Source organism: Methylobacterium sp. E-065 (genome assembly GCF_022829605.1).
In the GTDB taxonomy this organism is placed as follows: domain Bacteria; phylum Pseudomonadota; class Alphaproteobacteria; order Rhizobiales; family Beijerinckiaceae; genus Methylobacterium.
Map to the genome: position 1 here is coordinate 57,672 of NZ_JAKSYD010000296.1, position 57,671 is coordinate 115,342.

At 70.2% G+C, this 57,671-nt stretch carries 49 protein-coding genes, 1 tRNA gene and 1 pseudogene (2 of these 51 cut by a window edge); 29 read left to right on the plus strand and 22 right to left on the minus strand.

The features are described 5' to 3' along the window. The 3 genes from MKK84_RS34160 to glgB all read left to right on the plus strand — a co-directional run. Positions 1–488, plus strand: partial view of a maltotransferase domain-containing protein gene (locus MKK84_RS34160; protein ID WP_243927291.1) — the 3' end only. 2,893 nt of this gene lie to the left of the window's left edge; only the last 488 of its 3,381 coding nucleotides appear in the window; its start codon lies off the left edge, out of view; it ends in the stop codon at positions 486–488. Between the two features lie 149 nt (positions 489–637). Beyond that, the gene (gene treS / locus MKK84_RS34165; protein ID WP_243927293.1) at positions 638–3,916 is read left to right on the plus strand and encodes a maltose alpha-D-glucosyltransferase; all 3,279 of its coding nucleotides are present in this window, start codon (positions 638–640) and stop codon (positions 3,914–3,916) included. Then, a complete protein-coding gene (gene glgB, locus MKK84_RS34170; protein ID WP_243927295.1) occupies positions 3,913–6,192 on the plus strand; it encodes a 1,4-alpha-glucan branching protein GlgB in 2,280 nt (759 codons plus the stop codon). The genes treS and glgB overlap by 4 nt, the downstream gene beginning before the upstream one ends. Before the next feature lie 214 nt (positions 6,193–6,406). Here glgB and glgA read toward each other — a convergent pair whose 3' ends face one another. Beyond that, positions 6,407–7,897 (minus strand): glycogen synthase GlgA, encoded by a 1,491-nt coding sequence (gene glgA, locus MKK84_RS34175; protein WP_243927451.1) that lies wholly within the window; start codon positions 7,895–7,897, stop codon positions 6,407–6,409. Between the two features lie 284 nt (positions 7,898–8,181). Continuing rightward, positions 8,182–9,765 carry an alpha-amylase family glycosyl hydrolase gene (locus MKK84_RS34180; RefSeq protein WP_243927296.1) on the minus strand — a complete coding sequence of 528 codons (1,584 nt, stop codon included), beginning with the start codon at positions 9,763–9,765 and terminating at the stop codon, positions 8,182–8,184. A 408-nt stretch (positions 9,766–10,173) separates the two neighbouring features. Between MKK84_RS34180 and MKK84_RS34185 the strand changes: the two genes are divergently transcribed. Beyond that, positions 10,174–12,711, plus strand: coding sequence for a glycogen/starch/alpha-glucan phosphorylase (locus MKK84_RS34185; RefSeq protein ID WP_243927298.1), 2,538 nt, complete (start codon positions 10,174–10,176; stop codon positions 12,709–12,711). 119 nt (positions 12,712–12,830) lie between these two features. Here MKK84_RS34185 and MKK84_RS34190 read toward each other — a convergent pair whose 3' ends face one another. Then, entirely contained in the window at positions 12,831–13,514 is a 684-nt protein-coding gene (locus MKK84_RS34190) for a Crp/Fnr family transcriptional regulator (RefSeq protein WP_243927454.1), read from the minus strand. A gap of 309 nt (positions 13,515–13,823) precedes the next feature. On the opposite strand from MKK84_RS34190, the gene urtA reads away from it, so the two are divergent. The 6 genes from urtA (at position 13,824) to MKK84_RS34220 (ending at position 20,237) form a co-directional block, all read left to right on the plus strand. Next, positions 13,824–15,119 (plus strand): urea ABC transporter substrate-binding protein, encoded by a 1,296-nt coding sequence (urtA, locus tag MKK84_RS34195; protein ID WP_243927301.1) that lies wholly within the window; start codon positions 13,824–13,826, stop codon positions 15,117–15,119. A 177-nt stretch (positions 15,120–15,296) separates the two neighbouring features. Beyond that, positions 15,297–16,871 (plus strand): urea ABC transporter permease subunit UrtB, encoded by a 1,575-nt coding sequence (gene urtB, locus MKK84_RS34200; RefSeq protein WP_243927303.1) that lies wholly within the window; start codon positions 15,297–15,299, stop codon positions 16,869–16,871. 5 nt (positions 16,872–16,876) lie between these two features. After that, on the plus strand, positions 16,877–18,031 hold the full coding sequence (gene urtC, locus MKK84_RS34205) for an urea ABC transporter permease subunit UrtC (RefSeq protein WP_243927304.1): 1,155 nt from the start codon (positions 16,877–16,879) through the stop codon (positions 18,029–18,031). Further along, positions 18,028–18,825 carry an urea ABC transporter ATP-binding protein UrtD gene (urtD, locus tag MKK84_RS34210; protein ID WP_243927307.1) on the plus strand — a complete coding sequence of 266 codons (798 nt, stop codon included), beginning with the start codon at positions 18,028–18,030 and terminating at the stop codon, positions 18,823–18,825. Before urtC ends, urtD begins: the two co-directional genes overlap by 4 nt. Positions 18,826–19,006: 181 nt before the next feature. Beyond that, on the plus strand, positions 19,007–19,702 hold the full coding sequence (gene urtE / locus MKK84_RS34215) for an urea ABC transporter ATP-binding subunit UrtE (RefSeq protein ID WP_243927309.1): 696 nt from the start codon (positions 19,007–19,009) through the stop codon (positions 19,700–19,702). A gap of 307 nt (positions 19,703–20,009) precedes the next feature. Next, positions 20,010–20,237: a hypothetical protein gene (locus tag MKK84_RS34220; protein WP_243927311.1), complete on the plus strand. Its 228-nt coding sequence runs from the start codon at positions 20,010–20,012 to the stop codon at positions 20,235–20,237. A gap of 143 nt (positions 20,238–20,380) precedes the next feature. On the opposite strand, the gene MKK84_RS34225 is transcribed toward MKK84_RS34220, so the two are convergent. Together MKK84_RS34225 and MKK84_RS34230 are read right to left on the minus strand one after the other, a co-directional pair. After that, positions 20,381–20,800 carry a hypothetical protein gene (locus tag MKK84_RS34225; RefSeq protein WP_243927313.1) on the minus strand — a complete coding sequence of 140 codons (420 nt, stop codon included), beginning with the start codon at positions 20,798–20,800 and terminating at the stop codon, positions 20,381–20,383. Positions 20,801–21,046: 246 nt separating this feature from the next. Further along, positions 21,047–21,931: a LysR substrate-binding domain-containing protein gene (locus MKK84_RS34230; protein ID WP_243927456.1), complete on the minus strand. Its 885-nt coding sequence runs from the start codon at positions 21,929–21,931 to the stop codon at positions 21,047–21,049. 556 nt (positions 21,932–22,487) lie between these two features. Between MKK84_RS34230 and MKK84_RS34235 the strand changes: the two genes are divergently transcribed. Both MKK84_RS34235 and MKK84_RS34240 read left to right on the plus strand, forming a co-directional pair. Continuing rightward, the gene (locus MKK84_RS34235; RefSeq protein WP_243927314.1) at positions 22,488–23,876 is read left to right on the plus strand and encodes an HD domain-containing phosphohydrolase; all 1,389 of its coding nucleotides are present in this window, start codon (positions 22,488–22,490) and stop codon (positions 23,874–23,876) included. A 44-nt stretch (positions 23,877–23,920) separates the two neighbouring features. Continuing rightward, positions 23,921–24,946, plus strand: coding sequence for a histone deacetylase family protein (locus MKK84_RS34240; protein ID WP_243927458.1), 1,026 nt, complete (start codon positions 23,921–23,923; stop codon positions 24,944–24,946). 17 nt (positions 24,947–24,963) lie between these two features. Here MKK84_RS34240 and MKK84_RS34245 read toward each other — a convergent pair whose 3' ends face one another. From MKK84_RS34245 to MKK84_RS34260, 4 genes are all read right to left on the minus strand, one after another. Continuing rightward, entirely contained in the window at positions 24,964–25,668 is a 705-nt protein-coding gene (locus MKK84_RS34245; protein ID WP_243927317.1) for a DUF1013 domain-containing protein, read from the minus strand. 610 nt (positions 25,669–26,278) lie between these two features. Then, a complete protein-coding gene (locus MKK84_RS34250; RefSeq protein ID WP_243927319.1) occupies positions 26,279–27,271 on the minus strand; it encodes an ABC transporter substrate-binding protein in 993 nt (330 codons plus the stop codon). Between the two features lie 174 nt (positions 27,272–27,445). Next, positions 27,446–28,489, minus strand: a complete 1,044-nt coding sequence (locus tag MKK84_RS34255; protein WP_243927321.1) for an ABC transporter substrate-binding protein — start codon at positions 28,487–28,489, stop codon at positions 27,446–27,448. A 515-nt stretch (positions 28,490–29,004) separates the two neighbouring features. Next, positions 29,005–29,631, minus strand: a complete 627-nt coding sequence (locus MKK84_RS34260; RefSeq protein ID WP_243927323.1) for a TetR/AcrR family transcriptional regulator — start codon at positions 29,629–29,631, stop codon at positions 29,005–29,007. Positions 29,632–29,734: 103 nt separating this feature from the next. On the opposite strand from MKK84_RS34260, the gene MKK84_RS34265 reads away from it, so the two are divergent. After that, entirely contained in the window at positions 29,735–30,463 is a 729-nt protein-coding gene (locus MKK84_RS34265) for a PspA/IM30 family protein (protein ID WP_243927325.1), read from the plus strand. A 62-nt stretch (positions 30,464–30,525) separates the two neighbouring features. Beyond that, a complete protein-coding gene (locus tag MKK84_RS34270) occupies positions 30,526–30,801 on the plus strand; it encodes a YiaA/YiaB family inner membrane protein (RefSeq protein WP_243927327.1) in 276 nt (91 codons plus the stop codon). 18 nt (positions 30,802–30,819) lie between these two features. Here the strand turns inward: MKK84_RS34270 and MKK84_RS34275 are convergent, their stop codons facing one another. The 3 genes from MKK84_RS34275 to MKK84_RS34285 all read right to left on the minus strand — a co-directional run bounded on the left by MKK84_RS34275 (position 30,820) and on the right by MKK84_RS34285 (position 33,214). Continuing rightward, a complete protein-coding gene (locus MKK84_RS34275; protein ID WP_243927329.1) occupies positions 30,820–31,707 on the minus strand; it encodes a hypothetical protein in 888 nt (295 codons plus the stop codon). A 163-nt stretch (positions 31,708–31,870) separates the two neighbouring features. Next, positions 31,871–32,815, minus strand: coding sequence for a ribose-phosphate pyrophosphokinase (locus MKK84_RS34280; RefSeq protein ID WP_243927331.1), 945 nt, complete (start codon positions 32,813–32,815; stop codon positions 31,871–31,873). 162 nt (positions 32,816–32,977) lie between these two features. After that, entirely contained in the window at positions 32,978–33,214 is a 237-nt protein-coding gene (locus tag MKK84_RS34285; RefSeq protein WP_243927333.1) for a DUF4170 domain-containing protein, read from the minus strand. Positions 33,215–33,398: 184 nt separating this feature from the next. On the opposite strand from MKK84_RS34285, the gene MKK84_RS34290 reads away from it, so the two are divergent. Then, positions 33,399–33,788 (plus strand): hypothetical protein, encoded by a 390-nt coding sequence (locus MKK84_RS34290; RefSeq protein ID WP_243927336.1) that lies wholly within the window; start codon positions 33,399–33,401, stop codon positions 33,786–33,788. A gap of 22 nt (positions 33,789–33,810) precedes the next feature. On the opposite strand, the gene MKK84_RS34295 is transcribed toward MKK84_RS34290, so the two are convergent. The 4 genes from MKK84_RS34295 to MKK84_RS35630 all read right to left on the minus strand — a co-directional run bounded on the left by MKK84_RS34295 (position 33,811) and on the right by MKK84_RS35630 (position 35,641). Continuing rightward, positions 33,811–34,047, minus strand: a complete 237-nt coding sequence (locus MKK84_RS34295; RefSeq protein WP_243927337.1) for a hypothetical protein — start codon at positions 34,045–34,047, stop codon at positions 33,811–33,813. A gap of 207 nt (positions 34,048–34,254) precedes the next feature. Then, a tRNA-Sec gene (locus tag MKK84_RS34300) sits at positions 34,255–34,347 on the minus strand. Positions 34,348–34,357: 10 nt separating this feature from the next. Then, positions 34,358–35,491: an oxidoreductase gene (locus MKK84_RS34305; RefSeq protein WP_243927339.1), complete on the minus strand. Its 1,134-nt coding sequence runs from the start codon at positions 35,489–35,491 to the stop codon at positions 34,358–34,360. 27 nt (positions 35,492–35,518) lie between these two features. Then, the gene (locus MKK84_RS35630; protein WP_267358711.1) at positions 35,519–35,641 is read right to left on the minus strand and encodes a hypothetical protein; all 123 of its coding nucleotides are present in this window, start codon (positions 35,639–35,641) and stop codon (positions 35,519–35,521) included. Between the two features lie 87 nt (positions 35,642–35,728). Here MKK84_RS35630 and MKK84_RS34310 point away from each other — a divergent pair, with 87 nt between their 5' ends. The 9 genes from MKK84_RS34310 to MKK84_RS34350 all read left to right on the plus strand — a co-directional run bounded on the left by MKK84_RS34310 (position 35,729) and on the right by MKK84_RS34350 (position 46,007). Then, the gene (locus MKK84_RS34310; RefSeq protein ID WP_243927341.1) at positions 35,729–35,923 is read left to right on the plus strand and encodes a hypothetical protein; all 195 of its coding nucleotides are present in this window, start codon (positions 35,729–35,731) and stop codon (positions 35,921–35,923) included. A gap of 151 nt (positions 35,924–36,074) precedes the next feature. Then, complete coding sequence (locus tag MKK84_RS34315) at positions 36,075–38,435, plus strand: sensor histidine kinase NtrY-like (protein ID WP_243927342.1); 2,361 nt, start codon at positions 36,075–36,077, stop codon at positions 38,433–38,435. Continuing rightward, positions 38,432–39,796 (plus strand): sigma-54-dependent transcriptional regulator, encoded by a 1,365-nt coding sequence (locus tag MKK84_RS34320; RefSeq protein WP_243927344.1) that lies wholly within the window; start codon positions 38,432–38,434, stop codon positions 39,794–39,796. The genes MKK84_RS34315 and MKK84_RS34320 overlap by 4 nt, the downstream gene beginning before the upstream one ends. 335 nt (positions 39,797–40,131) lie before the next feature. Continuing rightward, positions 40,132–40,383 (plus strand): RNA chaperone Hfq, encoded by a 252-nt coding sequence (hfq, locus tag MKK84_RS34325; RefSeq protein WP_007563033.1) that lies wholly within the window; start codon positions 40,132–40,134, stop codon positions 40,381–40,383. A 286-nt stretch (positions 40,384–40,669) separates the two neighbouring features. Continuing rightward, positions 40,670–42,082, plus strand: coding sequence for a GTPase HflX (hflX, locus tag MKK84_RS34330; protein WP_243927346.1), 1,413 nt, complete (start codon positions 40,670–40,672; stop codon positions 42,080–42,082). Continuing rightward, the gene (locus tag MKK84_RS34335; RefSeq protein ID WP_243927348.1) at positions 42,082–43,470 is read left to right on the plus strand and encodes an adenylate/guanylate cyclase domain-containing protein; all 1,389 of its coding nucleotides are present in this window, start codon (positions 42,082–42,084) and stop codon (positions 43,468–43,470) included. Before hflX ends, MKK84_RS34335 begins: the two co-directional genes overlap by 1 nt. Before the next feature lie 458 nt (positions 43,471–43,928). Beyond that, on the plus strand, positions 43,929–44,159 hold the full coding sequence (locus tag MKK84_RS34340; protein ID WP_243927350.1) for a hypothetical protein: 231 nt from the start codon (positions 43,929–43,931) through the stop codon (positions 44,157–44,159). A gap of 283 nt (positions 44,160–44,442) precedes the next feature. Continuing rightward, a complete protein-coding gene (locus MKK84_RS34345) occupies positions 44,443–45,333 on the plus strand; it encodes a putative selenate ABC transporter substrate-binding protein (protein ID WP_243927352.1) in 891 nt (296 codons plus the stop codon). A gap of 5 nt (positions 45,334–45,338) precedes the next feature. Further along, positions 45,339–46,007: an ATP-binding cassette domain-containing protein gene (locus MKK84_RS34350; protein WP_243927354.1), complete on the plus strand. Its 669-nt coding sequence runs from the start codon at positions 45,339–45,341 to the stop codon at positions 46,005–46,007. Positions 46,008–46,063: 56 nt separating this feature from the next. Here the strand turns inward: MKK84_RS34350 and MKK84_RS34355 are convergent, their stop codons facing one another. Then, complete coding sequence (locus MKK84_RS34355) at positions 46,064–46,297, minus strand: hypothetical protein (protein ID WP_243927356.1); 234 nt, start codon at positions 46,295–46,297, stop codon at positions 46,064–46,066. Between the two features lie 74 nt (positions 46,298–46,371). Continuing rightward, positions 46,372–48,249 (minus strand): glycosyltransferase family 2 protein, encoded by a 1,878-nt coding sequence (locus tag MKK84_RS34360; RefSeq protein ID WP_243927358.1) that lies wholly within the window; start codon positions 48,247–48,249, stop codon positions 46,372–46,374. 265 nt (positions 48,250–48,514) lie between these two features. Between MKK84_RS34360 and MKK84_RS34365 the strand changes: the two genes are divergently transcribed. The 5 genes from MKK84_RS34365 (at position 48,515) to MKK84_RS34385 (ending at position 52,368) form a co-directional block, all read left to right on the plus strand. Beyond that, entirely contained in the window at positions 48,515–49,339 is an 825-nt protein-coding gene (locus tag MKK84_RS34365; RefSeq protein WP_243927460.1) for a transporter substrate-binding domain-containing protein, read from the plus strand. Positions 49,340–49,416: 77 nt separating this feature from the next. Next, positions 49,417–49,644: a hypothetical protein gene (locus MKK84_RS34370; protein ID WP_243927360.1), complete on the plus strand. Its 228-nt coding sequence runs from the start codon at positions 49,417–49,419 to the stop codon at positions 49,642–49,644. Continuing rightward, a complete protein-coding gene (locus MKK84_RS34375) occupies positions 49,641–49,919 on the plus strand; it encodes a type II toxin-antitoxin system RelE/ParE family toxin (RefSeq protein WP_313899391.1) in 279 nt (92 codons plus the stop codon). The genes MKK84_RS34370 and MKK84_RS34375 overlap by 4 nt, the downstream gene beginning before the upstream one ends. 129 nt (positions 49,920–50,048) lie before the next feature. Continuing rightward, entirely contained in the window at positions 50,049–51,749 is a 1,701-nt protein-coding gene (locus MKK84_RS34380) for a lysine--tRNA ligase (protein WP_243927364.1), read from the plus strand. Between the two features lie 7 nt (positions 51,750–51,756). Beyond that, the gene (locus MKK84_RS34385) at positions 51,757–52,368 is read left to right on the plus strand and encodes a pyridoxamine 5'-phosphate oxidase family protein (protein ID WP_243927366.1); all 612 of its coding nucleotides are present in this window, start codon (positions 51,757–51,759) and stop codon (positions 52,366–52,368) included. A 22-nt stretch (positions 52,369–52,390) separates the two neighbouring features. Here MKK84_RS34385 and MKK84_RS34390 read toward each other — a convergent pair. The 4 genes and pseudogenes from MKK84_RS34390 to MKK84_RS34405 all read right to left on the minus strand — a co-directional run. Further along, a pseudogene (locus MKK84_RS34390) lies at positions 52,391–52,486 on the minus strand (antitoxin MazE-like protein); the annotation flags it as partial. Positions 52,487–52,627: 141 nt separating this feature from the next. Then, a complete protein-coding gene (locus MKK84_RS34395) occupies positions 52,628–53,527 on the minus strand; it encodes a transglutaminase family protein (protein WP_243927368.1) in 900 nt (299 codons plus the stop codon). Then, positions 53,524–56,061, minus strand: coding sequence for a circularly permuted type 2 ATP-grasp protein (locus tag MKK84_RS34400; protein ID WP_243927462.1), 2,538 nt, complete (start codon positions 56,059–56,061; stop codon positions 53,524–53,526). The genes MKK84_RS34395 and MKK84_RS34400 overlap by 4 nt, the downstream gene beginning before the upstream one ends. A 13-nt stretch (positions 56,062–56,074) precedes the next feature. After that, a protein-coding gene (locus MKK84_RS34405) for a DUF2126 domain-containing protein (protein WP_243927370.1) crosses the window boundary here: on the minus strand, positions 56,075–57,671 show its final stretch. Its footprint extends 1,682 nt past the window's final position; 1,597 of the gene's 3,279 nt are visible here — the last part of the coding sequence; its start codon lies off the right edge, out of view; its stop codon occupies positions 56,075–56,077.

Genomic DNA, 57,671 nt, shown 5'->3' on the forward strand with positions numbered 1-57,671 from the left:
CGGTCTACGGCATCTACAACGGCTTCGAGCTGTGCGAGGCCGCGCCGTATCCCGGCAAGGAAGAGTACCTGAACTCGGAAAAGTACGAGCTGAAAGCCTGGGACTACGACCGGCCCGGCAACATCCGCGAGCACATCATCAAGCTGAACACCATCCGCCGCGAGAACCCCGCCCTCTGGGATTTCCGCAACGTGGTCTTCACGGGCGCGTTCAACGACCAGATCGTCGCCTACGCCAAGGCGACGCCGGAGCGCGACAATTGCGTCTTCACCATGGTCAATCTCGATCCCCGGAACCGCCAGGAATGCACCTACGAGGTGCCGCTCTGGCTGTTGGGTCTGCCGGACGATGGCGCCGTGGAGGTCGAGGACCTGCTCCAGGGCTACACGTTCGAATTGCGCGGCAAGTCCCACCGCATCGCGCTGGATCCGGCCGAGCGATCCTGCGTGATCTGGCGTCTCCGGGCGCCGCGGCGGGTTGCGGGTTGAGGCTACCCGTGGCACTCGATCATGGCAGTTGATGCCGGCGGGGGGCCTCCCCGTCGCCGGCCACGATATCCGCGCGGTGAGAGACCGCCTGCGCCCCGGTTGGTTCCCCCGCCGGTCCCGTCAGATCCGACCGATGAGGCAGCGACGCGATGATCGATCGCAGCGACCCGCAATGGTACCGTGATGCCATCATCTACCAAATCCACGTCAAGTCGTTCTTCGACTCGAACAATGACGGGATCGGCGATTTCGAGGGGCTGACCCAGCGCCTCGATTACGTGCGCGATCTCGGCGTCACGGCGATCTGGCTGATGCCGTTCTATCCCTCGCCGCTGCGCGACGACGGGTACGACATCGCGGATTACGAGGGCATCAACCCGTCCTACGGGACCATGGAGGACTTCAAGGCCTTCGTGGCGGCGGCGCACGAGCGCGGCCTGCGGGTGATCACCGAGCTCGTGATCAACCACACCTCGGACCAGCACCCCTGGTTCCAGGCGGCCCGCGAGGCGCCCCCCGGCTCGCCCGAGCGCGACTTCTACGTCTGGTCGGATACCGACGAGCCGTACAAGGATACCCGGATCATCTTCCTCGACACCGAGGCGTCGAACTGGACCTGGGACCCGGTCGCCAAGCAATATTTCTGGCACCGGTTCTACAGCCACCAGCCGGACCTGAACTTCGACAACCCGAAGGTGCTGGACGCGGTCATCGCGACCATGCGCTACTGGCTCGACATGGGCGTCGACGGTCTGCGCCTCGACGCGATCCCCTACCTGATCGAGCGCGACGGCACGAATTGCGAGAACCTCGCCGAAACCCATGATGTGATCAAGAAGATCCGGGCGGCGCTGGATGTCAGCTACCCCGACCGGATGCTCCTGGCCGAGGCCAACCAGTGGCCGGAGGAGACCGCCCAGTATTTCGGCGACGGCGACGAATGCCACATGGCGTTCCACTTCCCGCTGATGCCGCGGATGTACATGGCGATCGCCCGGGAGGACCGGCACCCGATCACCGACATCATGCGCCAGACCCCGGAGATCCCCGAGGGCTGCCAATGGGCGATTTTTTTGCGGAATCACGACGAGCTGACCTTGGAAATGGTCACCGCCGAGGAGCGTGACTACCTCTGGTCGTTCTACGCCGCCGAGCGCCGGGCCCGGATCAATCTCGGCATCCGGCGCCGCCTCGCGCCGCTGCTCGAGAACGACCGGCGCAAGATCGAACTGATGAAGTCCCTCGTCCTGTCGATGCCCGGCACGCCGGTGCTGTATTACGGCGACGAGATCGGCATGGGCGACAACATCTACCTCGGCGACCGCGACGGCGTGCGCACGCCGATGCAGTGGAGCCCCGACCGCAACGGCGGCTTCTCCCGGGCGAACCCGCAGCGGCTGTTCCTGCCGGCGATCCAGGACCCGATCTACGGCTTCGACGCGATCAACGTCGAGGCCCAGACCCAGGCGCAGACCAGCCTGCTGAACTGGACGCGGCGGATGATCGCGATCCGCAACAACAGCGTCGCCCTGGGGCGGGGCACGATCCAGTTCCTGTATCCGTCGAACCGCAAGGTGCTCGCCTGGATCCGCGAGCACGAGGACGAGCGGGTCCTGTGCGTGGCGAACCTGTCGCGCGCGCCCCAGGCCGTGCAGCTCGACCTGTCGGAGCTGCGCACCGCGGTGCCGATCGAATTGACCGGCGGCACCGAGTTCCCGCCGATCGGCGACCTGCCCTACCTGCTGACCCTGCCGTCCTACGGCTTCTACTGGTTCAGCTTGAGCGCCGCCCAGTCGGGGGTGATCGGGCCGCAGCAGGAGCCGCCGGAGCTGTTCACCCTGGTGCTCACCGGCGGCATCGAGAGCCTGATGAGCGGTCGCGAGCGTGTCGCGTTCGAGCGCACTGTGGTGCCGCCGTTCCTGTCGAGCCGGCGCTGGTTCGGCGCCAAGGGCTCGCGGATCAAGGCCACGAAGGTCATCGACTGCGCCGCCCTCAAGGATGCCGATGGCAGCGCGCGCTTCCTGCTGCCGCGGCTGCAGGTGCAGCTCGCCAACGGCGAGAGCCACGAATACTTCGTCCCGGTCGGCGTCGATGAGGGTCGCGAGGACGAGACGCTGCTGCCCTACGCGGTGGCGCGTGTGCGCCGGGGCCCGCGCACCGGCCTGCTCTACGGGGCGGCCGGCTCCAACGACTTCGCGGCCTGCCTGATCGACGACATGCGCCAGGGCACCGAGCTCCCCACGGAGAGCGGGCGGCTTGTGTTCGCCACCACCTCGGCCTTCGACCCGGAGGTCACGGTGGACGTGGCCGATATCCGCCGGCTCTCGGCCGAGCAGAGCAACACCTCGATCGCCATCGGCTCGAAGATGATGCTCAAGCTGCTGCGCCGTCTGCAGCCCGGCATCCACCCCGAGATCGAGGTCGGCCGCTTCCTCACCGAGCAGGCGGGGTTCACCAACACGCCCGCTTTGCTCGGGACTCTCGAGCATGTCGCCGAGGACGGCACCCGCACCGCTCTGGCGGTGCTCCAAAAGTTCGTCATGAACCAGGGCGACGCCTGGACCCTGATGCTGGAGGGCCTGCGCCGGGACTTCGAGACCATGGTGCTCACCCCGGAGAGCGAGGCCGCGGCCCCCGAAGAGGCGTTCCAGGCCCACGGGCCCTGGGCCGACCTGCTCGGGCGGCGCACCGCCGAGCTGCACGCGGCGCTCGCCGTCGAGACCGACGACCCGGCCTTCGCGGCCGAGCCGTTCGAGGAGGACGACCTCGCGGTGCTGGCGCGCGACGCCCGCCACCAGACCGAGCGCGCCTTCCGGGCGCTCAAGGGCCAGGCCGAGCGCGGCCTCGATGCCGGCCGGCCCGCCTGCACGGAGCTGGCAGGCCGCCGCCGGGAGGTCGAGGCGCTGATCGAGCGGCTCTCGGCCGAGCCGCCGCGTGGTGCCCCCAAGACCCGCATCCACGGCGATTATCACCTGGGTCAGGTGCTCGTCGCCGAGAACGACCTGATCATCGTCGACTTCGAGGGCGAGCCCTCGCGGCCGGCCGATGAGCGCCGGGCCAAGTCGATGCCCCTGCGGGACGTGGCCGGGCTGATGCGCTCCTTCGCGTACGGCGCCGAGACGGTGATCCGGGAGCTCACCGTCCGGTTCGCCGATTCGGAGGACCGGGCGCGCAATGCCGCCACGGCGTGGCGCGGCATGATCGAGGCGGCGTTCCTGGCCGGCTACGATGCCGCGATCGTGGATTCGCGGGCGGCCGTGACCGACCCGGACACACGGGACCGGCTGCTGCGGCTCTGCCTGCTGACCAAGGCGCTCTACGAAGTCGATTACGAGGCCAACAACCGGCCGGACTGGATCGAAATCCCCGCCCGTGGGGTTCTCACCATTCTGGACACGGATCGAAACGAGCCCGGAGCAACGGCATGACGGCGATCGACGAGACCTTCGCAGGACGGGCCGACCCGGAGGCCGGGCCGGCACGGAGCGCGGATGTCCCGGGTTCCGCCAGCACGGCGCCGAGCGTCCATCCGGACGCGATCGCCGCTTTGATGAGCGCGAGCCACGGCGACCCCTTCTCGGTGCTCGGCCCCCACCGGGTCGGCTCCGGAGCCTGGGAAGTGCGCGCCGTGCTGCCCGAGGCGAAGACCGCCGCCCTGGTGATGGACGGCCGCACCGTGCCGTTCGAGAAGCGCCACCCGGACGGGTTCTGGGTCGCCCGGATCGAGGGAGAGGGCCGGCCGCTCTACGAAATCGAGGTCGAGGCCTGGGACGGCACCAAGCGGCGCCGCTACGATCCCTACGGCTTCGGCTCGTCGATCGAGCAATACGACGTGGCCTCGCTCCGCGAGGTCGGCACCAACCTCGTCTACCGGATCCTCGGCGCCCAGTCGGGCCAGCTCGACGGGATCGACGGGTTCCGCTTCGCCGTCTGGGCGCCCAATGCCCGCAAGGTCAGCGTGGTCGGCGACTTCAACGATTGGGACGGGCGGCGCCACCCGATGCGCCTCTGGCAGGATGGCGGCGTCTGGGAGCTGTTCGTGCCGGGCCTCACGGCCGGGGTGCGCTACAAGTTCGAGATCCGCGGCCCCGACGGTGCCCTGATCCCGCTCAAGGCCGATCCGGTCGCCTTCGCGGCCCAGCACCCGCCGGAGACCGCCTCGGTCACCTACGGTGTGGGCGAGTTCGACTGGCGCGATTCCGGCTGGATGAGCACCCGCGGCGCCAAGGATCCGCGCCACACGGCGATCTCGATCTACGAGGTCCATCTCGGCTCCTGGGCGCGGGTGCCGGAAGAGGGCAACCGCTACCTGACCTACAAGGAGCTGGGCGAGCGGCTCATTCCCTATGTCAAGGATATGGGCTTCACCCATATCGAGATGCTGCCGATCACCGAGTTTCCGTTCGACGGGTCCTGGGGCTACCAGCCGGTCTCGCTGTTCGCGCCGACCAGCCGCTTCGGCACGCCCGATGATTTCGCCGCCTTCGTGGACGCCGCCCACGAGGCCGGGATCGGCATCCTGCTCGACTGGGTGCCGGGCCACTTCCCGCTCGACGCCCACGGGCTCGGCCTGTTCGACGGCACGCATCTCTACGAGCATGCCGACCCGCGCCAGGGCTTCCACCAGGATTGGGGCACCTACATCTACAATTTCGGGCGCACGGAGGTCGCGACCTTCCTGGCGGCCAACGCCCGGTTCTGGCTGGAGCATTACCATCTCGACGGCCTGCGCGTGGATGCCGTGGCGTCGATGCTCTACCTCGATTACTCGCGCCGCCAGGGCGAGTGGATCCCGAACCGCTACGGCGGCAACGAGAACCTCGACGCCATCGACTTCCTGCGCAAGACCAACGAGGCGACCTACAGCCACGCCCCCGGCACCATCACGGTGGCGGAGGAATCGACCTCCTGGCCCGGCGTCTCGCACCCGACCTATACCGGCGGCCTGGGCTTCGGCTTCAAGTGGAACATGGGCTGGATGCACGACACCCTGCATTTCATGCAGGAGAACCCGATCCACCGCCGCTACCACCACCACAACCTGACCTTCGGGCTGCTCTACGCCTTCTCGGAGAATTTCATCCTGCCTTTGTCCCACGACGAGGTCGTGCACGGGAAGGGCTCGCTGCTCGGCAAGATGCCGGGCGACCGTTGGCAGAAATTCGCGAATCTCCGGGCCTATTACGGCTTCATGTGGGGGCATCCCGGCAAGAAGCTGCTGTTCATGGGCGGCGAGTTCGGCCAGGAGCGCGAGTGGAACCACGACACCAGCCTGGACTGGCACCACCTCGACGACCCGCTGCACAAGGGCGTCAAGGACGTGGTCCGGGACCTCAACCGGCTCTACGTCTCGACGCCGGCCCTCCACAGCCGCGACGTGGAGCATACCGGCTTCCAGTGGCTGGTGGCCGACGATCAGGACAACTGCGTGATCGCCTGGGCCCGCAAGGGCGCCAAGCCCGGCGAGGTCGCGATCGTGGTCTCGAACTTCACGCCGGTGCCGCGTGAGGGCTACCGGATCGGCGTCCCGGAGGCGGGCTTCTACCGGGAGGCGTTCAACTCGGATGCAGGGATCTACGGCGGGTCCAACCTGGGCAACCAGGGCGGTTGCCACACCGAGGATCAGGCGAGCCACGGCCAGAAGCAGAGCCTGTCGCTGACCCTGCCGCCGCTGGCGACGATGATCTTCCTGTTGGAGGGGTAAGGGAAACCCCTCTCCCCGCCTCCGGGGAGAGGCCCGCATGGACCTCGTCGTCCATGCGGGAAGTGGAGGTGAAGCTGGAGCGAAGGCGAGGGCGCGGATCCGTAAGAGGCTCGTCCTGAGCCGCCCCCTCACCTTCGGCTGCCGCCTCGCTTCCCGCCCCGACAAGGGGGCATGAAGCCCTCTCCCCGCAAGCGGGGCGAGGGGATGCTGGCCCCTACGCCGCCCGCCAGCGCAACGCCGTGCTGTTGCCGATCGCCCGCCCGTAGAGCCCGGCATAGTTGTCGGCCGCCTGATCCCAGCCGAAGCGGGACGCCATCGCGCGGCGCCGCATGGCATTGAGGCGCTTCTTCTGGCCGAACGCCTCCAGCGCCCGCCGCACCGCACCGCCGAAGGACGACGCCGACGGTTCCGCGAAGGTGAAACCCGTCACCCCGTCCTCGACCGTGTCGGCGAGGCCGCCGGTGCGCCGCACGATCGGCAGGGAGCCGAAGCGCTGCGCGTACATCTGGGCCAGCCCGCAGGGCTCGAACCGCGAGGGCATCAGCAGGAAGTCGCTGCCCGCGAACATCCGCCGGGCCTGCGCCTCCTCGAAGCCGACATGCACGCCGACCGCATCGGGATGGCGCCTGGCGAGACCCTGCAGCGCCTGCTCGAACCGGCCCTCGCCCTGGCCGATCACCACGAGCTGGCCGCCCCCGGCCACGATGGTCTCGGCCGCCTGCAGGCTCAGGTCGATGCCCTTCTGGTGCACCAGCCGCGACACGATCGCGAAGAGCGGCCCGCGGGAGACCGCCAAGCCGAATTGCCGGCGCACCGCCTCGGCATTGGCCCGCTTGCCCTTCCAGTCGTCGACCTCGAAGCGTGTGGCGAGGTGCGGATCGGTGCTGGGGTCCCAGGTCTCGTCGATGCCGTTGAGGATGCCGGCGAGCCGGCCCTGGCCGGCGCGGGTGCGCAGCAGACCGTCGAGGCCGCAGCCCATCTCGGGGGTCTGGATCTCCCGGGCGTAGGTCTCGCTGACCGTGGTGACCTGCGAGGCGTAGAAGATCCCGGCCTTCAGGAAGGAGAGCTGCCCGTAGAACTCGGCGCCGTCCACCTGGAAGGCCGAGTCCGGCACGCCGAGGCGCCCGAGGCTGTCCCGGGGGAAGAGGCCCTGATAGGCGAGGTTGTGGATGGTCAGGACGCTCGGCACCCGCCGGCCGCGCCACGCGAGATAGGCAGGCGCCAGCGCCGCCTGCCAGTCGTTGAGGTGCAGGAGGTCGGCCGCCCAGTCGGGGTCGGCGCCGGATGCGAGTTCCGCTGCTGCCAGGCTGAGCCGGGCGAAGCGCAGGTCGTTGTCGCCGAAATCCCCATGCTGATCGCCGTAGGGCGTGCCGTCGCGCTCGTAGAGGTCGGGGCTCAGCAGGACGTAGATGCGCAGGCCGTCGGCCGCCTCGACGAGGCCGAGGTCGCAGGGCGGCACGCCCGCGAAGCCTTCGAGCCGCGCCACCACCGGGATCTCGGGGAACGCCGCCCGGACCTCGCGATAACCGGGGATCAGCACGCGGATGTCGTAATGCGGCACCAGGGCCCGGGGCAGGGCGGCCGAGACCTCGCCGAGACCGCCGGTCTTCACGAAATCGGCCATCTCGGGAGTGGCGTAGAGGATGCGGCGGCGCAGCGAAGCCGGTCGGGCGGCTTGCGTGAGGGACCGGGACGCGTCGCCCATGTCGGACGACCAATCCGCCAAGGACCCACCACGGCGGGCATCGAGCATCGGCGTGGGTCCTAGCCGGGTGGGATGCCCCGGTCTGGCAGACGATCGAGCCGACACGGCTGTCGCGATCTCAACCACGGTCAATGCTCCTCCGCCGCGACGGTTCCGTTGCGACGCACAAAATAGGCCATCCGTGGCCTTAAGCTTTGGTTACGCCATAGTGCAATGCCGCATGAGTCGCACGCAGAACGCGCCGTTTTAGCCGTAGAAGCTTCTATTCGCGCCGCGGCGGGTGTTCAGGCACGCCGCAGGATCACGCCCTCGGCCGGGTCGAGGGCGAGGCTGGCGCGGACCGAATCGCCCGCGCGGCCCGCCCGCGTCGAGAGCAGCACCGTCCAGTCGCCCTCCGGCAGCGGCAGGCTCTGCGGCGCTGCACCGAAGTTCAGCACCACGCGCAGAACCTCATCACCCGCGAACCGCTCGTAGGCGAACATTTCTGCGGCCCCCAGCGTCACGCCGCGATAGTCGCCCACCGCCAGCGACGCGTGGTCGCGGCGCAGGGCGAGCAGCCGCCGGTACAGGGTCAGCATCGAGGCCGGGTCGGAGCGCTGGCCCTCGACGTTGCGGGTCGGCCAGTCCTCCGAGAGGGGCAGCCACGGCTCGGCCGCGGAGAAGCCCGCGTTCTGGCCGTCGTCCCACTGCATCGGCGTGCGCTCCGGGTCGCGGCCGTGCCCGGGCTCGTTGCGCTCCCAGGGGTCCTGCGCGCGGCCCGGCGGGATCGGGACATGGCCGAGCCCGATCTCGTCGCCGTAATAGAGGGTCGGCGTGCCCCGCAGGGTCAGCAGCAGCATCGCGGCGATGCGGGCCTGGGCCTGCCCGACCCGGGCGGCGATGCGCGGCTGGTCGTGATTGCCCAGCACCCAGTTCGGCCAGCCGCCCGGGGGCAGGGCTGCCTCGTAGCGCGCCACGAGCTCGGCCACGGCCTCGGCCTGCCACGGGGTCTGGATCAGCTGGAAGTTGAACGGCAGATCGGCGCCGCCGAGGTCCGGTCCGTAATAGGCGACCAGCCGCTCCACCGGCAGGTAGATCTCGCCGATCAGCACCCGCTCGCCATACGGGCGCAGGACATCCCGCATCCCGGCGATCACGTCGAAGATTTCCGGCCGGTCGGCGGAGTAGACCTGCTGGAAGCGATTGATCTCCGGCGCGCCCGGCGCGTAATCGGGATTGGCCGGGTTGTCGCGGAACCCCGCATCCTTGATCAGGTGCCAGATCACGTCGACCCGGAAGCCGTCGACCCCGCGCTCCAGCCAGAACCGGAGCACGTCGTGCATCGCCTCCCGCACGGCGGGATTGCGCCAGTTCAGGTCCGGCTGCTCCGTCAGGAAGGCGTGGTAGTAATACTGCCCGGTGGCCTCATCGAGCGTCCAGGCCGGGCCGCCGAAATTCGACACCCAGTTGTTGGGCGGGCCGCCATCGGGGCCGGGATCGCGCCAGATGTACCAGTCCCGCTTCGGGTTCGTGCGCGCCGACCGGCTCTCCGCGAACCAGGGATGCGCGATCGACGAGTGGTTGGGCACGAAGTCGAGGATCACCTTCAGCTTGCGCCGGTGCGCCTCGGCGATCAGGGCGTCGAACTCCGCGAGCGTGCCGAACAGCGGGTCGATCCCGCAATAATCGGCCACGTCGTAGCCGAAATCGGCCATCGGCGAGGGGTAGATCGGCGAGATCCACACGGCGTCGACCCCGAGCCAGGCGAGGTAGTCGAGCCGCGCGGTGATGCCCGGCAGGTCGCCGACCCCGTCGCCGTTCGTATCCTGAAAGGAGCGGGGATAGACCTGATAGACGGTCCCGCGCTTCCACCAGACGGTGTCGGTCATGCCTCAGCCCCTCGCGTTGCCGACCGGGGCTTGGAGACGTGCCCGATCGCTTTGCAATCGTGCACGTCTCCAAGCTCTTGTTGTGACGCGCTCTCTTGCGCCGAACCGGTGTCCACTTCGTCGGAGAGCGCTCTAGCGGCGAACCGCTCCGCTGGCGACCGGCGATGCGGATTTCCTATCCGGCGGGTGTGACTGGAATGTCACGAGGGCGTGCTATATCGTGTGTGTCGGGTCTGCACGCTCGCGTGGAGCGGCGCTGCCATGACTTCGCCGGAAGCCGTCCGCAGAGTCGGAGGCTTCGGGGCATGGGTCGCCCGACCGTTCACGCGGCGGCAATCCATTACATAAGACAATCGGCCCACGATTTCCCCGGCAACGTCCGGGACTCAGACTTTGGGGGACCCGCACGTGTTGAATGACGTTCTGATCCGGCCGGCACCGCAGGAAAGCGCGCATGACGAGCGCGCCGCCGCGGCTCCGGCGCCCGCGTCCTGGGCTGCCCCGACGCTCTCCGTCAGCGGCGACGCGGTGGTGGACCTGCGGGAATCGATCCGCGCCAAGCTGGCCTTCTCGCTGGGCCGGACGCCCGAGACGGCGCGCCCGCGCGACTGGTTCGCGGCGACCGCCCTGGCGTTGCGCGAGCGGATCGTAGCCGCCTGCATGGCGGCGGAGCGCGGCGTGCCGAACAAGCGCGTCTACTACCTGTCGCTGGAATTCCTGATCGGCCGGCTGATGTCGGACGCGATGAACAACCTCGGCCTGACCGAGACCACCCGGGCGGCGCTCAAGGAACTCGGGGTCGATCTCGGCGCCGTGGAGGAGGCCGAGCCCGATGCGGCGCTCGGCAATGGCGGCCTCGGGCGGCTGGCGGCCTGCTTCATGGAGAGCATGGCCAGCATCGGCATCCCGGCGATGGGCTACGGCATCCGCTACGATCACGGCTTGTTCCGGCAATCCTTCGAGGATGGCTGGCAGCGCGAGGCGCCGGAGACGTGGCTGGCGGAGGGCAACCCCTGGGAATTCGCCCGCCCGGAGGCGACCTACGCGATCGGCTTCGGCGGCACCGTCACGATGTCCTCCTCGGAGGAGGGGGTGATCCGGCGGCACTGGCAGCCGGCCGAGATCGTGCGGGCGGTGGCCCATGACGTGCCCGTGCCCGGCTGGCGCGGGCGCCACGTCAATGCGCTCCGCCTGTGGAAGGCCGAGGCGGTCGAGCCGCTCGACCTCGCCCGGTTCAACGGCGGCGACCATGTCGGCGCGGTCGCGGCGCGGATGCGCGCCGAGGCGATCTCCCGGGTGCTCTATCCGAGCGATTCCTCGGCCGAGGGCCAGGAGCTGCGCCTGCGCCAGGAATACTTCTTCACCGCCGCCTCGCTCCGGGACCTGCTCGCCCGGCACGTGGCCGAGCGCGGCGACGTCCGCTCCCTGCCGGACCACGCGGCGATCCAGCTCAACGACACGCACCCGGCCATCGCGGTGCCGGAGCTGATGCGCCTGTTGATCGACGAGCACGGCCTCTCCTGGGAGGATGCGTGGCACGTCACCACCAACACGCTGCACTACACCAACCACACCCTCCTGCCCGAGGCGCTGGAGACCTGGCCGGTGGAGCTGATGGAGCGGCTGCTGCCGCGCCACATGCAGATCATCTACCTGATCAACTGGATGCACCTTGAGGAGCAGTCCAAGCACGGCCGGCAGGGGCCGGCGGATGCCGAGGCCTACCTCGCCTCGATCTCGCTGATCGACGAGTCGAACGGCCGCCGGGTGCGGATGGGGCACCTCGCCTTCCACGGCGCGCGCCGGGTCAACGGCGTCTCGGCGCTGCACACCGACCTGATGCGCTCCACGGTCTTCTCCGACCTGCACGCGCTGGATCCCGACAAGATCGTCAACAAGACCAACGGCATCACCTTCCGCCGCTGGTTCCACAACGCCAATCCGGGCCTGACCCGGCTCGCGGTCGAGACCGTGGGGGCGGGCGTCCTCGACGATCCGGAGCTGCTGCGCGGTCTGGAAGCCCATGCCGAGGATCCGGCCTTCGTGGCGCGCTACGCCGCCGTGCGCCGCGAGCGCAAGGAGGCTTTGGCCAAGGTCGTGGCCGAGCGCACCGGCATCGATATCGATCCGGCCGCTTTGTTCGACGTGCAGGTCAAGCGCATCCACGAGTACAAGCGCCAGCTGCTCAACGTGGTCGAGACGGTGGCGCTCTATCAGGCGATCAAGGCCGAGCCGCACCGGGACTGGACGCCCCGCGTGAAGATCTTCGGCGGCAAGGCGGCGCCGAGCTACGTGCAGGCCAAGCTGATCATCAAGCTCGCCTGCGACATCGCCAAGGCGGTCAACGACGACCCCGAGGTCGCCGACCGGCTGAAGGTGGTGTTCCTGCCGAACTACTCGGTGAGCCTCGCCGAATCGATCATCCCGGCGGCCGATCTGTCGGAGCAGATCTCCACCGCCGGCCTGGAAGCCTCGGGCACCGGCAACATGAAGTTCGCCCTCAACGGCGCGCTCACGGTGGGGACGCTCGACGGCGCCAATATCGAGATCCGCGACCATGTCGGGGCGGAGAACATCTTCATCTTCGGCCTGGAGGCCGACGGGGTCCGCGCCCGGCAGGCCGAGCCGGATTACGCGGCCAAGGCGATCCAGGCCTCGCCGCGCCTGGCGGCGGCGCTCGACATGATCGCCTCCGGGCGGTTCTCGCCGGAGGAGCCGGCCCGGTTCCGCCCGCTGACCGACGACCTGCGCCGGCGCGACCAGTACCTGCTCACCGCCGACTTCGACGATTACTGGCGGGTGCAGCGGTCCATCGACGCCGCGTGGCGCGATCCCCGCGGCTGGTGGGCCAAGGCGATCCGCAACACCGCCCGGATGGCGTGGTTCTCGTCGGACCGGGCGATGCGGGAATACGCCGCCGAGATCTGGCGGGTTCGGCTGGGCTGACGGGAAGGGGCACGGGCCCGCTGCGTCAGCGCTCCCGCGTCTCTCCCTCCCCCCTCTGCGGGGGAGGGAGAGACGCGGGGCCGCTTGCGCCCATCCTCCGACCGAAACGCGCGGATTCGCTACACTCCGCCACTGCCATAGATCGCGCCCGCCAGACCCTCCAGCTTCCCGCGGTCGATCACCGTGATGCGCCCGCGCCGGGCCCGGATCATGCCGGCCCCCTCCAGCGTGTGGGTCGCCATCGTGACCGTGGGGCGGCGCACGCCGAGCATCTTCGAGAGCATCTCGTGCGTCAGGGGCAGCTCGTCCTGGTCCAGGCGATCATGGGTCATGAGGATCCACCGGGCGAGCCGTGCCTCGACGGTGAGGTCGGCATTGGCGTAGACGGTCTGCCCCACCTGCACGATCAGGCTCTGCACGTAGCGCCCCAATACCCGGCGCAGGCCGGCGCGCGCATCGAGCGCCGCGCACAAGGCGTCGGCCGCGATGCGCAGCGCCTCGCCCCCGGCCTGCACGATCGCCGTATGGGGCGTGGTCTCCGTCCCCAGCGCGAGCGGCACGCCGACGAAGCCCTCGCGGCCCGTGAGGCCGATCTCGATGCGCCCTTCGCGGGTGTCGGCCACGAGGGAGACGATCCCGTCCTCGACGAAGTAGGCCTGCGTGATCGGCTGCCCGGGCGCGATCAGCACGTCGTGCAGCATGAGGGGCACCGGCTCCAGCGCGGGGGCGAGACGGTCGAACTCCTCCGGCGTCAGGGCGGCGAGCAGTCGGTTTCGTACGACGGATTGCTGCGGCAGCGCCATGAGGCCCCTCGGAATCCGGGCGGGAGCACGGGCCATCTCCCCATCACCCGCGTCCCGAGATCCAGGCGGATGATCCTCACTGTTTCACACCGCACCGCCCGCCAGTATCGAGTAGGTTAGTTTTCGGGGCGCAATCCGTCTGGATTCTTACACAACCAACTGGAGTACACCGCACTTGGCGCGGTCGGCGCCGTGCGGGCGGGCAGTTGCGCGTTCGGACCTCGGCGACGCCGGGGCCACTGCCTAAATTTGTGGCACATGAATTGCGAGCTTCGGGCCGTCTCAACGAAGACGACGAAGGGCACCGCCGTGATAGCATTTGGAACGTGGGGCCGGGCCGCGGCGCTGGCCGCCGGGCTCGCCATCGGCGCCGCGGGAGCAGGGGCCGCACACGCGCAGGAGACCATCAAGGTCGGCATCCTGCACTCGCTCTCGGGCACGATGGCGATCTCCGAGACCACCCTCAAGGACGCGATGCTGATGCTCATCGCCGAGCAGAACGCCAAGGGCGGCGTGCTCGGCAAGAAGCTGGAGCCGGTGGTGGTCGATCCGGCCTCGAACTGGCCGCTGTTCGCCGAGAAGGCCCGCGAGCTGATCAGCAAGGACAAGGTCGCGGCCGTGTTCGGCTGCTGGACCAGCGTCTCGCGCAAGTCGGTGCTGCCGGTGTTCAAGGAACTCGACAACATCCTGTTCTACCCCGTCCAGTACGAGGGCGAGGAGAGCGAGCGCAACGTGTTCTACACCGGCGCCGCCCCGAACCAGCAGGCGATCCCGGCGGTGGATTACCTGATGTCGGAGGATGGCGGCGGCGCCAAGCGCTGGGTGCTGGAGGGGACCGACTACGTCTACCCGCGCACCACCAACAAGATCCTCGAAGCCTACCTCAAGGCGAAGGGCGTCAAGGACGAGGACATCCTGATCAACTACACGCCGTTCGGCTTCTCGGACTGGCAGACCGAGGTGTCGAAGATCAAGGCGTTCGGCTCGGCCGGCAAGAAGACCGCCGTGGTCTCGACCATCAACGGCGACGCCAACGTGCCGTTGTACAAGGAGCTGGGCAACCAGGGGATCAAGGCGACCGACATCCCGGTGGTGGCCTTCTCGGTGGGCGAGGAGGAGCTCGCCGGCATCGACGCCAAGCCGCTCACCGGCCACCTCGCCGCCTGGAACTACTTCGAGTCGATCAAGACGCCGGAAAACGAGGCCTTCATCAAGAAGTGGCAGGCGTTCCGGAAGAACCCCAAGGCCGTCACCAACGACCCGATGGAAGCCCACTATATCGGCTTCAACATGTGGGTGAAGGCGGTCGAGAAGGCCGGCACCACCGACCCCGACAAGGTGATCGACGCGCTGCCGGGCATCGAGCAGAAGAACCTCACCGGCGGCACCGCCACGATGCTCCCCAACCACCACATCACCAAGCCGGTCTTCATCGGCGAGATCGAGTCGAACGGCCAGTTCGATGTGGTGTGGAAGACCGACAAGCTGATCCCCGGCGAGGCGTGGTCGAAGCAGCTTGAGGGCTCCAAGGATCTCGAGGCCGACTGGGTCAAGCTCAAGTGCGGCAACTACAACACCAAGACCAAGAGCTGCGGCGGCGCCTGAGGCGCCTTCTCCCCTCCCCAGGCGATTTCGGGCCTGCCCGGGATGCGCTCAAGCTTGTGGGGAGGGGGAGGGGTGGGGGTGGTGCAGAAGGCACCGCACCGCTCGATCCTGCACCACCCCCACCTCCAGCTCCTCCCCACAAGGGGGAGGAGAGTCCGGTCGCGCCAGAAAAGTGCCATGGTCCGTCTCCTCACCCTCCTGTTCCTGCTGCTGGCTGCCCCGGCGCTCGCCCAGGTGCCCGATCCCTATGGCCAGCTCGTCGGCGACGGCTATGCCGAGATCGAGGCCGGCGTCTCCGGCCTCGCCGCGAGCGGCGACCCGCGCGCCGACGCGGTCCTCTCGGCCCTGTCGGACGGACGGCTTCTCGTACGCCCCGCCGACAAGGCTCTGCTGATCCGGCAAGGCAACACCGTCGTGGATGCGAAGACCGGCGCCCCGTCGGCCGACAGCCCCGACCTCAAGCCGGTGCGCGCCAACAACCGGGTCCGCCGGTCGATCGAGGCCGCCCGCGGGCAGCTCGACCTCGCGAGCCCGGACCCGGCCAAGCGCCGCGCCGCCGCCGACGCGGTGTTCAAGGCCCGGGACGCGGCGGCGCTGCCCGCCCTCGACGCGGCCCTGGCGCGCGAGACCCAGGCCGGCATCCGCCAGGCGCTCACCGAGGCCCGCGCCGCCGTGCTGCTGGCCAAGCCCGGCACCGCGGAGGCCGATCGCATGGCCGCAATTCCCGCCATCCAGGCCCGGGGCGATGGCGACGCGATGGGCATCCTGCGCGGTCTCGCCGCGGATCCGAGCGAGGCGGTCCGCGCCGCCGCCGGTCGCGGCATCGCGGCGATCGAGACGCGGCTCGCGATCCTCGGCGCCGTCCAGAACGTCTGGTACGGCATCTCGCTCGGCTCGGTCCTGCTGCTCGCCGCCATCGGGCTCGCCATCACCTTCGGGGTGATGGGCGTGATCAACATGGCGCACGGCGAGATGGTGATGCTCGGCGCCTACACGACGTATCTCGTGCAGGAGCTGATCCGCACCAAGGCGCCGTCCCTGTTCGGCTGGTCGCTGGCGATCAGCATCCCCTGCGCGTTCCTGGTCGCCGGGCTGATGGGCGTACTGATCGAGCGGTTCATCATCCGCTTCCTGTACGGGCGCCCGCTGGAGACCCTGCTCGCCACCTTCGGGGTCAGCCTCATCCTGCAGCAGGGGGTGCGCTCGATCTTCGGCCCGACCAACCGCGAGGTCGGCGCCCCCGCCTTCATGAGCGGCGCCTTCGATGTCTACGGCCTGTCGGTCACCTGGGGCCGGATGTGGATCATCGTGTTCGCGCTGGCGGTGTTCCTCGGGCTGCTCTTCGTCCTGCGGAAGACGTCGTTCGGCCTGAAGACCCGGGCGGTCACCCAGAACCGGCGCATGGCCGCCGCGATGGGTATCCGCACGCCCTATGTCGATGCGCTGACCTTCGGGCTCGGCTCCGGCATCGCGGGGATCGCCGGGGTGGCGCTGTCGCAGATCGATAACGTCTCGCCCAATCTCGGCCAGGGCTACATCATCGACTCGTTCCTGGTCGTGGTGTTCGGCGGTGTCGGCAACCTCTGGGGGACGCTGGTAGCGGCGCTGACGCTCGGCGTCGTGAACAAGCTCGCCGAGCCGTATGTCGGCGCGGTGCTGGCCAAGATCGGCCTGCTGATCTTCATCATCCTGTTCATCCAGAAGCGCCCGCGCGGCCTGTTCGCGCTCAAGGGCCGGGCGGTGGAATCGTGAGCCCCATGACCGCCCGCACCCCCCTCATCGACCTCAAGGGCTGGATCTTCCTCGCCGTCCTGGCCGCCTTCTGCCTCGCGGTCCCGGTGCTGAACCTCGCGGCGCCGGAGGGCTCGGGCCTGCACCTGCCGACCTACCTCGTCTCGCTGTTCGGCAAGTACCTCGCCTACGCGCTGCTCGCGGTTAGCCTCGACCTCGTCTGGGGCTATTGCGGCATCCTCTCGCTCGGCCACGGGGCGTTCTTCGCGCTCGGCGGCTACGCGATGGGCCTATACCTGATGCGCCAGATCGGCTCCCGGGGTGTCTACGGCAACCCGGTCCTGCCCGACTTCATGGTGTTCCTGAACTACAAGGCGCTGCCCTGGTATTGGTACGGCTTCGACCATTTCGCCTTCGCGGCGCTGATGGTGCTGCTGGTGCCGGGGCTGCTGGCCTTCGTGTTCGGCTGGCTCGCCTTCCGGTCGCGGGTGACGGGCGTCTACCTGTCGATCATCACCCAGGCGATGACCTACGCGCTGATGCTCGCCTTCTTCCGCAACGACATGGGCCTCGGCGGCAACAACGGGCTGACCGATTTCAAGGATCTTCTGGGCTTCTCCGTTCAGGCGCAGGGTTTTCGCGTGGGCATCTTCGTCGCCACCGGCGTCGCGCTGGCGCTGGGCTACCTGATCGCCCGGGTCATGACGGTGTCGGCCTACGGCAAGATCCTGATCGCCGTGCGCGACGCCGAGAGCCGCACCCGCTTCCTCGGCTACCGGCCGAAGCACTTCAAGACGCTGGCCTTCACGGTCTCGGCCATGATGGCCGGCGTCGCCGGCGCGCTCTACGTGCCGCAGGTCGGCATCATCAACCCGGGGGAGTTCGCCCCGACCAATTCCATCGAGACGGTGATCTGGGTGGCGGTGGGCGGCCGCGGCACGCTGGTCGGCGCGGCGCTCGGCGCCGTCCTGGTCAACTACGCCAAGACGGTGCTCACCGGGGTGATGCCCGATGCGTGGCTGTTCGGCCTGGGCGGCCTGTTCGTGGTCGTGACGCTGTTCCTGCCCCGCGGCCTCGTCGGCACCGCCATCGAACGCTTCGGCTCCCGGCGCGCCGCCGCCAAGCTGCCGCCGGAGCCCGAGATCGCCCCGAAACTCGCGGAAGAAGGGCAGGGCTCGTGAGCACCGACCTCGTCGAACGCCCGGATGCAGGCGGCCCCGCCAACCGGAAGCGCGAGACGGACGCGCTCCTCTATCTCGACGACCTGCGGGTGACCTTCGACGGCTACAAGGCCCTGCGCGGCCTGTCGCTGACGCTGGCCCGCGGCGAGTTGCGGGCGATCATCGGCCCGAACGGGGCCGGCAAGACCACCATGATGGACTGCATCACCGGCAAGACCCGGCCGGACAGCGGGATCGCGCTGTTCGACGGCACCCACGACCTGCTCAAGAGCGACGAGCCGGCGATCGCCGACCTCGGCATCGGCCGCAAGTTCCAGAAGCCGACGGTGTTCGAGAGCCACACGGTCGCCGACAACATCCTGCTGGCCCTCAAGGGTCCGCGCGCGGCCTTCGCGTCCCTGTTCGGCTGGCGCAACCGGGTGGAGGCCGAGCGGATCGATGCCCTCCTGGAGACCGTCGGCCTGCTGGCCCATCGCGGCCGCCCGGCGGCGGATCTGAGCCACGGCCAGAAGCAATGGCTGGAGATCGGCATGCTGCTGGCCCAGGACCCCAAGCTCCTGCTGGTCGACGAGCCGGTGGCCGGCATGACCGACGCCGAGACCGCCGAGACCGCCCGCCTGCTCCGGCGGATCTCGGGTGAGCACGCCGTGGTGGTGGTGGAGCACGATATGCACTTCGTCCGCGACCTCGGCTGCCGGGTCACCTGCCTGCACGAGGGCGCGGTGCTGGCCGAGGGCTCGATCGACGCGGTCTCGGCCGACCCGCGGGTGGTCGAGGTGTATCTCGGGCGATGACCACCATCATGGTTTCAAAAGGTCGAGACCTTTTGCGGGTGCAGGGCGGAGCCCTGCTGTCGAGCGAAGCTCGATCGTCGGGCTGCGTCCGAGACTGTCAGGGCTTCGCCCTGACGACCCACCAAAGGGCACGCCCTTTGGGATCCCCTTTTCTGCCCTCCCAATCCGATGGTGAACCCTCATGCTGAGCGTCGAGGGGATCGACCTCTATTACGGCGCCGCGCAGGCGCTCCGCGGCGTCTCGCTGACGGCCGAGGCCGGGCAGGTCACGACGGTGCTGGGCCGCAACGGCGTCGGCAAGACCTCGCTGCTGCGGGCGATCGTCGGCCAGCAGCTGGTGCGCGCCGGCGCGATCCGCCTCGACGGCCGCCCGATCCAGGCGCTCGCCCCCTACGACCGGGCCCGGGCCGGGATCGCTTTCGTGCCCCAGGGCCGCGAGATCTTCCCGCTGCTCACCGTCAAGGAGAACCTCGAGACTGGCTTCGCCCCGCTCAAGCGGCGGGACCGGCACATCCCGGGGGAGATCTACGACCTGTTCCCGGTGCTCAAGGACATGCTGCACCGGCGCGGCGGCGACCTCTCCGGCGGCCAGCAGCAGCAGCTCGCCATCGGCCGGGCGCTGGTGACGCGGCCCAAGCTCCTCGTGCTCGACGAGCCCACCGAGGGCATCCAGCCCTCGATCATCAAGGATATCGGCCGGGCGATCACCTACCTGCGCGGCAAGGGCGAGATGGGCATCGTGCTGGTCGAGCAGTATTTCGAATGGGCCCGCGACCTGTGCGATTCCTACGCGGTGATGGACCGCGGACAGGTGGTGCTGGCCGGCCCCCGGGCCGGGATGGTCGAGGGCGACGTCCTCAAGTGGATGTCGGTGTAGGGCAGGCGCCCTCGCCCTTGCGGGAAGGGCACGTTGCGCCTCTCCGCTCCTGCCGAACCCGACGCGAATATCATTATTTATGCGACTATTTAGAATTCGACGGACGCGCGCGCGGTACAAATTTCGCGAAAACTGTGAATGTGTCCCCGGACGGCCAAGGTTAAACCACAATTCGAGACTGCCATGGCGACCTGCCGCAGGAGCGCCCCATGACGATCCTCGATCCCACCACCGGTAAGCTGGTCACCATTTCCCTGCCGCGGCCGCGTCCGCAGCCCAGTCCCCGCTGACGGGGAGACGCCGCCTCGTGGAGACTGCCATCGTGTCGGGAGCGATGCGCCGGACGGCGCGCGCCAAGCGTCTTCGGATCCGGACGAGTCCGCCCGGCCTGTGGCTGGTCGGGGGCGGGTCCGCATCGGACGACGCGCCCCTGGCCGCCGCCGATCTGATCGCCATGGCCCGGGCAGCGCGCGGGACGAGCACGGATGGCACCGCCGGAGAGCCTGCGGAGTCGGCCCGAGGGCGCTCGCGCTAGGGCCCTGGTCACCGAAGTGGCCGCCGTTCGGCGCTGAAGTGCGCGCTACGATAAAGTTTTAGAGTCGGGGCGCCTCATATCGAAGGACGGATCGGGCGCCTCGAACAGGCTCCCGAATCGCGGCCTGGATCACCCCGGGCGTCTCAGCAGCCGGAGCAGATCGGCTTGGCGGCGCCGCGACCTTCCTTCTCCAGGCGTCGCATCATCGCCTCGCGGTTGTAGGAGCGCGTCTCGAACTGAACCGTGGACTTGCCGCCGGTCGCCCCCGTTTCGCCGACGCCCAAGCGCGCGACGGCGTCCCTGTTCACCACGAAGGACGGCCGCGCCATCTCCGTCGGGCTCAGGGTCTGCCAAGCCAGCCGCGCGCGGGTCGAGGCGGCCAGAACATCCAGGGGGTTCACCTGCGCGCCCCGGCTCTCGCCCGAGCCCCCGTGCGCCAGGGCCGTGCCCGGGATGCGGATGACCGGCAGGGCTGCCACCGGGACGGCCGGGTTCCGGACCGCCTTCAAGCCGGCCTCGTGCTCCACCGTGAGGGGCGGCAGGGAGCTGTACGCGGTCGGCACGTTGGGCATTCGAGAACAGGCGCTTGCCGAGAGCAGAACGAGCCCTACAACCGCGATCCGCGACACCATATTGGCACCTGAAAGCAATACTCAGCCGTTCTGGCCAAGCTTGCTCCCGTAGATATAGCAGTGCGTCCGCAGTGTCCAATGGCCGAGCTCGCGCGCCTGCGGCGGCACGGCCCCGTTTGGGGGCGACGATTGGCCATCGCGGGACCCCAGAGGAAGCGCGCTTTTGGACCCGCCCACTCAGCCGCGCAACTGCGCCACGAAGGCCCGGATGAAGGGCGGCAGCCCGTCGAGGTCGCGCAGGCACAGGGTCAGGTCGCGCCGCGCCCACGAATCGGCCAGCGGCACCACCGCGAGGGCCAAACCCTGGGCGGCCCGGACGGCTGCACTCTCGGGCAGGACGGCCAGCCCGACCCGGGCGTCCACCAACCGGCAGACGGCATCGAACCCGCGCAGTTGCACCCGCAGACGCATCGGGCGCCCCTCCCGCGCCGCCTGGGCGACGAGGAACCGGCTGATGGCGCTGCGCCGGTCCAGGCCCACGAGATCGTGACCCAGCACTTCCGCGAACGGGATCGCCCCCCGCCCCGCCAGGGGATGGTCCCGGGCGGCGACCAGCACGAACCGGTCCTCCCGGAACGGGAAGGTCCGGAGCGAGCCGGTATCCACCGTGCCGGACAGGATGCCGAGATCGGCCGCCCCCTCGGCCACGAGCCCGACGATCTCCTCGGAGGTGCGCTCCTCGATCTCGACGCCGATCCCGGGATGGTCGGCCAGGAAGGCCGAGAGCGCCTCCGGCAGGAATTCGGTGAGCGCGTTGGTGTTGGCCAGCACGCGGATCTGGCCGAAGGCGCCCCCCGAATAGGCCGACATCTCCTCGCGCAGACGCTCGACCGCGGACAGGACCTCGCGGACATGGACCAGGAGCGCACGCCCCGCCGGGGTCGGATTGACGCCCTGGCGCCCCCGGGTCAGCAGCGCGGCCCCGAGCGACTCCTCCATCAGCCGGATCCGCGTGGAGGCCGCCGCCAAAGCGAGATTCGCCCGCGCCGCCCCATGGGTGATCGAGCCGGCCTCGACCACGTGCCGGAACAGGCCGAGATCGGTGAGATCGAACCGCATCATCGTCCCGGCCTCTTCCGACAGCGCCCGCGCCGGCCCATCGGACACGCTGCCCACGGGCGACCGACGGTAGCCCCAGCCCGTCCCCGTGTCAGCGCGCCGGATGCAGGACCCGCCAGCGGGGGATAACCACCCTTGCGGCCATCCAATCCTGTTCCCGGCCGTGGCGACGCAAGAGCTGGATATGCACTATCGTCGCGAGCTTTGATTTTTTATACCCGCAATCGACGCACCGATACGCAGATCCCCTTACAAAATTTCCAGAAAAACACCTGAATACCGAGTTACCTTTACTCAAGATCGAAGAATAGTTATTTACCTCCTTTTAACGCGCGGCAATCCAAATCTATAAGACAGTCCCCGGATCGTCCGCATCAATGAAAAATCTCTTGCGCATGCCCGCCCCGGGACTGAGTCCGATCCGCCCGCGACCACAAGGGTCCGGACCACTAGGGTCGCGACCGGGATGTCCGACGTCCCTCCGGATGGACCGCCAGCGGCACCGCCCGCCGCGCGGCCCCGCACCGGGCGCACCGAAGCCGCCGCCCGGGAGCCCCTGATGGACGCGCTTCTGGTCGACGACAGCGCGGTCATGCGCCTGAGGCTGCGCCAGTTGCTGGAGGCCAAGCCCGACGTGAGCGTGACCGATCACGCCGATCCGGGCGCCGCGCTCGTCGAGGCGCAGATCCGGGCCTTCGACCTCGTCCTGGTCGATTGCCACCTGCGCACCATGGACGGGATCGCCTTCATCCGGTGCATGCGGACCATCCCGCATTACGCCCAGGTGCCGATCGTGATGCTGGCGGACGACATCTCGGACGCGGTGCGGCTCTCCGCGCTGGAGGCCGGCGCGACCGACTTCCTCGACACCTCCATGGAGGGCGTCGAGCTGACCGTGCGGCTGCGCAACATGATCCGCCTCGCCAAGGCCGTGCGGCGGCTGTCCGAGCAGGCGGCTTGGCTCGACGGCGAGGTCGAGGCCGCCCTGCGCCACATGCGCGAACGCGAGGAGGAGATCATCTTCCGCCTCGCCCTCGCGGTCGAGTATCGCGACAGCGACACGGGGGACCATACCTGGCGGGTCGCCCGCTACAGCCAGATCATCGCCGAGGAACTAGGGCTCGCCCCGGATGTCTGCCGCAGCCTCTATCTCGCGGCGCCTCTGCATGATGTCGGCAAGGTCGGCGTGCCCGACAGCATCCTGCTGAAGCCCGGGCGGCTCGATCCGGACGAGTTCGCCGTGGTCCAGACGCATACCACCATCGGCCAGCGGATCCTGGGCGGGAGCGCATCCGAGTTGATCCGCCTCGCGGCCGAGATCGCCGAGGCCCATCACGAGCGGTGGGACGGCGGGGGCTACCCGAACGGGCTCGCCGGGACCGCGATCCCGCTCGCCGCCCGGATCGTCGCGGTGGCGGACGTGTTCGACGCCCTGACCACGCAGCGTCCCTACAAGGCCGCGATGCCCTTCGAGGCGGCCCTGGACGCCCTCCGCGCCGAGAGCGGACGCCATTTCGACCCGGATTGCATCGCGGCCTTCTGCGCCCGCCGGGCCGATATCCGCGTCGCCGGCGGCCAGGAGCGAGCCGCGATCCGGCCGGTCACCGAGCCCTGGGCGCGGGTCCCGACCCTGCTCCGCGAGATCGCGGCCGAGCCGCCGGGCCCGTCCGGGTGGCTGGTGCGCGATCCGCACAGCCTGATCGCCCCGGACGACGCGCCACCGGTTCCGCCGCTGACCCGGGATCCGCACAAACGACCGAAGGAGCCTCGCCGTGAACGCGCGCTGGATGACACGGCCGGCGATCGCGCAGGCCCGCCACATCTCCCTGGGCGCGGCCCGACGCCCGGTCGACGCGACGGGCTGCCCCACGGTGTTGCGCACCGACGGAACGGTCCACCGCATCTGATCGCCGCACGGCCGGACGATTCGACCCTCGGGCGGTCCTGAGACGGCGCGTTCCGGTTTCCGGCCTCATGCCGTACCCTGCCGGGATGCGCGTCTTCCACAATCCCGACTCAGCCCGGCACGATCCCGAACGCTACTGGCGGCGCGGCACGCCGATCCCGCATCCCGAGCAGGCTGACCGCTACGCGATCCTGCGCGATGCGGCCCTGCGGGGCGGCCACACCATCGCGGAGCCCGGCGATCACGGCCTGGACCCGATCCGGGCGGTGCACGATCCCGCCTACGTGGCATTCCTGGCCGAGGCCTGGACTCGCCGGGGCGAGATGCCGGGCATCGGCGACGAGATCCTCAGCGGCGTCTTCGCCCGGCCGCACATGCACCGGCGGCCTACGGGGCTCCTCGGGCTCGCCGGCCTCTACATGGCCGACACCTCGACGCCGATCCGCGCCGGGACGTGGCCCGCCATCTACGGCGCGGCGCAATGCGCCGTCGCGGCCGCGGACTCGGCGCTCGCAGACGGTCACGCCTACGCCCTGTGCCGGCCGCCCGGCCACCACGCCTATGCGGATTCCGCCGGCGGCTTCTGCTTCCTCAACAACAGCGCGATCGCGGCCGCCCGGATGCTGGCCGACACCGGCGGCCCGGTGGCGATCCTCGACATCGACGTCCACCACGGCAACGGCACGCAGGGGATTTTTTACGGGCGCGCGGATGTCCTGACGGTCTCGGTCCATGCCGATCCGTCGGACTACTTCCCGTTCTTCGCGGGCTATGCCGACGAGACCGGTACGGGGGCGGGGATCGGCTTCAACCGCAACCTGCCGCTGCCGCCGGGCTCGGGCGACGCCCCCTGGCTCGAAGCCGTGGAGGCGGGGCTCGCGGCGATCGCCGCGCAGAAGCCGCGGGGGCTCGTGGTGGCGCTGGGCCTCGACGCCTCGGCGGACGATCCGATCGGCGCCCTGAAAGTCACCCGGTCGGGCTTCGCCGGAGCGGCGGAAAGGATCGCCCGGGCCGGGCTGCCCACCGCCCTCGTCCAGGAGGGCGGCTACCTCTGTGCGGCATTGCCGGAGAACCTCGCGGCCTTCCTGGCGGCCTTCGACGCCGCCCGATAGGCCCCGCGGACGGCGAATTACGCCTCGTCGTCCTCGTCCTGCTGCCGGCCCTTGAGCTTGGCGAAGACCGAATCCGCGTCGAGCCGCTCCTCGCGGCCGCCGTGATCCGCCTCAGGCTCCCGCTCGTCCAGGGCCGTGGAGACCTCCGTCGGCAGCAGCGAGGCGCCGGAATCGGCCGCCACCGCGGCCGGGCGGTCGGCCGCCGCGCGCTGGACCTCGAAATCGAGGTTGATCTGGGTGGAGAGCCCCAGCGTCACCGGGTCCATCGGCTGCAGCGAGCCCGAGTTCCAGTGGGTGCGCTCGCGGATCTGCTGGATCGTCGACTTGGTGGTGCCGACCAGCCGGATGATCTGCGCGTCCTTCAGCTCCGGGTGGTTGCGCAGCAGCCACAGGATGGCGTTCGGCCGGTCCTGGCGGCGGGACAGCGGGGTGTAGCGCGGGCCCTTGGTGGTGCGCTTCACCTCCGGCAGCTTCACCTTGGAGACGGCGGGCTTGAGCTTGTAGTGCGGCGCCTTCTGGGCCTTCTCGATCTCGTCGCGGGTGAGCTGGCCGGTGGAGACCGGATCGAGCCCCTTGATCCCGGCCGCGACCTCGCCGTCGGCGATGCCCTTCACCTCCAGCGGGTGCAGCTTGCAGAAATCGGCGATCTGCTCGAAGGCGAGCGAGGTGTTCTCGACCAGCCAGACGGCGGTCGCCTTCGGCATCAGCGGACCCTGGGACATGTCTCTCGTGCTCCGGCCTGCGGGACGGGGGCCGGGCATCGGGCCGCGGGCTCCGGATGGTCGATCCGGATGTCCCGTCTCACGCTGTTGAATGGGGATACGGCACTATAGGCCGGGGCCGGGAGGGGCGCAATCGCGGGTTCGGAGCCTGCGCGTCGATTCACTGGGGCCGGGAGCCCGACCGACTCACCCGCGAAGGCCGCACGCGGCCGGTTGCGGCCGGGAGTGTGGAGAGATGGTCTTCTCTCTGGCAGTCTCAAGAAACGGAAATGGCGAGTGGAGGATTCAGCTCCGGCTCGCCATTCACCCGATGTTCTTGAGTTGGCTAAACCCTAACGGGTAATGGCCAGGGATCGGCGGTAGCCGCCGCCGGTCCCACTCCCGAAGATAACGCGACCGGGGCGCCCCAACAACAATCCCGGACGCCTCATCAGTGTGGGCGCCCCCGTCGCGGAACAGCCGCACCGCCAGCGGATGGGTTCTGGCGGGTCGGGGCGAGCCACGCCGTGGTGACGATCTCAGGAAGCCCCTGCACCACCGGACCGGTGGAGGCGCATTGACGGGAGGGAAGGCGCCCCGGCCCTGATGGAGCCGAGATGTGGCGCGCACCCTAGTCGAGAATCTCGTCGGCCCGGGCCAGGAGGGCCGGCGTGACGGCGATGCCCAGCCCCGCCGCAGCCCGTGCGTTCAGGATGAAGCTCAGCTGGCTCGGCGCCTGGACCGGAAGGTCTCCGGGATGCGCGCCCCGCAGGATGCGATCGACGTAGTCGCTCGCCTGCTGGAACCACACGCTCTCGTCGGACCCATAGGAGGCCAGGCCGCCGGCGGTCACGCAGGGCCGGTACGGGTAGACGGCCGGGATCCGATGGCGCGCCGCCAGGGTCGCGATCAGGGGGCAGGTCTCGAGGGTGAAGGCGCCGGGGGAAACCAGGATCCCGACATCGCCCAGGGCGGCCAGCCTCGCGAAGGCGGGCTCCAGATCGGAGCGCTCGCGCAGGGGCACGATCACGGCCTCCAGCCCGAGGGACGCGCTGACCTGCTCGATCGATTCGGCCAGAACCGGCGCGATCGGGCTGCTCGCCGCATGCATCAGGAAGGCGACCCGTTTCAGGTCCGGGGCGATCTCCCGGAGCAGCCCCACCCATTTGCGCCCCATGGACGGCTCGGTTCCGGTCAGGCCGGTCATGGTGCCCCCGGGCTTCTGCAACGTCGCGACGAGGCCGAGGCCGACGGGGTCGGCGACCCGCGTGAACACCACCGGCGTCCGCTGCGACCGTCGGTGCAGGGCGAGCGCCACCGCGGTCGAGCGGCTGACGATGACGTCCGGCTCGGGCGTCAGGATTGCGGGCAGCAGCGGATCGATCTGCGACGGCTCGCGGCCGACGGAGGCGAAGGTCAGCACGAGGTTCCGGCCCTCCGCCCACCCGTGCTTGACGAGGGTGCTCCTCAGGAGCCGCTCGCTCTCGCCGAATTGCGGGTCGCTCTTCGGCATGGGGAAGAGGACCACCACATGGCGGATCCGCTCCGGAGCCGCCGGGGCGGCAGGCTGGCCCGAGATCAGGACGAGGCCCGCGACCAGCCCGATGATGTTCCGTCGCCGCATGCGCCGCCCCCCTCGCCGGCGACCAGCCGCCACGTACCTGCGACCAGCCGCCAAGTGCCGGCGACAAGGGCGCGCGATTCGAGACCGGTCAAGCGCGATCGCACCAGGCGGCGGCGGCCGGGAACGATCGTCAGAGCGCGGTCGGAACCCGGCACGGCTCCGACCGCCGCGGCCTCACCGGCCCGGCAGGTTGTGGACGATCGGGAAGAACGTGTCCTTCCAGTCCTTGGGCTCGGCCTTGATGGTCTTCATCGCGTAGAAGTGCCGGGCCTGGAGCATGATGCCGTAGGGCGTGGTCGAGAAGTTGGTCCCGGGCTCCTTCATGATCGCCACCAGGGTCTCGGGCGGGGTCTTCTCTTTGGTGGCCGCCACGTAGTCCTTGGCGGCCTGGAGCGGATCCTTGGCGATCTCGGCATTGGCCTCGTCGATGGCGGCCACGATCGCGGCGGCGAGTTTCGGGTTGCGATTGAACCAGCCCGTCCGCGCGTAGAAGATCGCGTTGCTCACCGGCTCGCCGACCAGCTCGTACGAGTTCAGCACCGTGTGGATCGCCGGGTCCTGCAATTCGCGTTGCTGGAACGGCGGCAGGGAGAAGTGGCTGTTGACCTCGTTGTGCGGGCTGCCCAGAGCCGCCACTGCGTCCGGATGGCCGAGCTGGACGGTGAGCGGATCGAGCTTGGTCGCGTTCTCGGGGCCGAACGCCTTCTTGGCGGCGATCTGGAGCAGCACCGCCTGGGACGAGACCTTCACGGAGGGCAGGGCGATCTTGTCCTTGCCGGAAAAGTCCTTGAGGTCCTTCACGTCCGGGTTGCGGGTGAGCAGCAGCATCGGCGTCGAACCGACCCCGCACAGCCCCTTCACGTCGCCGCGCGTCCGGTCGTTCAGGAGCAGCATGTTGGTGGAGCCGCTGTCGACGATGTCGATGTTGCCCGAGAGCAGCGCGTCGTTGCCGGCGGCGCCGCTCGTCAGGTTCACCCACTCCACCGCCACGTCCCCGAGGCCGGCCGCCTTGGCGTGCTTCTCGATCAGCTTGTGCTGCTCGGCGAGCACGGCCGGCAGGTAGACGAAGCCCGGCTGCCGGCTGATCCGGACCTTGGCGTCGTCGGCCCGGGCGGGGGCGACGCCGATGGGGGTGACGAGGGCAAGCCCGGCCAGCAGGAGGACGGCGGGACCCGCCCGAAAGACACGGCCCAGCCGCAACGAGCCCGTACGCACCATGACGCTTCTCCCTGTGGCCCGGCGTTTTCTGGGTGTCGGTGCCGAGCTTGTGATTGGACACGAATGGACAGGCTCGCGCAGCCGAGCGCAAGGCCCCGCGCCCGTCTCCACCGTCCGCCAGCGCCGAAGCGTCATGTCTTTGCACCGTGTGCGACCGGTGCGGGCGCGCGGGTGAGGATCGGCATCGGGGCGAAGCTCCACCCCATCCCGGCGGCCGCGCTGGTCGGCATCGTCACGGCCTCGGGCATCGGGCTCGTCAGCCCGAAGGCGCAGGTCGAGCAGGACCGCATGGCCAAGACCCGCAACGACCCGCAACGACCCGCAACCGCGTGGACACGGCCTACGGGTCGCGGCCGCCCTGGAGGAGCAGAACGCGGCGATCCGGGAGATCGTCCGCGGGGTGTCGAGCGCCGCCACGGGCGCGCAGGGCGTCACCGAGAATGTCGGCGGCCTGCGCCAGGGTGCCGATCAGACGGTCCGGGCGTTCCTCACGGAGGTGAAGGCCGCCTGAGCGTTCAGCTCCCGGAGAAGCCCCGGACCGCCGCCCGGACCAGGGCGTCGATCATCGGCCGCACGTCGTCCATGCCGAGCGGCCCGAGGCTGCCGAGATCGGCGAGATAGGTCATGCCGTGGACGCTGGACCAGAGCGCCCGCGCCATGACGGGGATCGCCGGCCCGGCGAGGCCACCGCCGTCACGCAGGACCCCTTCGAGGACCCCGAACAGGGCCGCGATGTCGGCCTGCACCGAATCCGGCGCCGCCACGGTCCGGCGCTCGAAGATCGCCGCCCAGGCCGCATGGTGCTCGGCCGCGAAGGCGAGATACGCGTCGGCCAGGGCCAGGAGCCGCGTCTCCGTCTCCCGCGACGGGCAGGCAGCCAGCGCCCCCGCCAGGACATCCCGGAGATGCCGCATCGTGACCGCGTTGGCCTCCAGCCGCAGCAGCTCCAGGCTGTCGAACTGCGTGTAGACCGAGCCGACCGCCGTGCCGGCCCGCTCGGCGACGCCGCGGGCGGTCAGCGCCCCCGCGCCGGCCTCGTTCAGGATCGCCACCGCGGCGTCGATCAGAGCCTGGCGATCCGCCGCACGCTCGACCGAGGCCTTCCGCGGACGCCCCCGTATCTTTTTATGAACCTCGTTCATTTTATCCCTTGCGCCGGGCACCGCCGCGTGGTTCCCTCGTTTTATGAACGACGTTCAATCAAATCCGGACCGGCTCCTGACCGTCGTTCCCGCGAGGTGAACCGTGACGAGGACCCTCTCTCTCCTGATGCGCGGCGTGATCGCCGACAACGCCCAGGCAATCCACGTTGCCCATGCCGTGACCATCCTGCGCCAGCAGATCCGGGACGCCGCCGGCGCCCTGGCGACCGCCCGGCGGGAACTCGCCGTGGCCATGGCCTACCATGCCGCCGAGGCCCGCGCCCTCGACGCGATCGGAACCCGGATCGACACCCTGTCGGACGGGGCGCGGCGGGCGCTCAGCGACGGCCGCACGGATCTCGGGACCGAGGCGGCACTCCACATCGCCGCCCTGGAGGACGAGCGGACCGACCGCCGGGAGGCCGCCGACCGCTTCGCCGCCGAGGTCGAGCGGCTGAAGCGCCTGGTCGCACAGGGGGGCGAGCGGCTGCGGGATCTCGACCGCGGGCTCCAGACCGCCCGCACCACCGAGGCGCTGCGCCGGGCGGGGCTTGAGGGCCGCCGGGCCACGACCCTCTCGGCGGGGGCGCTTGGCGAGGCGGAGCGGACGCTGGCCCGCCTGCGCGCGCGGCACGCGGCCGAGGCGGATGTCGCCGCCGCGCTGAACGCACTGGAGACCGAGGCCGCGGGCGGGATCGAGGCCGACCTCGAAGCCGCCGGCTACGGCCGCCCCCGCACGGACCCGCGGGCGGTGCTCGACCGCCTCAAAGCGCTCTCCGCCGAAGTGGGCACCGGTTCGGCGCAAGAGAGCGCGTCACCACAAGGTCTCTGAGCCGCGACCTGATCAAACCGCATCCATCCCAATCCTTCGAACAGCAAACGGGAATCCGCACCATGATCCCACAGATGCCCCATACCGGCGCCTGGAAGACCTTCACGCTGGTCAGTTTCGCCGCCGCAGCCGCCATGCTGACGATCGGGATCTTCTTCCTGCCCGCGGATATCTGGATCAAGGGCTACCTCGCCATGGCGTCGCTGTTCCTCACGGGCACGACCTTCACCCTGGCCAAGACCCTGCGCGACGAGCACGAGGCGAACCGGCTGATCAACAAGATCGAGGACGCCGCCACCGAGCGCGTCCTGCGCGAGGCGATCCCGGGCCGGCTCTGAGACCCGGGCGGGCGCCGCTCAGCCAGCGGCGCCCAGAAACTCTTCCAGAACCGTCGAGAATTCCGGCGTGCGCAGGTAGCCGTAGGATTTGTGCCGGTTCTCGGTGCCGTCCGGCCTCCGGTAGGCGTTGATCACCGGCACGTCCCGGACCCGCACGCCGTCGGCGTTCGGGGCGTAGATCTCCGCGAGGTCGTCGCCCACCGTGGCGATGTCCTGGCGGTCCATCAGGTTGGTCCAGGCGGTCAGCGCCGCCGGGACGCGCAGGGCACCGTGCTCGTCGGCGAGCTTCAGCTTCAGCTCGGCCAGCGCCAGGGGCGAGCCCAGGGTGACCAGGGCGCAGCGGGGCAGGGGGGTCCCGTCCGCCTCGGCGGCGCGCAGCACGTCGTAGGCAATCAGGCCGCCCATCGAATGCGCGGCGATCAGCACGTCGTCGCCGGCGGCCTCGGCGAGCACCGCGCGCAGGCGCTCCCGGGCCGCCGCCCGAAAGCCCGCATCCGTGTAGTAGCCCCAGAGGTCGTCGAGGCGGTATTCGAGGATCAGGTCGTCCACCGGGGTCAGCCCGGCGGCCTCCTGCATGTGCGACAGGCTGCGGTAGATCCGGTCGGTGAGCGTCGGCGCGGCGCTCTCGGGATCGCCCGCCGGCGAGGGGAACGGGCCGAGCCCGTAATCGGGCCGGTAGGGCTCGCGGTTGCTGTCGTCGGTGAGCGGCTGCGGATAGCGCAGATCCGCCCAGTAGACGAAGGTGAAGCGCAGGCGGCCCTCCGGCACGTGCATCCCGCGATTGCGGTCGAGCCCCTCGCGGATCGCGGCCTGCCACCAGCCCGCCTTCTCGTCACGCGGCGGCTTGTTGGCGAGCCCGTGGATGCCGATGATGTGCGCCCGACCCAGTGTCCGCTCCCGAACCAAACCCCGTATCGGCTGAGCACATAGGGCCTTCGCGCGCAGGTGGTACTGCGACCCGGGTTTCCAAAGGGCGTGCCCTTTGGCGGGGTGTCAGGGCGAGGCCCCGACGAAGATCCGGGCTCCGCGAACGGTCTCGACCTTTCGAAACCATGCCTTTGTCCGGCGCTCAGTCGAACAGGCTGGAGACGCTGGATTCCGTCGCCGTGCGCCCGATCGCCTCGCCGAGCAGCGGCGCGATCGTCGCCACCCGGATGTTGCGGGCGAGCTTCACCGCTTGCGTCGGCTGGATCGAATCGGTGATCACCAATTCCTTCATCCGCGAGGCGGCGATGCGCGAGACCGCGCCCCCCGACAGCACCCCGTGGGTGATGTAGGCCGAGACGTCCTTGGCGCCGGCATTGAGCAGCGCCTCGGCGGCGTTGACCAGGGTGCCGCCCGAATCGACGATGTCGTCGACCAGGATGCAGGAGCGGCCCTCGACCTCGCCGATGATGTTCATCACCTCGGATTCGCCCGGGCGCTCCCGGCGCTTGTCCACGATGGCGAGCGAGCAGTCGATCCGCTTGGCGATGGCCCGCGCCCGGACCACGCCGCCGACGTCCGGCGAGACCACCATCCGGTCGGCGTTCGGCAGCCGCTCCTTGATGTCGCGCACCATCACGGGGGCGGCGAACAGGTTGTCGGTGGGGATGTCGAAGAAGCCCTGGATCTGGCCGGCATGGAGGTCGAGGGTCAGCACCCGGTCGGCGCCCGCCCGGGTGATCAGGTTCGCCACCAGCTTGGCCGAGATCGGGGTCCGGCCCGAGGTGCGCCGGTCCTGCCGGGCGTAGCCGAAATACGGGATCACCGCCGTGATGCGCCGCGCCGACGACCGGCGCGCGGCGTCGATCATGATCAGCAGTTCCATCAGGTGATCGTTGGCCGGAAACGAGGTCGACTGGACGATGAACACGTCCTCGCCGCGCACGTTCTCCTGCAGCTCGACGAAGATCTCCATGTCGGCGAAGCGCCGGACCATGCACTTGGCGAGCGGCAATTCGAGATAGGCCGCGATCGCCTCGGCCAGGGGCCGGCTGGAGTTCCCGGCGATGATCTTGATCGAGGATTTCATGGGCAGCCGCTCACTCGCGGCCGGTCTGCCCGCCGCGCTCCGATGGCCGGCCCTTGCAGGCCGGAACGATGCGATGACGGGCGAGGCTCATAGCAGCGGGCCGGAAGTGTCACAATGCCTTCACGCAGTCCTTACGGATGCCGCGCACAGGCCGTGCCCCGTTCAGACGGCCGGCGGCTCCAGCAGCCGGTGCAGGTGGACCACGAAATAACGGGTCTGGGCGCTGTCCACGGTGGCCTGCGCCTTGGCCCGCCACGCGGCCTGCGCGGAGGCGTAATCCGGGAAGATGCCGACGATATCGAGATTCGCGAGATCCCGGAACCGGATGCCGTCGAGATCCTGCAACTCGCCGCCGAAGACCAAGTGGAGCTTCTGGTCGCTATCGATCGCCGTCGTCATGGTCACTCCTCCGCGCTCGGCCGTCCACACGCGTCCGCGGCGCTCGCAAATGGCACGGCTTCGGTCAAGCCTGAAACGCCGTATCCGAGCCCCGCCTCTGCCGCAGGCCCGCTTTTCAGGCGTCCTGCGGGAGCTGCAAGACCAGCGCTGCAAGACCAGCCGCGCAACATGCTATCAGCACGTCATGACATGTGTCTCACTCCGCATCGCCGTCCTGGCGCTCGGCCTGTCGGTCCTGCCGGCCTCCAGCCAGACGGCAAGCCGGGCGCCGGCTCGGCCCGGTCCGGACAAGACCGCCGACCGGCGGGGCGGGCCGCCGGTGATCGGCTGCCCGTCGCTGGCCAATTACCGGATGCTGATGCACGACGGCGCGCCGGCGGCGTCCGCGCTGCTGGCCGATCCCAAGGCGGACCATCTCGGCTGTACCGTCATGGCGCGGGGCGACGTCACCGGCATCGCCGACCGGGTCTCGCTCGGCGGCCGGAGCTATGATTGCGCCAGCCTCCGGAACACCACGGCCTGCCACTGGGTCGAGGCGGGGGCGGTCGACCGGCCCGGACCGGCCGGGCGCTGACGGACGTCAGCGCGAACGATCCTCAGCGCAGATGGCCGCTGGCGCGCAGGTCCCGCTCCACCGCGTCGTGGACGGCCCGGAGCGGATTGTCGTTCGTGGCGGAGGGCGGGGCGACCACCGGCATCGGTGCCGGCTTCGCGCCGAAGTCCGGCAGCGGAATCGGCCCGACCGGCGCCCGGTCGACAGGCCGCCGCGCCGCCCGGGTGCGCAGCGCCTCGCGGAGGCCGGGTGGGAAGAGCGCGACGAGCGTGTCCAGCATGACCGGCCTCAGACTTCGCGGCCGGCGGCCGGCGGGATCGGGGCGAAGAGGGCGGACCGGTTCTTCACGGGGGCACCAGTGCGGGATCGAATCAACGCGGAGACGGCCAGGAACGACCATATCGGCGGATCAGGATCGCCGGTTGTAGCGCGTGTGTCGCCTCAGGACCAATAACGACTCGGTTATAGGTCTGAATGATAGGGATCTTGGCGGAAGCGGATGGGAATCGAACCCACCGTACGCTGTTGGCGTACCGCTGGTTTTGAAGACCAGGAGGGCCACCAGACCCCGTTCGCCTCCGGGATCGGGGTTACGGGCCGCCACCAGCCGGGTCAAGGGCTCGCCCCGCGTCGCGGTGCATCGCTGGCGGGACGCGCGCAAAGGTCGCGCCCCTCAGATCCCCCGTTCGTCCGGCGCGAGCGCCAGGCCGACCGACGCCCCCGTCCGGGCCGATATGCGGGCGGCCTCGAGGCAGGCCATCACGCGGACGGCCTCCAGCGCCGCGGCACCGTCGACCGCCCCCCCGGGCGATCGTCTCGGCCACGCCCTGGTAGAACCGGCGCTGATCCCCGGGCACGGCCGGCCTGTGCCGTACCCGCCCGGCCCCGTCATGGATCTCCAGCGCGTCCGGATCCGCGCCCCATCCGGGGGCCCCGGGGGCGAGGCCCGCCAGCAAGTGCTGCTCCTGACGGTCCGCGCCGTGCTTGATCAGGCTGCCGGCCTCGCCGTGCGCCACGAAGCGGGGCGATCCGCCGGCGACCAGCATGCTGGCGTGCAGCACCACCCGCAGATCCGGATAGTCCAGCACCACGTGGGCCCAGTCGTCCGCCTGCGCGCCGGGGCGGAGCCGCGCCAGGTTGGCGGTCACCCGCTCGGGCAGGCCGAACAGCAGGAGCGCCTGATCGAGGAGGTGGGGCCCGAGATCGTACCAGATCCCGCTGCCGGGGCCGGCACCCTCGCGCCAGCGGTCGCGGACCTGGGGGCGGAACCGGTCGAAATGCGATTCAAAATGGCGAACCGGGCCGATGATTCCGTCGGCGATGGCCGCGCGGAGGGTGAGGAAGTCGCTGTCCCAGCGCCGGTTGTGGAACACCGCGAGCAGGCGGCTCCGGCTCCGGGCTGCTTCGCGCAACCCGCGGGCCTCGGCCAGGTCGAGGGTGAAGGGCTTGTCGATCACGACATGCTTGCCGGCCGCGAGCGCAGCCCGCGCCAAAGGAGCGTGGGTGTCGTTGGGGGCGGCGATCACCACGCAATCGACCGCCTCCGCGGTGGCGACCGCGTAGGGATCGGCGATGACCGCCACACCGGGCAGGTCGGCCGCGACCCGGGCGGGATCGCGCGAGCTGATCAACCGCAGGTTGAGACCTGGGACGGCACGGATCAGGGGCGCGTGGAAGGTCCGGCCGGAATAGCCGTAGCCGATCAGGCCGACGCGGATCGCCATGCTCGACCTCGGCCGCTGCGGCGGGCCTTACGGCCTGCGCTCCGGCGCGTCGTGCCGATCCTGCCGACCCGTGAACCAGTAGACGAAGCCAGCGGCGACCATGAGCATCAGTGGGGCGACGATGGCCGCAGACAGGAAACCGCCCGTCATTCCTCGATCCTCCGCAAGACGCGCCGCCCGACCAGATGTAGGCCCACGCTGAGCGACAGCCAAGTCATCACCAGGACATTCAGGCCCGTGAGCGCGATCGACGCCGTTGACGTGATGGATGTGACGATCGGAGCAAAGCATCCGACCGCGAGGGCAGCCACGGCCGCACCATTCAATCAGGTCGCAGTCAGCTTGATGCGTTCGTTCCGGGCGGCTTTGTTCATGGCGACCTTCCGGCCAAGCTTACCGCATCGCCGGCCGCTGCGCCAAGGATACTTGTGAGGATGCCTGTGAGGCGGAGTCAGTTCAGTGTTTCGATCGACGCCGCGCCGCTCCGTGCGGTGGCAAACCCCTTGCGAATTCAACCTCAGCGCGTAATCACCGAGGGCTATTCGTATTAATTCCGCCACACTGTTGTGGCCCTGCACCAGTCATGCCGTTCCTGCAGCGCTCACCCACAGTGGAAGGCCCCGTGCCGGACCCGGAAGGGCCCGCCGAGGGAACCGGTCCGGACGCGGCTTTGGCCGAGTCGCTGCGGCCGGGCCCCCGCGGTCCGGGCTGGATCGGCGCCGCCATGGTGGTCACCGCCCTGATCTCGGCGCTGGCGACCTTCCTGATCCTGGCCGGCGTGATCCGGGTGACGCCCACGCCCGCCTACGGCGTGACGCTGCTCGCCATCAACGCCGCCCTGGTGCTCGGGCTCGCCGTCATCATCGCCTGGGAAGCGCGGGTCTTCCTGCACGCCCGCAAGGCCAACGCCGCGGTGGCGCGGCTGCACACCCGCATCGTTGGCCTGTTCAGCCTGATCGCGATCCTGCCGACGATCCTGCTCGCCGTGGTGGCCTCCGTGACCATCGACCGCGGCCTGTCGCTCGGCTTCACCGACCGGGTCCGGGACGTGGTGCTGAAATCCGTGGAGGTGGCCGACGCCTACCAGGAGAACCAGTGCCAGAGCCTCGCCCGGGAGATCCGCATCCTGGCCGACGACCTGACCCGGGCGCGACCGAATTTCGACGTGAACCGGGACTGGTTCGAGAACTTCCTGACCACCCGGGCGAGTAATCTCGGCCTGCCGGTGGCCCAGATCATGCGCGGGCCGACCGAGGTGGTGGCCCGGGCCAAGATCGACGTGCTGAAGACCAACCGCCTGCCCTCGGCGGCGGCGTTCGAGGATGCGGCATCCTCCGCGGATCCGATCTGCCTGCTGCCCACCGAGGGGCGGGTCTTCGCCGCGCTGATGCGCATGCCCGCCTATGACGACGCGGTGCTGATGGTGCAGCGGGAGGTCAGCCAGCTCGCCATCGACTTCCCCGGCGTGTCTCGGGCGGCGGCGGCCGAGTACCTGACCTACGATTCGCTGCGCCGCTCGATCCAGATCACCTTCGCGTCGGTGTTCCTGCTGATCGCGCTGATCGCGCTGCTCTCGGCGGTGTGGTTCGGCATGAACTTCGCCAACCGGTTCGTGGCGCCGATCCGCCGGCTGATCAACGCCGCCGATCAGGTGGCGTCGGGCAATTTCTACGCCCAGGTGCCGACCAAGAAGACCAGCGGCGACCTTGCCCATCTCGGCGAGAGCTTCAACAAGATGACCCAGGAGCTGCGCCGCCAGCATGCCGGCCTGATCGCGGCCAGCGACCTGATCGACACCCGCCGCCGATTCACCGAGGCCGTGCTCTCAGGCGTGTCGCCCGGGGTGATCGGCCTCGACGCGGCGGGCTTCGTCACCATCGCCAACCCGGCCGCGGAACGCATGCTCGATCTGGCGAGCGACGCCCTGGCCGGCCAGCCGCTGGCCCAGGCGGTGCCGGAACTCGCCCCGGTGCTGGCCGAGAGCGAGGCCCGCCCGCGCAGCCTGCAGCAGCAGCAGATCCAGCTCACCCGGTCCCGGGGCGAGCGCACCATCACGGTGCGGGTGACGAGCGAGCAGGCGCAAGGGTCGACCCGCGGCTGGGTGGTGACGCTCGACGACATCACCGACCTCGTCCAGGCGCAGCGCAGCTCGGCCTGGGGCGACGTGGCGCGCCGCATCGCCCACGAGATCAAGAACCCGCTGACCCCGATCCAGCTCTCGGCCGAGCGGATCCGGCGCAAGTACGGCAAGGTCATCACCACCGACAAGGAGGTGTTCGACCAGTGCACCGCCACGATCGTGCGGCAGGTGGACGAGATCAAGCGGATGGTCGACGAGTTCTCGGCCTTCGCGCGGATGCCCAAGCCCGCGATCGCGCCGAACGACCTGACCGAGATCGCCAAGCAGAACCTGTTCATGATGCGCGTGGCGCACCCCGACATCGACTTCGCGTTCTCGGCTCAGGGCGGCGCGGGGAGCGCGGAAAAGATCGTGGCGGCCTTCGACATCCGGCTGCTCAGCCAAGTGATCACCAACATCCTCAAGAACGCCGTCGAGGCGGTGGCCGAGGTGCCGGAGGCCGAACTGGGCAAGGGCAAGATCGCGTTAAGCCTCGCCGTCGAGGACGGGTTCGCGGTGATCGCCGTCACCGACAACGGCAAGGGTTTCCCCGCCGAGGGACGCCAGCGGCTGCTGGAGCCCTACATGACGACGCGCGAGGGCGGCACCGGTCTGGGGCTTGCCATCGTGAGCAAGGTGCTTGAGGAGCACGGCGGCGGGATCGAATTGAACGACAATCCCGCCGGCCGGGGCGGCCAGGTGCGGATGCGGATCCCGCGCGAGCACGGGCCCGAGCCGTCGGCGTCCCCCGAGACCCGTCCCGTTACGACAGAGGAGAAGGGCGCCGCACCGACGGCCCCCCGGATCGCGGAGATGCACGCATGAGCGCCGATATCCTGATCGTCGACGACGAGGCCGACATCCGCGACCTCGTGGCCGGCATCCTGGACGACGAGGGCCACCGCTGCCGCACGGCCGGCGGCTCGGACGAGGCGCTGGCCGCCATCGAGGCGCGCCGGCCGCACCTCGTCTTCCTCGACATCTGGCTGCAGGGCTCCCGGCTCGACGGCCTGCAGGTGCTCGACCTGATCAAGGCCGCCAACCCGGACCTGCCGGTGGTGATGATCTCGGGCCACGGCAACATCGAGACCGCGGTCTCGGCCATCAAGGCGGGCGCCTACGACTTCATCGAGAAGCCGTTCAAGGCCGACCGGCTGATCCTGGTGGCCGAGCGGGCGCTGGAAGCCTCCCGGCTCCGGCGCGAGGTCCGCGACCTGACGGCGCGCTCAGGGGCCGCCAACCGCATCGTCGGCGGATCGCTGGCGATCAACCAGCTGCGCCAGACCCTCGACCGGGTGGCACCGACCAACGCCCGGGTGATGATCACCGGGGCGCTCGGCGCCGGCAAGGAACTCGCCGCCCGCAGCCTGCACAAGGCCTCGGCCCGGTCGAACGGCCCGTTCGTGCTCTTGAACGCCGCCACGATCCTGCCCGAGACCATGGAGGCGGAGCTGTTCGGCGTCGAGGGCGAGAGCGGGCGCCGGGTCGGCGCCCTGGAGGAGGCCCATGGCGGCACCCTCTACCTCGACGAGGTCGCCGACATGCCGCGGGAGACCCAGAACCGGATCCTGCGCGTGCTGGTCGACCAGAATTTCCAGCGGGTCGGCGGCACGACCCGGGTGCATGTCGATGTCCGGATCATCTCGTCCTCGTCCCGGGATCTGCAGGAGGAGATCGCAGGCGGCCGGTTCCGCGAGGACCTGTTCCACCGCCTCTCGGTGGTGCCGATCCGGGTGCCGGCCCTGTCGGAGCGCCGGGAGGACGTGCCCGAGCTGATCCAGTTCTTCATGGACAACATCTCGTCCCAGACCGGCCTGCCCAAGCGCCGGATCGCCGAGGACGCGATGGCGGTGCTGCAGTCGCACAATTGGCCGGGCAACGTCCGCCAGCTCAAGAACAACGTCGAGCGGCTGATGATCCTGACCCAGGCCGACCCGGAGCAGGAGGTCACCTCGGAGATGCTGCCCTCCGAGATCGGCGCCCTGGTGCCGACGACGCCGGGCGGCGCCGGCGGCGAGAAGCTGATGAGCCTGGCGCTCCGGGAGGCCCGCGAGATCTTCGAGCGCGAGTACCTCGTGGCGCAGATCGCGCGGTTCTCGGGCAACATCTCCCGCACCGCCGAATTCATCGGCATGGAGCGCTCCGCCCTGCACCGCAAGTTGAAGTCCCTCGGCATCGGCCCGTGAGCCGGGGCCGGCCCCGGTCCGGCATGCGCGCGTCGGACAGGGGGCTCGGAGCCGCCTCCCGAAAAAAAGCGCCGGCTTTCGGGACGGGGCGATGGACAACCCGGAAGCTGAAGCCGCGCCGCGATTCCAATGTCCGGGGCGATGCTTTAGGGCAGAGGGACGCGTTGAGGACGGCGCCGATCCGTTACGGATCGCCTGGGTACGGGGGTTGCTTGCGCCCACCCTTTGACGACGTGATGTTGTATACACGGCTGCGGACGGGGTGATCGGACGATCCGGCCCGCGGCATACCCATCCCGGGCCGAGCGCACCGGGACAACAAGAAGGCCAAGAAGATGGCGGGCGAACGCGCACAGAACCTTCAGGACACTTTTCTCAATCATGTCCGCAAAAACAAGATCCCGCTGACCATCTTCCTCGTCAACGGCGTCAAGCTGCAGGGCGTGGTGACGTGGTTCGACAACTTCTGCGTGCTGCTGCGCCGCGATGGCCATTCGCAGCTGGTGTACAAGCACGCGATCTCGACGATCATGCCGGGCCACCCGGTGCAGCTGTTCGAGCCGGACGAGACCGCCGAGAAGGCGTGATGTTGTGATGGGGTAGGGCGGGTCGGATCCGCGCGTCTCCCTCCCCCGCAGAGGGGGGAGGGAAGGCGCGGTGGCCTTCGACGTGGATTGCTCTGCAGCCGTCGAACCACGATCTGCGAACATCGTAGCCTCCGCGGAGAGCACGCGACGCGGAGCCGCGTGCGCCCGTGCGGATATCTGCGGCCATCACGGCCCGGCATCTTGGCCCGGCCCGCCCGCATCCCCATTCTGACGAATCCGATCGCTCCAACGAAACCGCCGGCCGCCCGGCGGCGCTAAAGGCCGTATGACCGAAACGCTGACCTCCGGCGAAGCCCGCCTCCAGGCGCAGGCCGCCCCCGAGGGCGAGATCGCCGCGGCGACCCACACCCTGGTGATCGGCCCCTATCTGGCGCGCGGCGCCTACGGGCCCGGCCCGGGGCAGGCCGCGCCCACCCGCTCCGTGGAAGCCCGCCTCGACGAGGCCACCGGGCTCGCCGCCGCGATCGAACTCGACGTGCTCGAGAGCCTCGCGATCAGCCTGCCGCGGATCCGCCCCTCGACCTATCTCGGCAAGGGCCGGGTCGAGGAGATCGCCGGCCTGATCCGCGCCCGCGAGATCGGCCTCGTGGTGATGGATTGCGCCCTGTCGCCGGTGCAGCAGCGCAACCTGGAAAAGGCCTGGGGCGCCAAGGTCATCGACCGCACCGGCCTGATCCTGGAGATTTTTGGGCGGCGCGCCTCCACGCGGGAGGGCACGCTCCAAGTGGAACACGCCCACCTCGCGTATCAAAAATCCCGGCTCGTCCGGTCCTGGACCCACTTGGAGCGGCAGCGCGGCGGCTTCGGCTTCCTCGGCGGCCCCGGCGAGACCCAGATCGAGGCCGATCGGCGCATGATCCAGGAGCGCATGACCCGGATCGAGCGCGACCTCGACGCGGTGGTGCGGACCCGTGGCCTGCACCGCCAGAGCCGGGCGCGGGTGCCGTACCCGATCGTGGCGCTGGTCGGCTACACCAATGCCGGCAAGTCGAGCCTGTTCAACACGCTGACCCAGGCCGAGGTCACCGCCAAGGACATGCTGTTCGCCACCCTCGATCCCACCGCCCGGGCGACCAAGCTGCCCCACGGCGAGACCGTGATCCTGTCCGACACGGTCGGTTTCATCTCCGACCTGCCGACCGCGCTGATCGCGGCCTTCCGGGCGACCCTGGAGGACGCCATCGAGGCCGACGTGCTGCTCCACGTGCGCGACGTCTCCCACGTCGATTCCGAGGCCCAGGCCGAGGATGTCGGCGACGTGCTGCGCGAACTCGGCATCGAGACCAGCGCCGACCGGATCATCGAGGTCTGGAACAAGGCCGACCTGCTCGACGACGACGAGCGCACCCGGCTCCTGAACCTCAGCGGCCAGGCCAAGACCCGCAACGACCGCGACAGCACCGCGCCGGTTCTGGTCTCGGCGCTGACCGGGGAGGGGCTGTCGGCGCTGACCAGCCGGATCGAGGCGCGGATCGGGCGCAACCGCGCGAGCTTCGCGGTGGCGCTGCCGCCGGAGGACGGGGCGGCGCTGAACTGGCTCTACGAGAACGCCGAGATTCTGGACCGCCGGTCGGAGGCCGACGGCACCCTGCATCTGGCGGTGCGGATCGCCCCCGAGAAGGAGCCGCGCTTCCTCAACCGGTTCACGGCCGCGCGGCGCCTCGGCCGGGGCGGCTGATGGCCTCAGGCCGCGCCGGCAACCCGCCGCTCCCCGGCCTGCGGACGGCGCGGCCCCCGGTCGCGCACCGCCCGGTGCCGCCGGATCAGGACGAGGACGCGGTGCTGCGGGCCATGCAGGCCGGAGGCGGCGTCCGTCTGCTCGGCCTGCGCATCGTGATCGTGCTGGTGCTGCTGATGGCGGCCCAGGCCTATGACGGCTCGCTGCACGCCCTGAGCCACTGGTTCATCCTCGCCCTCTACGGCCTGGGCACGGTCTGGTTCGGGCTGCGCGAGCGGGGCGGCGGGCCGGCGGCGGCGGCCTATAGCTGGGCCGGCACCGGGCTCAATGCGGGGCTCGCCGTCTACGTGCTGATCGAGCACATGCTGGCCGGCGGCGGGGCCGGCCTCGGCGCCGACGCGGTGAGCCGCCTCCCGGCCTTCCTGCTCCTGCTCCAGACCGGCCTGAGCATGCGGGTGGCCCAGACCGTGGTGTTCTGCGGCGTCGTCATCGCCTGCTGGAGCGCGACGTTCCTGATCGGGCTGGCGGATCCGGAGCTGTTCCCGAACGCGGAGACGTTTCCGACCGCGCAGCTCACGGGGCTGGCCACCTTCGCGGCGGCGGGCCTGCTGGTGGTGGACGGGGTGGTTCGCCTGCGCGCCGCGGTGGCGCGGGCCCTGCGCATGGAGCACGAGCGGACCCTGCTGGCGCGCTTCGTGCCCGATGCGGTCGCCCTCGATCTCTCGGCCGAGGGCGGCGATTCCGCGCTGGGCGTCCACCGGCGCCACGCCTGCCTGATGATCCTCGACATCCGCGGCTTCTCCCGGCTCTCGGGCGATCACCCGCCCGAGACCATGGTGCTGGCGCTGCTCGCCGTGCGGGCGGCCGCGCAGGCGGCGGTGGCCGAGGCGGGCGGCCTCGTGGACAAGTATATCGGCGACGCGGTGCTGGTGCAGTTCGTGGTCGGCTCACCCGACGCGCAGGCGCGGGCGGCTTTGGCCTGCGCCTGCGCGCTCCGCCACCGGATCGCGGATCTCAACGCGGCACGGGCGGCCAAGGGGCTGTTCACGCTCCGGGTCGTGGTCGCCCTGCACGCGGGCGACCTGCTGGTCGGGGTGTTCGACGACGGGGTCCGGGCCGAATACACGGTGCTGGGCCCGGCCATGAACGCCCTGTCGCGGATCGAGGCCCAGGCCAAGGCGGCCGACCTCGATCTCGCCGCCTCGGGGGATTTTTTGGATCTTTTACGGGGGGCGCTGCCGGAGGGGATCCGGGCGCTTCCGGTGCCGGGGGCGGTGCTGCCCGAGGGGCTCACCCTGTTCGCCGTGGCGGCGGAGCCGGATCCCGATCCGACCCGCCCGCGCTTGCGGATCCCGACATCGGGTCCGGCCGCACCGGCCCAGGGCTGAGCGCGGGGCCCCGCTCCCGTGGGGGCCTGCAGATCCACATGTCGGCCGCCGACGATAGCCGCGTGTGCATCCCCTCGCCCCGCTTGCGGGGAGAGGGCTCCGGTGACTTTGTCGTCACCGGAGCGAGGCGGCAGCCGAAGGTTAGGGGGCGGTTGAGGACGAGACTCCTCCGGAATCGCCCCCTCACCGCCGCTCCGGCTTCGCCTGCGCTTCCCGCATGGACGACGAGGTCCATGCGGGCCTCTCCCCGCACGCGGGGAGAGGGGGAAGGCCGCGCCCTGCCGCCTACGTCGCGATCCGCTGGCGCTGTGTGGCTCCCGTAGCCCACCCGAGCGCGGCGAAGCCGGCCCCCACCGCCATCGCCTGAGCCGCCCTGCGCCATGACGCCCGCCACCGGAACCGGGCGGAGTCTAATCCGTTCGGTCGTCGCGGCGCAGCGTCGCGGAGAACGGGACCCCATGAACAAGCTCATCCTCGGCGCGACGCTCGCGCTCGGCCTCACCCTCGGCGCCGCCAGCCCGACCCTGGCGGCCCCCGGCGACGGCCTCGACCGCAACGCCGCCGCCACGGGCAACAGCAATATGGCCGGCATGCACCGCAACGCCCGGATGCAGTCGCGGATGATGCGCCACCGCATGATGCACCGGCACCACCACCGCCACCACATGATGCGCCGTCATATGCGCTGAGCATTGCGTTCGTCGGTTCGAGCAGTCCCAGAGCCTGTTCGAACCGAGGATCCTGGGTTTCCAAAGGGCCATGCCCTTTGGCGGGTTCTTAGGGCGGAGCCCTGAGACGGCCTCCAGGGCTCCGCCCTGGACCCGCGAAAGGTCTCGACCTTTCGAAACCGGAACTGGCACCGTCCGCACGACACCGGGCGCGCCCGTCAATGCGGGTGCCGGACGGCGCACCTTCTGCTACGCCCCCGGTCTCGAGCCCCCACCCAAGCGGGGGCCGCACCGCGAGGATGGGATGCTGGGATCGGGACGGTTGGGGCGGTTCGCCCTGGGATGCCTCGCGGCGCTCGCCGCCATCGCCCCCGCGCAGGCCCAGACCAAGCCGGTCCCACCCCTGGTCTTCACCGGCATCCCCGATCAGGACGAGAGCCGCCTCGTCGAGCGCTTCGGCAAGGTCGCTGCCGACCTGGAGTCCAAGCTCGGCGTGCCGGTGCGCTACCTTCCGGTGAAGAGCTACCCGGCGGCGGTCACCGCCTTCACCAACGGGCAGGTGCAGCTCGCGTGGTTCGGCGGCTTCACCGGGGTCCAGGCCCGCAAGGCCGTGCCGGGCGCCCAGGCGATCGCGCAGGGCGCCGAGGACGCGGCGTTCAAGACCTACCTCATCGCCAATGCCGCCACCGGGCTGAAGCCCGACACGGAATTTCCGAAGGCCATCGCGGACAAGACCTTCACGTTCGGCGCCCGCGCCTCGACCTCCGGGCGGCTGATGCCGGAATACTTCATCCGGCAGGCTTTTCCGGGGAAGAGCCCCGAGCAGGTTTTTGCCCGGGTCGGCTTCTCGGGCGATCACAGCCGCACCATCCAGCTGGTCCAGTCCGGCGCCTTCGCGGTCGGCGCCGTCGACTACTCGGTCTGGGACCTCGACACCAAGGCCGGCAAGGTCGACCCCAAGGCGGTCTCGGTGATCTGGGAGAGCCCGCCCTTCCCCGATTACCAGTGGACCGTCCGGGGCGACGTGGACCAGATCTACGGGGCGGGCTTCACCGAGCGGCTGCGGGCGGCGCTCACCGGCATCACCGATCCGGCGATCCTGGAGCCGTTCGGGCGCTCCAAGTTCATCCCGGTGACCAATGCCGCCTACGCGCCCCTGGTCGAGGTCGGCCGGTCCACCGGCCTGCTGGACTGAACCGCGTGGCGGGCAGCCCGGTCCTCGTCCTCGACAACGCCTCTGCGGCCTATGACGGGCGCCCGGTTCTGCCGGGTATCGACCTGACGGTGCGGGCGGGCGAGCGGGTCGCGCTGATGGGCCGCTCGGGGGCCGGCAAGTCGACCCTGATCGGCCTGATCCACGGGCAGGCCCCCAACCGGGTGGCCCTGGTGCCCCAGGCCGCCGCCCTGGTGCGCCCGCTCTCGGTGTTCCACAACGTCTATATGGGCCGCCTCGACCGGCGCTCGACCCTCCACAACCTGCGCAATCTGGTCCGGCCGGCACGCGCCGACGTCGCAGACGTCGAAACCATCCTCGACCGGGTCGGGCTGGCGGACCGGCTCTGGGCGAAGGCCGGGGAATTGTCGGGCGGCCAGCAGCAGCGCGTCTCGGTGGCCCGCGCCCTCTACAACGGACGGCCCATTCTGGTGGGCGACGAGCCGGTCTCGGCGCTCGACCGCCAGCAGGGCGGCCGGATCCTCGCCGAGCTGGCCCGGAGTCACGAGACCCTGATCCTGGCGCTCCACGACGTCGCGCTGGCGCTGGCCCATACCGACCGGATCGTGGTGCTGGAGGCGGGCCGGATCGTCCTCGACGCGCCGGTGAAGGATTGTGATCCGGCGCGGCTCAAGCCCTTCTACGCGGCGGCCTGATCCGGGTCTGCGCGGCCTGCTTCGCGATCGCGTCGGACGGGTGCTTCGCGATCGCGTCAGGGTCTGGCGCCGCGCTCACGCACCTGTTCGGCCTGCAGGGCGTTGAGATAGCCGGTCAGCCGCCCGCTCACCGCCGGATCGGCGCATTGCACCCAGAGCGGCGCCGGCAGGGCCCGGACGGGCAGGCGCAGCAGGAACGCCTCGGCCGACAGGGCCGCCTCCCGCTCGGAGCCGGCGGCCAGCAGGCGCGCCCCCGCCTTCGTGCCGATCAGGATCGCGATCGTGGCCATGATGACGATCCAGGGTTGATGAGACACAGCAAGACGACAACGACGCGGATGCGCGAAGCGTTGCGCCGGCGTCGTCAGCGCATCGCATGCCGGGTTTGCCGGGCGCCGGCTTGCGCGTGGAGCCGCAGAGGACCGCGTTGCGAGGTGCGCGCCAAGCCGTGCGGCGTCTTGTTCCAGTGCTCCGGGGCGCGGACCAGTTCGACCAGCGCCAGCCAAGCCGCCACGCTGACCAGCAGGAAGTAGACCGGCATCCCCAGGGCGTACGGGGCGAAATTGCCCCAGCGGCGGCGGATGCAGCCGCGCAGGGCGGGGAGGATGAGGGCCCCGAGCCCGGTCCCAAGCAGGGTGATGGCGAGCCCCGTGTCGAGATTGTCCAGGAAGCGGGGAGCGACCGGGATCTCGCGGACGAGAAAGGACCAGATCGCCGCCGCGAGACAGCCCGGGTAGACCAAGGCCGAGACCACCGTGCCGGGGACCAGGGCCGTGGCGCAGAGCGTCTCCAGCGCGCCGAGGCGGCGCGCATTGGCGAGCGGGCTGCGCCCATGGGCGAGGCTCGTCTGCGTGAGGCCCTTGAGCCAGCGGATGCGCTGGCCGAGCCACGGCCTGAACCGATTGGGCGCCTCCTCGGTGGTGGCACTCGGCAGATCGCCGACCGTGTAGCCCGCGAGCGCCAGTCGCATCCCGAGATCGGCATCCTCGGTGACATTGTGGGCATTCCAGCCGCCCAGGTCCCGCAGCACCCGGACGCGCAGGTGCATCGAGGTGCCGCCGAGCGGGACCGGCAGCCGGCACCGTGCGAGCGCCGGGTTCAGAACGTCGAACAGACCGGCATATTCCACGGCATAGGCGCGGGTGAGCCAGCAATCGTCGGCATTGTCGATCACGAGCCGCCCCTGGAGGCAGGCAGTGTGCTGGGGCAGGCGCGCGAACAGCGCGGCGGACAGGCGCAATTGCCCGGGATCCGGATCGTCCTCCGCGTCGTAGACCGTGAGCAGCTCTCCCCGGGCCAGCGGCAGGCCGACATTGAGCGCCTGCGGCTTGGTGCGCGGGCCGCCCGGCGGCACCACGATCACCTCGAACCGGGCGGGCAGGGGGATCCGGGCGAGCATCGCCCGCATCCCCAGATCGTCGGCCTCGATCAGCAGCTTGATGTCCAGCTTGGCCGGGGGATAATCGAGCGCCGCCAGTGCCCGCAGCAGCGCCTGAACCACCGCGGTCTCTCGGTAGAGGGGCACCAGGACGGTGTAGACCGGCAGGGCGGAATCGCTGAGGGGCGGCACCGCAGCCGTGATCGGCGCTGCAATCGCCAGGGCTGCAAGGCGGACGGTCGTCATGGCCAGGAACAGGCTCTGCACGATCAGCCCCACGCCGCGGGCGAGCGGCGCCGGAAGCGCGGCCCAGAGGGAGAGCCCCGCGGTGAGCGTGAGGGCCAGGACCAGCAACCACCAGACGGCCGACTCGTGCGCGTTCGCCTGCCCGGGCGCGTGCCACGCCCGATCCTGCGCGGCGTAATCCGCCACCTGCTTCGGGATCGCGGCGAACACAGCCTCGCGCAGGTGGGTCGGGCTGGTGATGGCCACCGGGCCGATCCGGCGTGGGCTGCCGAGCAGGCTCGCGATGATCTGGCCGCGCGGTGCCACCACCCAGGGCACCACCGAGCCGGATGCCAGCGGCGCGAGACCGGTGACCAGACTCTCGGGAAAGCGCAGGCCCGGACCGAACCGGATCGGGCCGGCCAAATAGGGGGCCCCGAGCGCCCGGGCGAGGGCGCGGTAATACGCCGCCTCCTCCATCAGGCCGGCATTCAGCAGCGCAGTCGCCGCATCCGTGCCGGCCTTGGCCGCGTCGGCGGCGGCCCGGATCAGCACCCGGCACTCCACGCCCTCCGCCAGCAGGAAGGCGATCTCCGGCGGCAGGCCGCCCGGCCCTGCCGACGAGCGCTGGAACGGCACGCCACGCTCCCCCGGTGGCCCCCGGACGTGATAGGGACGGCGGGTGAGCCAGTCCCTGTCCCCACGCTCCGATCGGAGCACAGCCCACCTCTCGGAAGCGCCCACGGGAGTGGCGCGCTCAGAGGCAGCTCTAAACCCCTGTTTAGGCCCGCTCTCTTGCGCTGACCTTGCGTCCCTGCCGGGGAACGCCGGCGTGGCGCAGCACGGCGGGCGCTGCAGTCCCATCCGGTTCGCGGCGGCCGCACTCGCATTCGCCCTGTGCATTGTGTGGGGCGGCCCGCCACCGAGCGCCGCCGCAGCGGAGAGTCAGGCTGCGACGCCCGTCGTCACGGTGCCGGATTTCTGGAATCCGCGCAGCCGGGGCGAGCGGGTCGAGGCTCCCCAGACCGGCCGGGCGGTCCGCTTCCTCACAGATGACGAGTTCCCGCCGCTGCACTTCGCCGGCCCCGACGGCAACCCGACGGGTTTCGTGGTCGAACTCGCCCGCGCGGTCTGCGAGAAGCTCGCCATCACCTGCACGGTGCAGGCGCGCCGCTTCGACACCCTGCTCGACGCGCTGGACACCAAGCAGGGCGACGTGGTCGCGGCCGCGATCCCCCTGACGGCGGCCCTGCGCGAAAAATTCCTGGCGACCCGGCCGTATTTCCGCTGGCCAGCACGCTTCGCGGCCCGGACCGACAAGGGCCTACCAGTCCCCTCCGCGGCGGGGCTCGCCGGCCGCAGCGTCGGAGTGATGGCCGGCAGCGCGCATGCCGCCTACCTCAAGGCGTTCTTCCCGAAGGCGGTGCCAAAGGATTTCACCGACCTGACGGCGGCCGAGGGCGCGCTCAAGCGCGGGGAGATCGATTATCTCTTCGCCGACGGCCTCAACCTCGCCCTCTATGTCGGCGGCCAGGACGCGGAGAATTGCTGCGCGCTCACCGGCGGCGACTACCTGGAGAACCGCTATTTCGGGGAGGGCATCGGCCTGATCACCCGCCCGGAGGACGCCGCCCTCTCGCGCGCCCTGGATGATGCGCTCCAGCGCGTCTGGGACGACGGCAAGTACACCGAATTGTACCTGCGGTTCTTTCCGGTGAGCCCGTTCTGAGACACCAAGGCTTCCACTGGGAAGTGCGAATCGGGAATCCTGCACGGCGTCGGGTCCCCATGGATCAGGAGCGGCGCATGACGGATCTGCTCGAGAAGGCCGTGGCGAAAGCACGGGTCCTCGCACCGGAGATGCAGGACGAGATTGCCCGCCTGATGCTGGCCTTCGTGGATGATGGGGCTTCCGTCTATCGGTTTACGCCGGAGGAGGAGGCGGAACTCGACGAATCCGAAGCTGCGGCTGCACGTGGCGACTATGCCACGGATGCGGAGGTGCGCGCCATTTGGGCCAAGCATGGGCTGTGAGACTGTGTCTAACCCGCCCCGCGGCTGACCAGCTCGATAGCGTGCTCGCCTACATCGCCCAGCGGAACGCGCAAGGCGCTCGTCGTGTGCAGAAGCGTCTGCAAGTGCTCACGGGCCTTCTGCTGCACCCTCCCTTCGTGGGTTCGATGACCGCCCGCGGTGACATCAGGCGCGTCGTGGCGCGTCCCTATCCCTATGACATCACCTATCGCGTCGCGGATGACGAGATCCTCGTCCTCAGTATTCGACAGACCGCTCGGCAACTGCGAACCTGAACGCCAGCGGAGGCGCCGTGTCGCCTCTGGTACGCGGAACTGAATCCCCGCCTTGCACCGCCGGGCGTTCCGCTCCGGTGCGAACCGCTCTAGGGTGAGCGCTCCCAATTCGCGCTCATCCCAGAAGACATGCCCGCCGCACCTCCAGCTCTGACTCTCGATCCCGAAACCATCGAAGCCGCCGCCAACGCCGCCGCCTGGCCCTTCGAGGAGGCGCGCAAGCTCGTGGCGCGGCTGGAGAAGACTGGCAAGACAGAGGTGCTGTTCGAGACCGGCTACGGCCCCTCGGGCCTGCCGCATATCGGCACGTTCGGGGAGGTCGCCCGCACCTCCATGGTACGCCACGCCTTCCGGGTGCTCACCCGCGACGCGGTGCCGACGCGGCTGATCGCCTTCTCGGACGACATGGACGGGCTGCGCAAGGTGCCCGACAATGTGCCGAACCGCGAGATGCTAGCCGCCCATCTCAACCAGCCGCTCACCCGGGTGCCGGACCCGTTCGGCACCCATGACAGCTTCGGGGCGCACAACAACGCCGAATTGCGCCGCTTCCTCGACGCGTTCGGGTTCGCCTACGAGTTCCGCTCGGCGACCGAATGCTACCGCGAAGGCGTGTTCGACACGGTGCTGCTGCGCGTGCTGGAGCGCTACGATTCCGTCATGGAGATCATGTTGCCGTCTCTGCGCGCCGAGCGCTCGGCGAGCTATTCCCCGTTCCTGCCGCTCCATCCGGTCACCGGCCACGTGATGCAGGTGCCGATCGACGAGGTGAAGGCGGAAAGCGGCACGATCGTGTGGCGCGATCCCGCCACGGGCGAGCGCTACGAGACCCCGGTGACCGGCGGCCACGCCAAGCTGCAATGGAAGCCCGATTGGGCGATGCGCTGGGTCGCGCTCGGCGTCGATTACGAGATGGCCGGCAAGGACCTGATCGATTCGGTCAAGCTTTCGGCCAAGATCGCCCGGGCGCTCGGCGGCGAGCCGCCGGAGGGGTTCAATTACGAGCTGTTCCTGGACGAGAAGGGCCAGAAGATCTCGAAGTCGAAGGGCAACGGCCTGACGATCGACGACTGGCTCAAGTACGGCACGCCGGAATCCTTGAGCCTGTTCATGTACACCAAGCCGCGCGAGGCCAAGCGCCTGTTCTTCGACGTGATCCCGCGGCACGTGGACGAGTATATCGGCTTCCTCGACCGCTATGCCGGTCAGGACGCGAAGCTGCGCCTCGGCAATCCGGTCTGGCACCTGCACGCCGGCACCCCGCCGGAGCCCGAGCGTGTCGAGGGCGCGAGCTTGACCTTCGCGATGCTGCTCAACCTCGCGGCGGTGGCCAATACCGAGGATCCGGCGGTGCTGTGGGGCTTCATCCGCCGCTACGCGCCGCAGACCGGGCCGGAGACCCATCCAGGCCTCGACCGGTTGGTGGTCCACGCCCTGACGTATTTTTCGGACTTCGTGCGACCCGCCAAGACCTACCGGGCGCCGACCCCCGAGGAGCGGGCGGCCCTGGAGGATCTGTCGGAGACGTTGGCGGACCATGCCGGCTCCACCGATCCGGAGGTCCTGCAGGCGGCGGTCTACGAGGTCGGGCGGCGCCACTTCCCCGACACGTCCGGCAAGGCCAAGAGCCCGGACGGGCGACCCGGCGTGTCGCAGGCGTGGTTCACGAGCCTCTACAACGTGTTGTTCGGCGAGGCGCGCGGGCCCCGGTTCGGCTCCTTCGTGGCCCTTTATGGGGTTGAGGAGACGCGGGGCCTGATCGCCTCGGCCCTGTCGGGCGCGCTGGTGGCCGAGCACGAGGCCTTCACGGCCGGCAAGAATGCGGCCTGAGCCCGCGATGATCGTCGACAGCCTCGCCGCCCTGGAGGCGATTTACCACGCGCCTCTAGCGCCCGCCTCCACGGTGAAGGTAGCGGCCTCGGTCACGCCGGACTACGCGGCGCTGATCGCGGCCTCGCCCTTCGCGGTGCTGGCGACGAGCGGCCCGGAAGGGCTTGATTGCAGCCCCCGCGGAGACCAGCCGGGCTTCGTGCGGGTTGCCGATCCGCACACGCTGATCCTGCCAGACCGGCGCGGCAACAACCGGATCGATTCCTTGCGCAACATCGTGCGCGATCCGCGGGTGGCCCTGCTGTTCCTGATCCCGGGCTTGGGCACGACGCTGCGGGTGAACGGGCGGGCGGTGATCTCGGCCGATCCAGATCTGCTGGCCTCCTTCAGCGTCGACGGCCACGCGCCGCGCACGGCAATCGTGATCACGGTCGCGGAGGTGTACTTCCAGTGCGCCCGGGCGATCATCCGGGCCAAGCTGTGGGATCCGGAGGCCCGGGTCGATCCGGCGAGCCTGCCGACCCCCGGGGCGATCCTGGCGGCGCTGACCGCGGGTGAAGTCGGCGGCCAGCGCTACGATGCGGAATGGCCGGGACGGGCGGCCAAGACGATGTGGTGAGGGACGGCTCGTCGAAATCGGCGAGGGCGGCATCGAGGAAAGCGCCCAGTTCGTCGTCGGCTGCATCGGCTTGCGCGACCAGCAGCGACTGGCGCTTGCATTCCGCAGCAAAGCCCGGCCGGCTTGTGTCGTAAGTCTCCTAGGTTCCCTGCGCGATCGGCGTGATCATCGGCGTCCCGCTCATCAGCATAGGTCAGGGTGCAGCGAGCGGGCGCCGGACGTCAAGGCCGACAGTGGGGCCCGGCCTTCACCGTCGGCCTTACCCCACCAGCGCCAGATCCTGCGTCTCGGTATCGGGGATGACATCGACCTCGACCTTGAGGCGCTGCTTGCCCGAGCCGCTGACGATGCCGTCGAGAGGGGCCACGTCGCCGTAGTCGCGGCCGCGCGCCACCACGATGTGGTCGTCTCTGATCGGCACGCCGTTGGTCGGATCCAAGCCGAGCCAGCCCGCGCCGCACCAGACCGCGACCCAGGCGTGGCTCGCGTCGGCCCCGCGCAGGCGGGGGCGACCCGGCGGCGGCACCGTGCGCAGGTAGCCGCTGACATAGGCCGCCGGCAGGCCCATGCCCCGCAGGCCCGCGATCATCACGTGGGCGAAATCCTGGCAGACCCCGGCCCGCAGGGCGAAGGATTCGGCGAGCGGCGTGTAGACGTTGGTGGCGCGGGCATCGAACCGGAAGTCCCGGCCGATCCGCAGCATCAAATCATGGGCCGCCCCGTAGGCGCAGCGGCCGGCGGAAAAGCTCGGCCGTGCGTAGGCGGTCACCTCGGGCAGCAGCGGCACCCGGCCGCTCGGATACAGGAAATGCACCGGCGCCCGACCGCCGAGGTCGCGGCCCGCCACCACGGCGTCGCGGACCCGCTCCCAGGCCATCCCGGATTCCGGCGGCGGCGGGGCCGCGCGCTCGACCCGCACGGTGGAGAGCGCCTCGACGCTGAAGACGGTGTGGGGCGTCTCCAGGGTGATCGCCAGCGCGTCGATCCCGAAATAGTCGTGCCGTGTGACCGCGGTGGCGGGGCTCGGATCGATCGTGACGGCGCTCGCCAGCACGCTCTGGCCCTCACCGTCCTGTGGCTTGAGCCGCAGGGTGCAGCGGGCGAAGCGCACCGGCCGGCCGTAGCGGTAGGTGGTGCGGTGGCGCAACGTGTAGATCACGCCAGCCCCGTCAGCTTCTCGGGGCGCAGCGCGTTCGGCCCCGTCGGGAAGTAGCGCGCCGCGATCCCGTCGGCGAGGCGCTCGAGGTCGGTCTCCAGGGCGGTGAGGCGCACGGCATCGAAATCGGCGGCCTCGCCGCTGCGCAGCTCCGCCAGGATCCGGGTGGCGAGGCGGACATGCGGCTCCGGGATGCCGTCGGCGGCGAGCGCCGGCAGGTCGGCGAGGTGGCGGGTGATCGCCTCCGCCTGGAAGGCGATCGAGCGCGGGTTGTAGGGGTCGAGCAGTACGAGGTCGCGCACGGGATCGAGGGCCGCCCCCTGCAGGTAGCGGCGCCCGTAGCTGATCTGCGAGTCGCAGAGCGACAGCATCACCCCGAGGCAGCCTGGCGTCGCCTCGTCGTTGGCGAAGGCCAGCGCGAAGGTGCAGGTGTTGACCGCCCGCTCGATCCGCCGGCCGAGCTCGACGAAGTGCCAGCCCTCCGCGCGGCTCATGTTCTCGTGGGTGAGGCCGGACAGCGCCGCAAGCTGGCTCAGCGCCCGCTCGGCGCGGCCCGTGAGCTGGGATTCGGCCAGCGCCCACCCGGTGTCGAGGGAGAGGGACTCGCCGAGATCGGCGAGCACCCGCCAGGCCTCGCCGGAGAGGCGGGCGCGCAAGGCAGCGGCGTTGCGGCGGGCCGACTCGACATGGGCCCAGGCCGAACCCGGCCGCTCGCGCCCCGCCAGCGCCTCCTGGGCGAGGCGGGCGGTGGGCAGGTCGGCCGCGCCGATGGTGGCCCACTCGTACAGGAGGGCCCGCAAAGCCAGGGCGGCCGGCGTGTCGAGGGCGCCCGAGATATCGGCCCCGACCGCGTCGCCGACGCTGCGCAGATGGGCCAGCACCAGCCGGATCACCGCCTCGGCGCGTTCCAGGTAGCGGCCGAGCCAGAACAGGCCGTCGGCCGCCCGGGCGGGGAGGTGTCCGCCGACGCGGCGCACCCGCGGTGCCGCGTGCAGGCCGATCGGGGGCGCGGCGACTGGTTTTTCCGAGAGCACCCAGACATCCGCCGAGCGGATACCGAGCCGCAATTCGATCGGATCGACATCCTCGCGTTCCGCGACCCGGCAGAAGCCTCCGGGCATGACCTGCCAGCCGAGCGGCGTCCGCGTGGCGAAGACGCGGACCACGAAGGGGCGGGGCGCCAGCGAGAGGCCGTCCGGGCCGCGCTCCCAGCCCGGCATGGTCGAGAGCGGCGCGGCCTCCTGGGCGACGTAGTCGAACGGCCGGTCGCGCAGGGCCGCCACCACCCGCTCCCGCTCGGCCGCCAGGACCGGGCCCGCCAGGATCGCGTCGCGCCCCGCCCCGCGCTGAGGCGTGGCGGCCGGGCGCAGGGTCAGGCTGTCGAGGTTGGCCTGCGCGTGCGCCAGACCTTCGAGGTCGCCACACCACCACGTGCGCGGATGGCCGAGCCGCAGGGGCTCGCCGAAGATCCGGCGGGCGATGCCGTCGAGATAGGGGGCGAGCGCGGCCGACTCCACGAGCCCCGAGCCCGGCATGTTGGTCACCACCAGGGAGCCGTTGCGCAGGGCCTCAAGAATACCGGGGATGCCGAGCCGCGAGGCCGGGTTCAGCTCCAGGGGATCGAGGAAATCGGAATCGATCCGCCGCCACACGGCGTCGGCGCGCTTCAGGCCCGAGACGGTGCGCACGTGCAGGCGCCCATCCTGCATGACGAGGTCGTCGCCCTCCACCAGCATCAGGCCGAGATAGCGGGCGAGCGCCGCCTGCTCGACATAGGTGCTGCTGTAGGGGCCGGAGGTCAGCAGGCAGATCCGCGGGTCGATCCGCTCCGCACCCAGCGTCAGTCCGTCGCGAAACGCCTGGAAGAAGGCCGGCAGGCGCTCGACATGGAGGTCCTGGACGAGGTCCGGGAAGGTCCGGGCCAGGACCATCCGGTTCTCCAGCGCCCAGCCGAGGCCCGAGGGCGCCTGCGTCCGGTCGGCCAGCACCTGCCAGCGCCCGTCCGGTCCCCGGCCGAGATCGGCGGCGTAGAGCTTCAGGTAATGGCCGCCGGGAGGCATGACCCGGTGGAGCGGGTGCAGGAATTCGGGCGTGCCGGCCACGATCGCGGCGGGGAGCAGCCCCTCCTCGACCAGCCTTCCATCGCCGTAGACGTCGGCGAGGATCGCCTCCATCAGCTCCGCGCGCTGGACGATGCCGGCGCTCAGCGAAGCCCATTCGGCGCCCTCGATCACCAGGGGCAGGCAGCCGAGCGGCCAGGGATGCTCGCGCTGGTCGCCGGCGATCCGGAACGAGATGCCGGCGTCCCGGATGTGCCGCTCCGCCGCGACGAAGCGGGCCAGGATCTCCGTCTCGGTGAGGCCGCCGAGGCGGTCGAGCAGGCGCGGCCAGGCCCCGCGGGGCTGGCCGTCCGGCCCCAGGAACTCGTCCGGCCGCCCGGGGACCGGCCGGTAGCCCGCGGCCCAACGGGCGACGCGCGCCCGCGGGTCCTCCGCCGGCTCGGCCCGGGCGAGGCTCTCCGCGAGCGCCGCCTCCATCACGGCCCCCCGATCATTGCGGAGCCGGCGTGCGCAGGTCGAGGGTCAGCGGGAACTCCGCACTCGATTCCGGCCGGGGCATCTCCACCCGGCCCGGGGTGTGGCCGTGCGGCTGGAACCGGGCGAGGCGCCGCCCCTCCGCCTCGTAGGCGTTGACCGGGTGGGTCTCGTAGTTGCGCCCGCCCGGATGGGCGACGTGGTAGCGGCAGCCGCCAAGCGAGCGCCCGCTCCAGGCATCGAGGATGTCGAAGGTCAGCGGTGCGTGGGCCGGAATGGTCGGGTGCAGCGAGGAGGCCGGCTGCCACGCCTTGAAGCGCAGGCCCGCCACGGCCTCGCCGCCGCGGCCGGTGGAGGTCATGGGCAGGCGTCGGCCGTTGCAGGCGATGACGTGCCGCTCGGGCACGAAGCCCTCGACCTTGACCTGCAGCCGCTCGACCGAGCTGTCGACGAAGCGCACGGTGCCCCCGCTTGTCCCTTCCTCGCCCATCACGTGCCAGGGCTCCAGCGCTTGGCGCAGCTCCATCCGGACGCCGCCATGCTCCACCGCGCCGAAGACCGGGAACCGGAACAGGGCCTGCGCCTCGAAGGCGACCGGATCGAAACCGTACCCTGCCGCCCGCAGATCCTCCAGCACCCCGAGGAAGTCGGACCAGAGGAAATGCGGGAGCATGAAGCGATCGTGGAGGTTCGTGCCCCAGCGGACACAACTCCCGGTCTGCGGCTCGCGCCAGAGCCACGCCACGAGGGCGCGGAGCAGGAGCTGCTGCGCGAGGCTCATCCGCGCGTCCGGCGGCATCTCGAAGGCGCGGAATTCCAAGAGGCCGAGGCGCCCCGTCGGGCCGTCCGGCGAGTAGAGCTTGTCGATGCAGATCTCGGACCGGTGGGTGTTGCCGGAGACGTCCACGAGGATGTTGCGGAACACCCGGTCGACCAGCCAGCGCGGGATGTTGGGCGCGTCGGGGGCGGGGATCTGCGCCAGCGCGATCTCCAGCTCGTAGAGCCCGTCATGGCGGGCCTCGTCCATGCGCGGGGCCTGACTGGTCGGGCCGATATACAAGCCCGAGAACAGGTAGGAGAGAGCCGGGTGGCGCTGCCAGTAGAGCACGAGGCTCTTGAGCAGGTCGGGCCGGCGGAGGAACGGGGAATCGTCCGGCGTGACGCCGCCCATCACCACGTGGTTGCCGCCGCCGGTGCCGGTGTGGCGCCCGTCGACCATGAACTTCTCGGCGCCGAGCCGGGTCTGGCGGGCGTCGGCGTAAAGGTCGGTGGTGATGTCGACCGCCTCCCGCCAGGAGGCGGCCGGGTGGACGTTGACCTCGATCACGCCCGGGTCGGGCGTTACCTTGATCATGCCGATCCGCGGGTCGTAGGGCGGCTCGTAGCCCTCGATCTGGATCGGCAGGTTCAGCTCGGCGGCGGCCGCTTCGAGATGGCCGGCGAGTTCGAGGTATTCGTCGACGCGCTGCACCGGCGGCATGAACACCCGCACCACCCCGTCCCGGGGCTCGATCGATACCGCAGTGCGCACGGCCACGCCGGTGATGCCCGAGCCGTTGACGGTCGTCTCGCCGGGATGCCCGTCGGGCAGCGCGGCGCGGGGCTCCAGGGGA

Coding starts and splice junctions, on each gene's coding strand:
- treS (WP_243927293.1), top strand. CDS start 638: ATGATCGATCGCAGCGACCCGCAATGGTACCGTGATGCCATCATCTAC.
- glgB (WP_243927295.1), top strand. CDS start 3,913: ATGACGGCGATCGACGAGACCTTCGCAGGACGGGCCGACCCGGAGGCC.
- glgA (WP_243927451.1), bottom strand. CDS start 7,897: ATGGGCGACGCGTCCCGGTCCCTCACGCAAGCCGCCCGACCGGCTTCG.
- MKK84_RS34180 (WP_243927296.1), bottom strand. CDS start 9,765: ATGACCGACACCGTCTGGTGGAAGCGCGGGACCGTCTATCAGGTCTAT.
- MKK84_RS34190 (WP_243927454.1), bottom strand. CDS start 13,514: ATGGCGCTGCCGCAGCAATCCGTCGTACGAAACCGACTGCTCGCCGCC.
- urtB (WP_243927303.1), top strand. CDS start 15,297: ATGGTCCGTCTCCTCACCCTCCTGTTCCTGCTGCTGGCTGCCCCGGCG.
- urtC (WP_243927304.1), top strand. CDS start 16,877: ATGACCGCCCGCACCCCCCTCATCGACCTCAAGGGCTGGATCTTCCTC.
- urtE (WP_243927309.1), top strand. CDS start 19,007: ATGCTGAGCGTCGAGGGGATCGACCTCTATTACGGCGCCGCGCAGGCG.
- MKK84_RS34230 (WP_243927456.1), bottom strand. CDS start 21,931: ATGATGCGGTTCGATCTCACCGATCTCGGCCTGTTCCGGCACGTGGTC.
- MKK84_RS34235 (WP_243927314.1), top strand. CDS start 22,488: ATGGACGCGCTTCTGGTCGACGACAGCGCGGTCATGCGCCTGAGGCTG.
- MKK84_RS34240 (WP_243927458.1), top strand. CDS start 23,921: ATGCGCGTCTTCCACAATCCCGACTCAGCCCGGCACGATCCCGAACGC.
- MKK84_RS34245 (WP_243927317.1), bottom strand. CDS start 25,668: ATGTCCCAGGGTCCGCTGATGCCGAAGGCGACCGCCGTCTGGCTGGTC.
- MKK84_RS34250 (WP_243927319.1), bottom strand. CDS start 27,271: ATGCGGCGACGGAACATCATCGGGCTGGTCGCGGGCCTCGTCCTGATC.
- MKK84_RS34255 (WP_243927321.1), bottom strand. CDS start 28,489: ATGGTGCGTACGGGCTCGTTGCGGCTGGGCCGTGTCTTTCGGGCGGGT.
- MKK84_RS34260 (WP_243927323.1), bottom strand. CDS start 29,631: ATGAACGAGGTTCATAAAAAGATACGGGGGCGTCCGCGGAAGGCCTCG.
- MKK84_RS34270 (WP_243927327.1), top strand. CDS start 30,526: ATGATCCCACAGATGCCCCATACCGGCGCCTGGAAGACCTTCACGCTG.
- MKK84_RS34280 (WP_243927331.1), bottom strand. CDS start 32,815: ATGAAATCCTCGATCAAGATCATCGCCGGGAACTCCAGCCGGCCCCTG.
- MKK84_RS34285 (WP_243927333.1), bottom strand. CDS start 33,214: ATGACGACGGCGATCGATAGCGACCAGAAGCTCCACTTGGTCTTCGGC.
- MKK84_RS34290 (WP_243927336.1), top strand. CDS start 33,399: ATGACATGTGTCTCACTCCGCATCGCCGTCCTGGCGCTCGGCCTGTCG.
- MKK84_RS34295 (WP_243927337.1), bottom strand. CDS start 34,047: ATGCTGGACACGCTCGTCGCGCTCTTCCCACCCGGCCTCCGCGAGGCG.
- MKK84_RS34305 (WP_243927339.1), bottom strand. CDS start 35,491: ATGGCGATCCGCGTCGGCCTGATCGGCTACGGCTATTCCGGCCGGACC.
- MKK84_RS35630 (WP_267358711.1), bottom strand. CDS start 35,641: ATGACGGGCGGTTTCCTGTCTGCGGCCATCGTCGCCCCACTGATGCTC.
- MKK84_RS34315 (WP_243927342.1), top strand. CDS start 36,075: ATGCCGTTCCTGCAGCGCTCACCCACAGTGGAAGGCCCCGTGCCGGAC.
- MKK84_RS34320 (WP_243927344.1), top strand. CDS start 38,432: ATGAGCGCCGATATCCTGATCGTCGACGACGAGGCCGACATCCGCGAC.
- hfq (WP_007563033.1), top strand. CDS start 40,132: ATGGCGGGCGAACGCGCACAGAACCTTCAGGACACTTTTCTCAATCAT.
- hflX (WP_243927346.1), top strand. CDS start 40,670: ATGACCGAAACGCTGACCTCCGGCGAAGCCCGCCTCCAGGCGCAGGCC.
- MKK84_RS34335 (WP_243927348.1), top strand. CDS start 42,082: ATGGCCTCAGGCCGCGCCGGCAACCCGCCGCTCCCCGGCCTGCGGACG.
- MKK84_RS34340 (WP_243927350.1), top strand. CDS start 43,929: ATGAACAAGCTCATCCTCGGCGCGACGCTCGCGCTCGGCCTCACCCTC.
- MKK84_RS34345 (WP_243927352.1), top strand. CDS start 44,443: ATGCTGGGATCGGGACGGTTGGGGCGGTTCGCCCTGGGATGCCTCGCG.
- MKK84_RS34355 (WP_243927356.1), bottom strand. CDS start 46,297: ATGGCCACGATCGCGATCCTGATCGGCACGAAGGCGGGGGCGCGCCTG.
- MKK84_RS34370 (WP_243927360.1), top strand. CDS start 49,417: ATGACGGATCTGCTCGAGAAGGCCGTGGCGAAAGCACGGGTCCTCGCA.
- MKK84_RS34380 (WP_243927364.1), top strand. CDS start 50,049: ATGCCCGCCGCACCTCCAGCTCTGACTCTCGATCCCGAAACCATCGAA.
- MKK84_RS34385 (WP_243927366.1), top strand. CDS start 51,757: ATGATCGTCGACAGCCTCGCCGCCCTGGAGGCGATTTACCACGCGCCT.
- MKK84_RS34400 (WP_243927462.1), bottom strand. CDS start 56,061: ATGGAGGCGGCGCTCGCGGAGAGCCTCGCCCGGGCCGAGCCGGCGGAG.